The 40,831-nt window shown below is 62.1% G+C and carries 35 protein-coding genes (1 of these 35 only partly in view); 17 read left to right on the forward strand and 18 right to left on the reverse strand.

Annotated features, from left to right (window positions below; genetic code table 11):
- Together ACTJLB_RS24265 and ACTJLB_RS24270 are read left to right on the forward strand one after the other, a co-directional pair.
- Positions 1 to 88: the final stretch of a LysR family transcriptional regulator gene (locus ACTJLB_RS24265; RefSeq protein WP_020066472.1), read on the forward strand. Its footprint begins 788 nt before the window's first position; only the last 88 of its 876 coding nucleotides appear in the window; the start codon falls outside the window, past its left edge; its stop codon occupies positions 86 to 88.
- A gap of 126 nt (positions 89 to 214) precedes the next feature.
- Complete coding sequence (locus ACTJLB_RS24270) at positions 215 to 853, forward strand: LysE family translocator (protein ID WP_408162763.1); 639 nt, start codon at positions 215 to 217, stop codon at positions 851 to 853.
- A gap of 5 nt (positions 854 to 858) precedes the next feature.
- Here ACTJLB_RS24270 and ACTJLB_RS24275 read toward each other — a convergent pair whose 3' ends face one another.
- The gene (locus ACTJLB_RS24275) at positions 859 to 2,556 is read right to left on the reverse strand and encodes a SulP family inorganic anion transporter (RefSeq protein ID WP_440784709.1); all 1,698 of its coding nucleotides are present in this window, start codon (positions 2,554 to 2,556) and stop codon (positions 859 to 861) included.
- Positions 2,557 to 3,241: 685 nt separating this feature from the next.
- Between ACTJLB_RS24275 and ACTJLB_RS24280 the strand changes: the two genes are divergently transcribed.
- Positions 3,242 to 4,099 (forward strand): PA4780 family RIO1-like protein kinase, encoded by an 858-nt coding sequence (locus ACTJLB_RS24280; RefSeq protein ID WP_408162765.1) that lies wholly within the window; start codon positions 3,242 to 3,244, stop codon positions 4,097 to 4,099.
- A gap of 40 nt (positions 4,100 to 4,139) precedes the next feature.
- On the opposite strand, the gene ACTJLB_RS24285 is transcribed toward ACTJLB_RS24280, so the two are convergent.
- The 7 genes from ACTJLB_RS24285 to ACTJLB_RS24315 all read right to left on the reverse strand — a co-directional run bounded on the left by ACTJLB_RS24285 (position 4,140) and on the right by ACTJLB_RS24315 (position 12,509).
- A complete protein-coding gene (locus ACTJLB_RS24285) occupies positions 4,140 to 5,192 on the reverse strand; it encodes a LacI family DNA-binding transcriptional regulator (RefSeq protein WP_131321089.1) in 1,053 nt (350 codons plus the stop codon).
- A gap of 50 nt (positions 5,193 to 5,242) precedes the next feature.
- Positions 5,243 to 6,442, reverse strand: a complete 1,200-nt coding sequence (locus ACTJLB_RS24290; RefSeq protein WP_440784741.1) for an ABC transporter ATP-binding protein — start codon at positions 6,440 to 6,442, stop codon at positions 5,243 to 5,245.
- Between the two features lie 64 nt (positions 6,443 to 6,506).
- Complete coding sequence (locus ACTJLB_RS24295) at positions 6,507 to 7,424, reverse strand: carbohydrate ABC transporter permease (protein WP_020066479.1); 918 nt, start codon at positions 7,422 to 7,424, stop codon at positions 6,507 to 6,509.
- Positions 7,424 to 8,383 carry a carbohydrate ABC transporter permease gene (locus ACTJLB_RS24300; RefSeq protein WP_440784710.1) on the reverse strand — a complete coding sequence of 320 codons (960 nt, stop codon included), beginning with the start codon at positions 8,381 to 8,383 and terminating at the stop codon, positions 7,424 to 7,426. The genes ACTJLB_RS24295 and ACTJLB_RS24300 overlap by 1 nt, the downstream gene beginning before the upstream one ends.
- A 7-nt stretch (positions 8,384 to 8,390) precedes the next feature.
- Positions 8,391 to 9,629: an ABC transporter substrate-binding protein gene (locus ACTJLB_RS24305; protein ID WP_131321086.1), complete on the reverse strand. Its 1,239-nt coding sequence runs from the start codon at positions 9,627 to 9,629 to the stop codon at positions 8,391 to 8,393.
- 110 nt (positions 9,630 to 9,739) lie between these two features.
- Positions 9,740 to 11,134 (reverse strand): GH1 family beta-glucosidase, encoded by a 1,395-nt coding sequence (locus ACTJLB_RS24310; RefSeq protein WP_440784711.1) that lies wholly within the window; start codon positions 11,132 to 11,134, stop codon positions 9,740 to 9,742.
- Between the two features lie 400 nt (positions 11,135 to 11,534).
- Positions 11,535 to 12,509, reverse strand: a complete 975-nt coding sequence (locus ACTJLB_RS24315; protein WP_051120910.1) for an aliphatic sulfonate ABC transporter substrate-binding protein — start codon at positions 12,507 to 12,509, stop codon at positions 11,535 to 11,537.
- 414 nt (positions 12,510 to 12,923) lie between these two features.
- Between ACTJLB_RS24315 and ACTJLB_RS24320 the strand changes: the two genes are divergently transcribed.
- From ACTJLB_RS24320 to ACTJLB_RS24340, 5 genes are all read left to right on the forward strand, one after another.
- Positions 12,924 to 13,208 carry a hypothetical protein gene (locus ACTJLB_RS24320; RefSeq protein ID WP_020066484.1) on the forward strand — a complete coding sequence of 95 codons (285 nt, stop codon included), beginning with the start codon at positions 12,924 to 12,926 and terminating at the stop codon, positions 13,206 to 13,208.
- A 667-nt stretch (positions 13,209 to 13,875) separates the two neighbouring features.
- Complete coding sequence (locus ACTJLB_RS24325; RefSeq protein WP_131321084.1) at positions 13,876 to 14,130, forward strand: PAAR domain-containing protein; 255 nt, start codon at positions 13,876 to 13,878, stop codon at positions 14,128 to 14,130.
- A gap of 7 nt (positions 14,131 to 14,137) precedes the next feature.
- Positions 14,138 to 17,971 (forward strand): type VI secretion system Vgr family protein, encoded by a 3,834-nt coding sequence (locus ACTJLB_RS24330; RefSeq protein ID WP_440784713.1) that lies wholly within the window; start codon positions 14,138 to 14,140, stop codon positions 17,969 to 17,971.
- 1 nt (position 17,972) lies between these two features.
- A complete protein-coding gene (locus ACTJLB_RS24335; RefSeq protein WP_440784714.1) occupies positions 17,973 to 18,842 on the forward strand; it encodes a hypothetical protein in 870 nt (289 codons plus the stop codon).
- Between the two features lie 168 nt (positions 18,843 to 19,010).
- Positions 19,011 to 19,718 (forward strand): hypothetical protein, encoded by a 708-nt coding sequence (locus tag ACTJLB_RS24340; RefSeq protein ID WP_440784716.1) that lies wholly within the window; start codon positions 19,011 to 19,013, stop codon positions 19,716 to 19,718.
- Here the strand turns inward: ACTJLB_RS24340 and ACTJLB_RS24345 are convergent.
- The 4 genes from ACTJLB_RS24345 to ACTJLB_RS24360 form a co-directional block, all read right to left on the reverse strand.
- Complete coding sequence (locus ACTJLB_RS24345) at positions 19,707 to 20,840, reverse strand: SAM-dependent methyltransferase (RefSeq protein WP_440784718.1); 1,134 nt, start codon at positions 20,838 to 20,840, stop codon at positions 19,707 to 19,709. The two genes, ACTJLB_RS24340 and ACTJLB_RS24345, sit on opposite strands and share 12 nt — an antisense overlap.
- Before the next feature lie 4 nt (positions 20,841 to 20,844).
- On the reverse strand, positions 20,845 to 21,678 hold the full coding sequence (locus tag ACTJLB_RS24350; protein WP_440784720.1) for a DUF1295 domain-containing protein: 834 nt from the start codon (positions 21,676 to 21,678) through the stop codon (positions 20,845 to 20,847).
- Positions 21,679 to 21,755: 77 nt separating this feature from the next.
- On the reverse strand, positions 21,756 to 22,505 hold the full coding sequence (locus tag ACTJLB_RS24355) for an anti-sigma factor (protein ID WP_310066364.1): 750 nt from the start codon (positions 22,503 to 22,505) through the stop codon (positions 21,756 to 21,758).
- Complete coding sequence (locus tag ACTJLB_RS24360) at positions 22,502 to 23,125, reverse strand: sigma-70 family RNA polymerase sigma factor (protein ID WP_440784722.1); 624 nt, start codon at positions 23,123 to 23,125, stop codon at positions 22,502 to 22,504. The genes ACTJLB_RS24355 and ACTJLB_RS24360 overlap by 4 nt, the downstream gene beginning before the upstream one ends.
- 364 nt (positions 23,126 to 23,489) lie before the next feature.
- Here ACTJLB_RS24360 and ACTJLB_RS24365 point away from each other — a divergent pair, with 364 nt between their 5' ends.
- From ACTJLB_RS24365 to ypfJ, 4 genes are all read left to right on the forward strand, one after another.
- A complete protein-coding gene (locus ACTJLB_RS24365; RefSeq protein WP_440784723.1) occupies positions 23,490 to 24,791 on the forward strand; it encodes an NAD(P)/FAD-dependent oxidoreductase in 1,302 nt (433 codons plus the stop codon).
- Entirely contained in the window at positions 24,776 to 25,612 is an 837-nt protein-coding gene (locus ACTJLB_RS24370; protein ID WP_440784725.1) for a DUF1365 domain-containing protein, read from the forward strand. Before ACTJLB_RS24365 ends, ACTJLB_RS24370 begins: the two co-directional genes overlap by 16 nt.
- A 56-nt stretch (positions 25,613 to 25,668) precedes the next feature.
- Entirely contained in the window at positions 25,669 to 26,880 is a 1,212-nt protein-coding gene (locus tag ACTJLB_RS24375; RefSeq protein ID WP_440784727.1) for a class I SAM-dependent methyltransferase, read from the forward strand.
- 227 nt (positions 26,881 to 27,107) lie between these two features.
- Positions 27,108 to 27,971 (forward strand): KPN_02809 family neutral zinc metallopeptidase, encoded by an 864-nt coding sequence (gene ypfJ / locus ACTJLB_RS24380; protein WP_020066496.1) that lies wholly within the window; start codon positions 27,108 to 27,110, stop codon positions 27,969 to 27,971.
- 67 nt (positions 27,972 to 28,038) lie between these two features.
- Here ypfJ and ACTJLB_RS24385 read toward each other — a convergent pair whose 3' ends face one another.
- A complete protein-coding gene (locus tag ACTJLB_RS24385) occupies positions 28,039 to 28,446 on the reverse strand; it encodes a DUF6632 domain-containing protein (RefSeq protein WP_131318189.1) in 408 nt (135 codons plus the stop codon).
- 463 nt (positions 28,447 to 28,909) lie between these two features.
- On the opposite strand from ACTJLB_RS24385, the gene oxlT reads away from it, so the two are divergent.
- Both oxlT and ACTJLB_RS24395 read left to right on the forward strand, forming a co-directional pair.
- Positions 28,910 to 30,247, forward strand: a complete 1,338-nt coding sequence (gene oxlT / locus ACTJLB_RS24390) for an oxalate/formate MFS antiporter (RefSeq protein ID WP_020066498.1) — start codon at positions 28,910 to 28,912, stop codon at positions 30,245 to 30,247.
- Positions 30,248 to 30,480: 233 nt separating this feature from the next.
- Positions 30,481 to 30,942 carry a RidA family protein gene (locus ACTJLB_RS24395; RefSeq protein ID WP_408129360.1) on the forward strand — a complete coding sequence of 154 codons (462 nt, stop codon included), beginning with the start codon at positions 30,481 to 30,483 and terminating at the stop codon, positions 30,940 to 30,942.
- Positions 30,943 to 30,960: 18 nt separating this feature from the next.
- Here ACTJLB_RS24395 and ACTJLB_RS24400 read toward each other — a convergent pair whose 3' ends face one another.
- The gene (locus ACTJLB_RS24400) at positions 30,961 to 31,905 is read right to left on the reverse strand and encodes an AraC family transcriptional regulator N-terminal domain-containing protein (protein WP_440784728.1); all 945 of its coding nucleotides are present in this window, start codon (positions 31,903 to 31,905) and stop codon (positions 30,961 to 30,963) included.
- Between the two features lie 185 nt (positions 31,906 to 32,090).
- Between ACTJLB_RS24400 and ACTJLB_RS24405 the strand changes: the two genes are divergently transcribed.
- The 3 genes from ACTJLB_RS24405 (at position 32,091) to ACTJLB_RS24415 (ending at position 37,003) form a co-directional block, all read left to right on the forward strand.
- On the forward strand, positions 32,091 to 32,552 hold the full coding sequence (locus tag ACTJLB_RS24405) for a (2Fe-2S)-binding protein (protein WP_020066501.1): 462 nt from the start codon (positions 32,091 to 32,093) through the stop codon (positions 32,550 to 32,552).
- Positions 32,553 to 32,554: 2 nt separating this feature from the next.
- On the forward strand, positions 32,555 to 34,777 hold the full coding sequence (locus ACTJLB_RS24410; protein WP_440784729.1) for a molybdopterin cofactor-binding domain-containing protein: 2,223 nt from the start codon (positions 32,555 to 32,557) through the stop codon (positions 34,775 to 34,777).
- A gap of 147 nt (positions 34,778 to 34,924) precedes the next feature.
- On the forward strand, positions 34,925 to 37,003 hold the full coding sequence (locus tag ACTJLB_RS24415; protein ID WP_440784730.1) for a putative bifunctional diguanylate cyclase/phosphodiesterase: 2,079 nt from the start codon (positions 34,925 to 34,927) through the stop codon (positions 37,001 to 37,003).
- A gap of 46 nt (positions 37,004 to 37,049) precedes the next feature.
- Here ACTJLB_RS24415 and ACTJLB_RS24420 read toward each other — a convergent pair whose 3' ends face one another.
- The 4 genes from ACTJLB_RS24420 to dapA all read right to left on the reverse strand — a co-directional run bounded on the left by ACTJLB_RS24420 (position 37,050) and on the right by dapA (position 40,046).
- A complete protein-coding gene (locus ACTJLB_RS24420; protein ID WP_020066504.1) occupies positions 37,050 to 37,466 on the reverse strand; it encodes a bactofilin family protein in 417 nt (138 codons plus the stop codon).
- Between the two features lie 78 nt (positions 37,467 to 37,544).
- The gene (locus tag ACTJLB_RS24425; RefSeq protein ID WP_440784731.1) at positions 37,545 to 37,955 is read right to left on the reverse strand and encodes a hypothetical protein; all 411 of its coding nucleotides are present in this window, start codon (positions 37,953 to 37,955) and stop codon (positions 37,545 to 37,547) included.
- Positions 37,948 to 38,925 (reverse strand): M23 family metallopeptidase, encoded by a 978-nt coding sequence (locus tag ACTJLB_RS24430; RefSeq protein WP_440784732.1) that lies wholly within the window; start codon positions 38,923 to 38,925, stop codon positions 37,948 to 37,950. Before ACTJLB_RS24430 ends, ACTJLB_RS24425 begins: the two co-directional genes overlap by 8 nt.
- Before the next feature lie 221 nt (positions 38,926 to 39,146).
- Positions 39,147 to 40,046: a 4-hydroxy-tetrahydrodipicolinate synthase gene (gene dapA / locus ACTJLB_RS24435; protein WP_440784733.1), complete on the reverse strand. Its 900-nt coding sequence runs from the start codon at positions 40,044 to 40,046 to the stop codon at positions 39,147 to 39,149.
- Positions 40,047 to 40,831 lie beyond the last annotated feature (785 nt).

The raw sequence follows: 40,831 nt of genomic DNA on the forward strand, positions 1-40,831 counted from the left end.
GATCGGCCTCGTACAGCGTCCGCGGCATAGCCGGCAGGCTGTGGCGGGTGCGCTCGCCGAGTGCATCGGCACGGCGGCGAACCAATAAAAACGCGGCGTAGATGAAGAGTTGCGCACGAGTGTGCCGATCGACGCGCGTTCAACTGTATCTGTGCGCTGCATGCTTCAGCGCGCAGAATCGTCGTTCCCACTGTCCGCCCCTGAGCCGCAGCCCATGACGCCTACTGCTTTTCTCACCGCCGATGTCCTGATCGCCTATAGCGCCTACTTCGTCGGCACGGCAAGCCCCGGCCCGAGCAATCTGGCGATCATGTCTCTTGCTATGAGCGCAGGGCGCCGCTCGGCGCTCACCTTCGCGTTGGGCGTGGTGTCGGGATCGTTCTTCTGGGCGCTGCTGGCTTCGCTCGGTTTGTCGGCGGTACTTGCTACGTGCTCGGAATGCCTCGCCGCGATCAAGGTCGCCGGTGGCATTTATCTGCTGTGGCTAGGCGTTAAATCGGCGCGCTCGGCCTTCGCTCCCCGTGCAATGCCCGCGAGCGAGGCTCGCCGCGACGAGCCGCTCACGCGGCTCTATCTGCGTGGCCTGCTGCTGCATCTGACCAATCCGAAGGCCGTTCTCGTGTGGATGTCTATCGTGTCGCTCGCCATGTCGCCAGCAGGCGGTACGTCGCACATCGCGCCAATCGTGCTCGGCTGCATGTGCATTGGCGCGTCCGTGTTCAGCAGTTATGCGCTGCTGTTTTCAACGGCATCCGCGCGGCGCGTCTATGTTGCAATCCGGCGCTGGCTGGACGGCTCTCTTGCGATCATGTTCGGCATTGCGGGCCTGAAGATGCTGACGTCGAAAAGCTAACGCGTTCATTTCGCCACGGGCTGGTCCACGCCTGCCGCGCGCAGTGCTTCGTGCAACGTGCCGAAAATACAGCTTCCGTCGATGATCGGCGTGATACCGTGCCGGTCCATATCCGAGCGTAAATAGGGGTTCACACGAGCGAAAATCACGTTGATGCCGCTTCGTTTGAGCAGCGCGCATAGCTCGCCCACAGAGCGCGACGCCGAATAATCGAGGTCGGTAATCGCGCTCGCATCCACCACGAACCAGCGCACCGTGCTCGGCGCGTGGTCGATCAGGCGCCGGGCGTCGTCGACGAAAAAGTGGTCATTCGCATAGAACAGGTCGGCGCCGAAGCGATAAACGATCAGACCCGGCGCAGTCTGTGAGCCGGGAATCGCGGGCACCGGCACCCAGACGCCGTCGTCGCCGGGCGCGAGAATCATCGTATGCGGACGGTAGCTGTGGCGCACATGGCGCAGTAACGACAACGCGACCGCCACCAGAATGCCGTGTTCCACGCCGATCAGCACCACGGCTGCGGCCGTGAACACCGCGAGCGCGAACTCACCCGGACTCTCGCGGCGAATCGCGAGCAAGGTCGTTAGGTCGATCAGCCCGACCGCGATCGTAAATACGATGCTTGCCAGAATGCAGCGCGGCAGATACTGCAAGAACCGGCTGAAAAACAGCAGAACGACTACCACGACGGCCGCGAATACGATCTGCGCGAACTGGCTACGCGTCCCTGCCCGATCGGCCATTGCGGTCTGCGTCGGACTGCCGTTCACCACGAACGCCCCGGAAAACGCAGCGGCTGCGTTGGCCGCGGCGATGCCGAGCAGGTCGGCATTCGTGTCGGTCGCTTCGTGGTGACGCTCGGCGAACACGCGGCTCGCCGCGGCGCTTTGCGCGACGATCATCACGAAACACGAGGCGGCGACCGGCACGAGATCGAGCATCTGCTCCCACGTCACCGACGGCATGCGCAGCGGCGGCAAGCCTCCGGCAACCGGGCCGAGCACTGCGATGCCGCGCGCGGCGAAGCCGTACATATCGCTCGCGGCGATTCCCGCCACGACCGCAATCAACGGCACTGGCAAACGCGGCCACACACGTTTGAAGAATAGAACCGCCACGACGACCAGCACGGAAATCGCAAACGTCGGGACATCGAGTCGCGCCCAGTCACGCGCGACGAGAACAAGCTGATCCACACTGCGCGCCGCGTGTCCTGTCAGGCCGAGCATGTCGCCCAGCATCGCAATGCCCACTTGAACGCCGACTCCGGCAAGAAAGCCTACGAGCACAGTGCGCGACAGGAAGTCAGCTAGAAAGCCCAGTTTGAAGATGCGCGCGACGAACAACAAGGCAGCGGTGAGCAATGCGACCATTGCGGCGAGCGACGCGTATTCCGCGCTCGAAACCGGCGCCATGGTCGACAGGCGGCTCGCAAAGATGGTGGCGGTGGCTGAATCCGCTGCGACGACGAGATGCCGCGATGCACCGAAGAAGGCAAACGCGATAAGCGGCAGAAAGACGGTGTAAAGGCCGGTAACAGCAGGCATGCCAGCAATGCGCGCGTAGCCGAGCACCTGTGGGATGTCCATCGACGCGAGTTGCACGCCCGCCAGCGCATCGCGCAACGCCGCCGCGCGGCTCAATGGAAGCACGCCCTTGAGCACGCCTGCGCGTGTCGCCAGATTCCCCAGAAAGTCTTGCATACGCGATGCCGCCCCAAACTCAGGTTATCGCGCATCGTGCCGCGATTCGGTACCTGAAGGCAAGGCCCGCAGACAGGAGCGGCCACAACTGAACGCCGGCAACGGCATTTACCTGCCGGTGTCGGCGAAAATCGCAGCGTTGAGAATCAACGTTTGAAGTGACCCGTGCGCGGATCGACATGCCGCGCGAAACCGAACAGCGCCGCAATGCAGATCGGACAGGCGATAAAGAAAACCGCCAACATCTCACACCCCGTAACCAGTTTTCGTTGCTCACGAGTCTACGCGATAAGCTCGCGGAGACAATGCGCGAAAACCGCACAGCACTGTTGCGGACTATTACACCAGTGCCAGGCCCCGGCGCATTTTAGCCCGTGAAATAGCGGCTAAAGGTGCAAAGCGTTTCGTCGGAGCAGATGCCGGTGGTGTTAGTGGGCTCGCGCAAACGTTGTCGCGACTACCGCGTGGCAAGGAGCGCCAACATTCCAGTTCAGTGCGCGAGGAAGGTGTTTTGGACGCGGGCATCCGCGAATCGTGCTGAAACGTGTGGCAGCAGCGGCTCGCGTCAATAAAGAGCCGCGCGGGCGCAGCGTTTATAATCCGGCATGACTCGAATCCCGCACCACTTCTCCCCGCCTCCCGCCGCGCACGGCTGCCACGCTTGCCGCCACATCCGGGCGGTCGCATGAAAACGCCGAAACGTTTGCTCCCGCTAGTCGAAGAAGGCCTGATCGACGAAGTCATATCCCAATTGATGAGCGGTAAGGAAGCCACCGTGTACGTGGTGCGCAGCGGCGACTCCACGCGCTGCGCGAAGGTCTATAAGGATGTCAAACAGCGCAGTTTTCGTCAGGCTGCCTCGTATCGCGAAGGTCGCAAGGTCAAGAACAGCCGTCAGCAACGCGCGATGGAAAAAGGCAGCCGCTACGGCCGCGAAGTGCAGGAACAGGCCTGGCAGAACGCCGAGGTCAGTGCGCTTTTCCAGTTGGCAAACGCCGGCGTGCGCGTTCCGCAACCCTTCATTTGCAGCGACGGCGTATTGCTGATGGAACTCGTGACCGACGCGGATGGCAATGTGGCGCCGCGTCTGAACGATGTCGATATGAGCGAGGCGCGCGCGCTTGAACTGCATGCACTGCTCGTCAATCAGGTCGTGCGTATGCTGTGTGCCGGCATGATTCACGGCGATCTGTCCGAATACAACATTCTGCTTGCCGCCGACGGCCCCGTGATCATCGACCTGCCGCAGGCGGTAGACGCCGCCGGCAACCTGGAAGCACCCGCGATGCTGGAACGCGACGTGAACAACCTCGCCACGTATTTCGGCCAGTTCGCGCCGGCGTTGCTGAATACGAAGTACGGCAAGGAAATCTGGTCGCTTTATGAAGCCGGCGCGTTGCACGTGGATGTGCAGTTGACGGGTCACGTCGAAGCCGATACGACGCCGGTCGATCTGGAAGCGGTGCTGCAGGAACTCGAAGACACGCGGCTTGAAGAAGAGGCGCGCCAGCGCCATGAAGAAGCGCTGCGCAGCGGCGCCTAACGCTCAGCAAGGGCTGCCGGCGGCCTTCCGGAAGAGACGATCAAGCGCCGCCGAAGCACGACGCACTAATCGAAGCGGGCTTGGCGCCCGGCGCCGGCCCCACCGACTCGCGCATTGTGACGCTCACCGGAAACTCGCGGAATATCTCCCACGTCGTTCGATAACACTGGTTGAGAAGCCAGCGCACCGCGTTTTGCGTCAGTTCGGCGGTTGGAATGTGCACCGACGTGAGGCCGGGCGCCGTGTAGGCGGCGGAATAGTCGTCGTCGTAACCGATCACCGACAATTCGTCCGGCACCGAAATGCCGGCTTCGTGAAAACGCGCGAGCGCGCTGACCGCCATTGTGTCGTTCGCGCAGAATAGACCCGTGTAGCGCCGCTTCGAATCGAGCAGTTTCTGCGCGGCAGCGTAGCCGCCTTCCGGCGAGAAGTCTGATTCGATCAAGGTCACGTCGCTGCGCGAAATGCCGGCGCGCTCGAGTTCCGCGAAGAAGCCTTCGAGCCGTGTCAGGTTGTCCGAAGCCGTAAAAGGCCCGGAAATCACGGCGATATCGCGGTGCCCGTGCTCAAGCAGCGTGCGCGCCGCCAGTTCCCCGCCGTACCGATGATCCGCGCAAAACGACGCCTCCGGGACCTGGTCGAACGCTCGATTGAGGAACACCATTTTCGGATGCATTCGATGCAGCATGATCAGGTCTTCATCGTGCAGATCATGGCTGATCACCACGACGCCGTCGCAATCGCGGCCAATCAGAAAACGCACCGCCTCGATAGCCTGCTCGCGCGGCGACACTTCTCCGCAGCCGGTTGCGACCACCACATGCCGGCGCACGGCGCGCAGTTCAGTATCGGTCTGTTTGAGGATGGTGCCGTAATAGGAGCCGAAAAACGTCGGCACGAAAATACCAATCATGCCGAGCGACTGCGTGGCCATCGCGCGGCCGATGGACGACGGGCGGAAGTTCAACTGCTCGATTGCAGCCCGCACGCGCGACGCGGCGTCGGCTGAGACCGGGCCCTTACCGGATATAACGCGCGACGCGGTCGACATGCCGACACCAGCCAGCGCCGCGACATCTTTCAGTGTTGCCACACGGTTCTCCGTCACACCTTGCCGTTTTCAACGACTCTCACACCGGCGCGCTACAACCGCGCGCCGCTCGCCGCGTCGAAGAGCGAGACATGTGTGCTGTCGAGCGAGAACGCCAGCGTATCGCCGGGCATTACCGGCGTCTTGCTTTGATCGATCGACGCGATCTGCACACCATGATAGTCGAGCCAGACGACGCGGTGGTTGCCCATCGGCTCAACGAGTGAAATTTTCGCGTGCTCGCCAGCGCCTTCGCCCTGCGTCGGACCAATGCGCACGTCTTCTGCGCGAACACCTAGCACGCATGGGCGGGGTGGCGATTGCGGTTGTGATTGCGGCTGTGGTTGCGGCTGTAACTCGCCGGATCGATCGACGAACGCGTAGTTCGACACGTCGAGCCGCCACTGCTCCGTGCAGAAATGCAGCGCGCCGTCGCGCTGCTCCAGCGTGCCGTTGACCAGGTTCATCGCAGGCGTGCCGAGAAACGTCGCGACAAAGAGATTGGCTGGCCGCGCATAGACCTCGGCAGGTGTGCCGAACTGCTGGATCGCGCCGCCTCGCATCACGGCCATGCGCGTGGCGAGCGTCATCGCTTCGACCTGGTCGTGCGTCACGTAGATCATCGTTGCGCCGAGACGCTGGTGCAATTGCTTCAACTCGCGGCGCAGTTCGGTCCGCAGCTTGGCGTCGAGATTCGACAGCGGCTCGTCGAATAAAAACACGTCGGCTTCGCGCACGATCGCGCGGCCGATCGCCACGCGTTGCCGTTGGCCGCCCGACAGTTGCGCCGGCTTGCGTTTGAGCAGCGGGCCGAGTTGCAGCATCTCGGCGGCACGCCCCACACGCCGCGCGATCTCTGCCTTCGGCGTACCGTTGATGCGCAACGCAAACGACAGATTGCGCTCCACGCTCATCGTCGGATACAACGCGTATGACTGGAATACGAGTGCAATGCGCCGATCTTTCGGATCGGCCCACGTCATGTCTTCGCCGGCGATTTCAATGCTGCCGTCGGTCACGTCGATCAGCCCGGCGATACTGTGCAGCAACGTAGACTTGCCGCAGCCCGAAGGTCCGAGAAGCACGACGAATTCGCCGGGTTGCACGTCGAGATCGAGATTTTCGATCACTGTGTTGCCACCGAGCCGGATGGTCAGATTGCGCACCGCAACGTTCGCCGCGTGCGCGGTGTCGGCGGCGTCTGCGACGCCAGGCATGTTGTCTGTTCGTGCCGTGTCCGCGGATTCTGTCATGTCAGCCGCGCCTGTCAGTGGACTTGCGAGCGTGTTCGCCTGTTTACCCACGTAGGTCATCGCATTATCCTTTGACCGCACCGGACGCAATGCCGCGGACAAACCAGCGGCCCGAAATGAAGTACACAGCAAGCGGCACCAGCGAAGTCAGGATCGTCGCCGCCATGTTGACGTTATAGAGCCGCTCGCCGGTCGTCGTATTGATGATGTTGTTCAGTTGCACGGTCATCGGCAGATTCTTCGTGCCGGCGAACACGAGGCCGAGAATGAAGTCGTTCCAGATGCCCGTCACCTGCATGATGACCGCCACAACAATGATCGGCGTCGACATAGGCAGCATCAGCTGAACAAAGATACGCCAGAAACCGCCGCCGTCGATGCGCGCCGCCTTGAAAAGTTCTTGCGGAATCGAAGCGTAGTAGTTTCGGAACAGCAACGTCATCACGGGCATGCCGAAGATCGTATGAATCACGACGATACCCGGCAGCGAACTGAACAGATGCACGCTCGCGAGCACTCGCACGAGCGGATAGACCATCACTTGCACAGGGATGAATGCGCCCATCAACAACACGCCGAACAGCACGCCTGCGCCGCGCGGACGCCAGAAAGACAGCGCGTAACCGTTCACCGCGCCAATCGCAATAGAGAACACGGTGCTCGGCACGACGATACGCACGGAGTTCCAGAAGCCGACCTGAATGCCATTGCAATCGAGCCCCGTACACGCCGACTCCCACGCTGCGCTCCACGCATGTAGCGTGAAATGCGCTGGGAGAGCGAGCAGATTGCCGAGGCGGATCTCGCTCATCGGTTTGAAGGACGTGACTAGCATCACGTAGAGCGGCAGCAGAAAAAATAGTGCCGCACTGAGTAGAAACAGATAGACGCCGACGCGCGCCGGTGTGAATGCCGTACGGCGGCGCCGCTTTGACGCGCTATGCGGCGCGGCGCTTTTCAGCGGAGAACTGAGGGTGTTCATCACACTTCCTTGCGCAACGCCGCGCGGCTGCGGGCATAGAAGAACGGCGTGAGAATCGCGAGCACGGTTGCGAGCAGAACGATCGAAGCCGCCGACGCGAGGCCAATGTTCGCGCGGCCAAACAGATAGTCCATGATGAACTTCGCCGGCACCTCGCTCGCGGTGCCGGGGCCGCCTTGCGTCATCGCCACGACGGCGTCGTAGAGCTTGACGACCATTACGAAGAGCAGCACGAACGCGGTGGAGATCGACGGTCCGAGCATGGGCACGACGATGCTCGCATAGACCCGCCAGCGCGGAATGCCGTCGATACGCGCGGCCTTCCACAGTTCGTCGTCTATTCCGCGCAAGCCCGCCAGCAGCAACGCCATCACGAGACCCGACGCCTGCCATACGGTGGCAATGACGATTGTGTAGATCGCCCAGTCCTGATCGACGATCCAGTCGAAGCGTGCATGAACGAAACCGAGCTTGTGCAGCACTGCCTGCGCGCCGAGTTCCGGATTCAGAATCCACTGCCAGACAAGGCCCGTAGCCACGAACGACATCGCATACGGATACAGAAACACTGTGCGCAATGCACCTTCAGCGACGACACGCTGATCGATAAAGATGGCGAGCAGCAGACCGATCACCATGCACGCGACAATGAAACATGCACCGTAAATCACGATGTTTTGCAGCGACAACAACCACCGGGCGTTGTTGAAGAGCCTCACGTATTGCGTCAACCCCGCGAAGTCGCCCGATGGAAACGTGCGCGAATTGCTAAGCGAAACACGCGCGGTCCAGACCATCGTGCCTAGATAGGCGAACACGACGGTCAGGATCATCGGCAGCAGTGCGAGCCATGCCGCAATCGAAAAACGCTTCTTTAGCGGCTTTTTTAAGGGCTTTTTCGGCGACCCGGATCCGGACCCGGCTCCGGACCGCGACGCATGCAGCTTGAGCGCGTGCATATTGCGCCTAGCTCTTCAACGCGCCGGCAAACGCTTTCTGCGCGTCGTCGACCGACTGGTTCTTGTTCCAGAAGTTGGTGACGACGTCGATCAATGCGCCTTGCGTATCGGGTGAAAGCAGCATTTCCGGATTCGGCAACTGGCGCGACTTGTCCTTCATGATTGCAATGCCCTCCTTCGCGCAAATGTCGAGACTGCCCGCATCCACATCGGGGCGAATCGGAATTGAGCCTTTCTTCGCGCTGAATGCGACTTGCGCAGGCGGCGAGGTCATCACTGTGGCAAGAAGGTTCTGTGCTTTCACAGTGCTGGCGTTATCGCTCTTTGGAAACACGAATACGTCGCCCGCGACGAGGTATGGCGAATGCGGGCCGAAGCCAGGGAAGCAGCCAAATTCCTTGCCCGCGCTCTGCTTCGCCGCCGAGAATTCGCCCTTCGCCCAGTCGCCCATGATCTGCACACCGGCCTTGCCGGAAATGACGAGTGCAGTCGCATCGTTCCAGTTGCGGCCCGGAGAACCGGCGTCCACAAAATCGTGCAAGCGCTTGAATGCAATCAACACCTTTTTGAACGCGTCGGATTTCACCGCATTCGCGTCGTGGTCGCGATACACCTTCAGATATAGATCAGGGCCGCCGACATCGGCGAGCACGGCATCGAAAGTGATTTTTTCCTGCCACGGCTGACCGCCGAATGCGAGCGGAATCACGCCCGCGGCTTTCAGCTTGCCGAGATCGGCGATGAACTCGTCGTAGCTTTGCGGCTCGGCGCTAATGCCGGCTTTCTGAAACGCGGGTTTCGAGTAGAAAAACCAGGCCGGCATGTGAATGTCGACGGGCGCGGCATAGTAGTGCCCTTTCACCTTGATACTGTCGAGTATCGACTGCGGGAACACCCCGCTCCAGTTCTCTTTCGCGGCGACGTCGTCCACATTGTTGAGCAGCCCCTGATCGATCAGATCATGAAACTGTTTCGACGTATTGAACTGCGCTGCCGTGGGCGGATCGCCGCCGACGATACGGTTGATCGCGGTAGAGCGCGCCTGATCTGCGCCTGCAACTGCGTTGTCGATCCACTGACCGCCGGCCTTGTTATAGGCATCGGCGAACTGGCGGATCGCGGCGGACTCGCCGCCCGACGTCCACCAGTGAATGACGTTGGCTTTCAAAGGCTCAGCATACGCGAGCACTCCATGCATCGCCAATGCCGCAACCATGGCTCGCAAGACCGTTTTTCTGCTGTTCATCCCGTCTCCTCGAAAGGCTCGCGCCCGTGTTTCAGGTCGACATGCAAATCGGCTTCTGTTTCTTCTTCGTTGCTCTATCGTTGCTCTTTGCTTTGCTTTTTCGTTCACTCTTACGCGCGTTGGCTTCTCTCTTTGCGCTCCTCGAGGAATTGCGACACCAGTTCAGCGCTGCGCTTCATCGTGCGTTTCTGCGTGACGTAATCGACGTGTACGATACCGAAACGGCGCTCATAGCCGAATGCCCACTCGAAGTTGTCCATCAGCGACCATAGGAAATAGCCGCGTATATCGACGCCGGCCTTGATCGCTTCGTCCACCGCCGCAAGATGGCGCTTCAGGAACGAAATGCGCTGCGTGTCGTTCACGCGTCCGTCGATCACCGTGTCGTCGGAGGCCATGCCGTTCTCGGTGATGTACACCGGTGGCAGGTTCGAATACTCGTGGCTGAAGCCGATCAGCAGATCGCGCAAGCCGTCCGGATACACTTCCCATCCCATCTGCGTGCGCTCTACGCCTTCGAGCGGCACTTCCGTGAAGCCGTGTGCGCCGTCGCTCGCGACATTGGTGCGGAAGTAATAGTTGATGCCGAGAAAATCGAGCGGTGCGGAAATGATCTGCATGTCACCGTCGAGTATCAACGGCTCGGTGCCCGGCCACAATTCGAAAAGCGCCTCAGGATAAGCACCTTTCAGCAACGGATCGAGAATCCACGCATTGTGCTGGATCTCGAACAGTTGCGCGGCGCGCTGATCCTCGGCACTGTCGCTGTTGGGCGTGCCGCGCCCGATATTCGCGACGATGCCCTTTTGCGAAGAGGGATCGTTCTCGCGCAGCACAGGCAACGCGAGCCCATGCGCAAGCAGCAGGTGGTGCATTGCCTGCGTGGCGAAGCGTCCGTTGGCGAGACCGGGCGCATGATGGCCGTTGCCATAGCCGAGATATGCGGAACACCACGGCTCGTTGAGCGTCGCCCATGCATCGACGGTGCCGGCCAGCTCGCGGCTCATCAGATCCGCGTAATCCGCGAAACGGTATGCGGTTTCGCGATTGAGCCAGCCGCCGCGATCTTCCAGATGCTGCGGCAAATCCCAGTGATACAGCGTCACGAAGGTGGTAATGCCCTTCTCTTTCAGACGCGTCAGCAGGCGCTTGTAGAAGTCGAGCCCCTTGCGATTCGGTGCGCCGTTGGCGTCCATCACACGGGGCCACGCAATTGACAAGCGGTAGCCTTCGAGCCCGAGGCCAACGAGCATGTCAACGTCGGATTCCCAGCGATGATAGTGATCGCATGCCACGGCGCCGCTGTCGCCGGCGAGCACTTTGCCGGGCGTCGCGCAGAAAGTGTCCCAGATGGATGGCAGGCGGCCGTCTTCGTTGACGGCGCCTTCGATCTGATACGAAGCGGTGGCTGCACCCAACAGAAAGTTATTGCGCCACAGTGCCGAGTCGGTGGCAGGCGTAAACGGATCGGCGGACGAATGAGAGGAAAGTGCGTCGTGTGCCACGGATTCTCCATGCAAGCGAATGCTCGGCTGAGTTGAGTGAACCGGGTACGGCGAGATACGAGGAGCGACTGCGTTGACATCCGCGCAGGCGGAAGTGGAAGCGCTTCCACACAACGCTCGCGAACAATATCAGTGGCCTCTTTGACGCAGCAATCAGGGTTTGTCTGGAGCGGTGCTGGCATGCCGTTTCAACGCATGCCCGATGCATTGTTCAGTCGCGCGTTAGCGGAAATGCGACGCGATGGTGGAGCCTCGCAATGTGCTAATCGACTGCCAAGACCTGCCTTTCCCATTACGTTGCTTGCGAGTCAGCAGAGCACGGCTTCTGACCGCAGAGGTCACCACTATGTCTGTGGCAGGATTTCACGGGCCACGCCCGCTTCTAATGTGACGGCTCAATTCAACGGGCAGTAAGCGCCACCCCCGCCACCTCCGCGCGCTTCGCGACAAAATTCCAACGCAGCGCAGTGGATGTCTCCACGGGCGCCGGCAGAAGCCCCGCCCGGTAGAACGTATCGGCGATCTTTTGCTGTTCACCGAAGTTTTGCGTTTCCACTGCGCGCACCGCGTAACTGCGGCGTGCGTTCGCGCGCTCGATCGTCGCAGCATCCAATCCCCAGATGGGCGCGAGCAGCTTTGCTGCATCGTCGGGATGGCTGCGCACCCAGGCTCCCGCCGACGACAACTGCGCGAACACGGTGCTGATCACCTCCGGGTGGGCTGCGGCAAAGCTACTCGACGCGAGGTAGTACCGCTGATACGAGGCAAGGCCGGCCCCGTTGGCGAGGATGCGTACGTCCGGTGCCTGATCGACAGACGCGACATACGGATCCCATGTGACCCACGCGTCCACGCTGCCGCGCTCGAATGCGGCACGTCCGTCGGCGGGCGTGAGATAGCTGATGCGCACGTCGGCGGGTGCGAGGCCCGCCTTGGCGAGCGCGGCGAGAAGCAGGTAATGGCTGCCGGCGGCCTTGGTCACCGCGATGCGCCGGCCTTTCAGGTCGACGAGCGTGCGCACGGGGCCGTTGCGCTTCACGATGATCGCCTGCGCGCCTGGCGACGGCGCTTCTTGTGCGACATATACGAAGCGCGCGTGAGCCGCCTGCGCGAACACGGGAACCGTGTCGGCGACGTCGGCGCTGAAGTCGACCGCGTCGGCGTTGAGCGCCTCTGTCAACGGCAGGCCGCTCGCAAACTCGTTCCAGCTAATGCTCACGCCCAACGGCGCCAGTGCCTGCTCGAGCGAGCCGCGCGCTTTCAGGATGGTAATGAGCGTCGAAGACTTCTGATAGCCGATCCGCAACTTCAACGGAGCCGGAACATTACCTGTGGTTTGCGCCTGGGCTGCGCCGACAGCGAGCAACGTGCTCAACGCCACGCGGGCGAGCAATCGAAAGATAGAAAGTGTCACGGCTCGAAATTCCGATGAGGTCGATACGATCAAACTGCGATCGTAGCAACGACGGATCGCACGGATAAGCGAGCGTTTTAACTATGCTTAGCAGGGGAACGCATAACGCCTGGTGTCGTCGCGACCTCCTGCACAGCAAGCTCTGACACGCCCGCGATAACACCGCGCATCCGGAGCGGAGGTCTGACCGTATATCCGTCATGGGGCCGCGTTGCCGGCCGGCCTCGTCGATACAGTCCTAAAGCCGGAAGACAAGGCGTTGCTCGTCGACGCGCACCTGGTTGCACCTCGCCGCGTGGCAACCGGGCGTTTTGCAGCGGCACAAAAGGCTCAGACGCTGGCACCGCCCGCGCCGGGTTTCAATGGAGAGAAATCATGGAAAAGTTGAGGCAAAACCTGGTCTGGGCCAGCATCACTGTCGCCACGGTCTGCGCGTGCAACGCCGCTTTTGCTCAGGCGGGTGGCAATGGCAATGGCGGCAACGGCAGCGGTGGATCTCATGGAGCAGCGACTGCAGGCATGACTTATCACAGCGAGCCCGTCTCGAGTCCATGGAACCGCGTTCCCGGTGATATGACAAATCAGCCGAAAAGGTCCGATAAGGACAAGCAGAACATGTCGCCTGACGGCAATGGAGAGTCGGTCAAGACCGGACAGTGAGTACGCGTGGAACGTCGTCGCTTGTCACGCATCGGCGGCCTTCCCGCTTTCTGGGAAACACAGGGCTCCTCGCACGCAAGTGTCTGGTCTTACGCATCAGAGACCGTCAGCGGGAAGGGCAAGGACGATAGTTAAACATCGTCGTGCTAACAACTCTTGCAGCAGCGACGCGGCATCCAGCAGGCTCGCGACCCAGACTTATCGTCGCCTTCAACTGCCCTACTCCAGTGTTCATGGACGCGCGTTCTAGCGCCTTCCTGAGGCGCTCGGCGAGCGACGATCCGCCTCTGTCCCACACCAGAACTCTTCGATGTGCGAACCGTCGTCACGCGTCAGCGCAATACGCTCAGGCGAGCGGTCCCACGGATGCGAGCCTATCGAAGATATCTTGACGCCTTCGTCTCTCATCAAAGGCGTTAAACGCTGAGCTGCGAGCGGCGTTCGAACCACACTCCCCGATGGAATATGCCGCGCGGATATGTACCGCCCCTATTTAATCCTAGTCTGATAGTCGCGGTCCGCCACTACGTCCAACATCATTGCGGCATGAGCCGACGATCGCGGCTGCGCGTGTCTTAAACGGGCTCTGTCCAGTAAGACAACCACCTCGACACGGCAGGACACGCCGCTTTCGACTGTCGGTCACTTGATAAAACAGGAATCGTGGATGAAGGATGCAACAACCGGTAGAGAAATGGGCCGCCTTGGCGACTCGACGGACCACGGCGGCGAAGTCATCGAGGCAGCGTCAAACCTCACACATCTCGGCGTGGGCGTCGCACTGGACGGACACCTTGTGAAGTGCCCGGACTGCGGCGGCGCCTGGCCAATTATCGCTACCGGCAAAACCACGCATGCAGGCCGCCGCGTCGCGCTCATTGGCGACAGGACTGCATGCGGAGCCACGCTCATCCGGGCGTGACGAACTTATGATCTGGCATGTCAACACGCGAAGTATCACGTTCAGCGGGCGCGCCCTTCCTGAAATAGTCGGCATTGCCAGCGCCCGCAATGAGGTGCGCGAGCCGATGCTCGCCGTGCGTAGTGTGCGCGGGCGTGAAGCGGTGGGAGAACTGTTTGAGTATGTGGTCGTCGCGGAAAGCCAAACTGCTCTTCTGTTAAACGCCACTGATGCGACGCAGATCGATCTGACGCAGATTGTCGGCACTGACGGCACTGTTGCAATCGAAATTTCAGGCATTGGCACTTTTATAGCGGGCCAGCCGGGCGACATCGGGCGTTCGAACATCGGTGCCGATGTCCGTTACATCAACGGTGAAATCGTCTCGGCGCGCATTCAGTGTGTGGAAGACCGCGCGGCCGTTTATGAGTTCGTATTGCGGCCTTTCATGTGGCGGGCTACGCAGAATTCCGACTCTCGAATTTTTAGCGGCACTGTCGTGGATATTCTGCAAAAGGTGTTCGGGCGATATCTGGGCTCGGTCGACTGGCGGATTGGCGGCCCGTGGAACGGCATGCGTCGCTACCCGATGCGCGATATGGTGCGACAGGCGTGGGAGTCGGACTGGAATTTCGCACTCCGACTCATGGAAGAGTGGGGTCTGGTGTTCTGGTTCGAACACGCGAAGGACCGGCATACTCTCGTCGTGTCCGACACGTCAGGCGGGTTCCATCGGCACGGCATGGCCTATGAGGCACTGCGTTTTCACACGGGTGGCCGGATTGACGAGGAACACATCAGCAGCCTGGCCGTAACGCATACCGTGACGGCGGGGAAGGCGTGCGTCAATGACCATGACTACATGCAGCCACGTCTGCGCCGGTCCAATGCGCCGAACCGGCAGACATACGAAGCGGCTGGCGGCACAGCCGACCCGAACATCGAAATTTACGCGCCGGCCGAGTTCGCGCAGCCCGATACGTTCCCATCGTCCTACCCCCACGACGCGAGGGAGGAAGGCCAGTATCTGGCGCGCGTGAAGGTGGAAGCAGCGCGCTGCAAGGGATTGCGTGCGAAGGGCACGGGTCGTCTGCGGGGGCTGCAGCCGGGTCGCACATTCAGGCTTGTCAATTATCCGCAGGACAGCGCAAACCGCGAGTATCTGGTGCTCGCCTGCGAACTGGATATAAGCGAAGTCGGCACGTCAACGAGCGCGTGGCGCACCTATGCGGTAGCGGCAGAGTTCGAACTCCATCCGGTTGGCGAGTATTACCGCCTGCCGCAACTGACGCCGAAACCGCGCGTCGAGGGTTACGAGTATGCGGTGATCGTCGCGCCCCAAGGCCGGGAAATGTGGATCGACAGCCGGAACCGCCTGCTAATACAGTTTGACTGGGACCGCGAGGCCCGGTTCGACGGCGCAACGTCGATCTGGGTCCGGGTCGTCACGCAATGGCAAGGGGGCGAACTCGGCGTTGTGACGCCGGGACGCGCCGGGCAGATGGTCGTGGTTTCACACGTTCACGGCGACCCGGACCGGCCCGTTGTAGCGGGCTTCGTCGCTGACCGTTTCAATACGCCACCGTGGGAACTGCCCGCGAACGCTGCCTTAAGCGGCATACGAAGCAAGAGCCTTGACCACGGCGCGCAGTCGAACCACCTGGCGCTGGACGATACAGCGGGAAAACTTCAGGCTCAACTTGCGAGCGACCACGCCAAGTCGAGTCTTAGCCTGGGGCACATCACGCGGATCGACGGTAACAAGGGACGACAGGACGCACGCGGCGAAGGCTTCGAATTGCGTAGTGATCGCTGGGGCGTTCTGCGCGCTTCGATGGGATTGCTATTCACTTCATGGGGGCGCTCGGGGGCAGCGGGCAAGGTCAAGGACATGGACGAGACACATGCCCGGCTGACCGAGGCGCGCAGCATCCACGAAGAACTTGCGCTGTCTGCACAGCAGCACGGCGCCCAGCAAGCCACAGGGGCGCAACGGGATGTTGTGAAGGCGCTCAGCGATGCAAACGCCGCGCTACGTGGCAGGGCGTCGGACGGTGCCCATGACTTCCCCGAGTTCGGGCAGCCTGACATTGCAGTGTCCAGCGCGGCGAATCTGCACACGGCGGCGCAGGACAACACGCATATCGCCAGCGGGAAACATACGGCATTGACGGCGGGCGGTAACGTCGCGATTGCTGCGCTTAAATCGCTGTTTGCTTCCGTGCGCGAAGCGATTGCATTTTATGCCAGCAAGTCGATAACAATGATCGCCGCGACCGGGCGCATACACCTCGAAGCGCGTACCGATGCACTCCAGGCAATCGCGCGGGAGGACGTGACGGTGACCAGCCAGAACGGATGGCTGCGGCTGGCCGCGCTGAAGGGTATTGAAATCAACGCGGGCGGAACCCTGCTGCGGTTGACGCCGCAAGGCGTCACAGTTCACACGAACGGGCATTACCTCGTTCACGCAGCGAGCCATGCGACAGACGATCCGCAGGCTGCGCCGGTCACATTGCCAGTGACGCAGGAGAACCCGGGGCGGCTGGCTGCGCATCATGTTCTGGTTGAGGACGGGGGCGGGTTCATCCTCGGTGGCCAACCATACCGGATCACGCTGGATGACGGTCAGGTGATCGAGGGCGTGACGAACGGGCGCGGCGAGATGCAGGTGGCGACGAGCAACGCTGTCTCGTTCGGCCTTGTGGAACTCATGTCGCAAAGCGAACCGGATAAGGTCATATCGGCGAGCACGACAACGGTGTGGCGCGATGACAGTCTGCCGACACCAGAAACGGTCGAGATGCCGGAAAAGCGCACGACGAAGGTGGGCGGCAAGTCAGCCGAAACGCCGGGAGAAGGGCTGACTGGGGATGGCAAGCCGCCTGTGTTCGTTGGGTGTGATCCGATGAACTGGGGTTTGCGGACCTGTCACCTGCTCAGGAATGCGAAGGCCGCAGATACGCCGCCGGCGTTGCAGTATCGGAGCGATATCGAGTATCCGGTTGCAAAGAGCTACACGGCCGCTGTGAAGGAAAGTCTTTGCAGAATTGAGTGGGCGAGTCTCGGGGGAAAGACGGACAAAGAACTGGCGGCAGTCGTCGTGCCGGCGATCCAGGGGCCAATCTGGAATGCGTTGCAGGCGGGTCCGTTCGGATTGCCGGAGAGGGTCGCGAAGCAAGGCGGTGCAATGCCCAACATCGTGATTGTGTCGGCTAGCAACGCTGCAGAATATAGCTTTCCAATTGGCGCGCATGGGGTTTTTCAAGGCTCAAAATGGGTACTCTGCCTGTCGAGATGGGACATTGATGAAATTATCAGGAGCGTTAAAGGCGTTCCAGAAACAAACGTCACACTGATTGATTTCGCCGACACGGTTTATCACGAAGCGCGGCACTGCCAGCAGCTCTTCTGGCAGATCGCGTTACTCAGTGCATTTCCCGACGATTACAGGGAATTCTCCGATATGCGGGAATGTTTCAAGCAGATCGCTGGCAAGAAGATATTCGATCTGGCCTGCGCTACACCCTTCCCGAATGACAGTCTCGCCCGCGCAGGCATCCATGCGATGCTGGTGTTCTATTACTACTGGGTGATTACCAAGACGAAGGGTATCGCTGACGGGCAATTCATTCAGGCCGATCTGGAAAAAGTCGAGGCCGAAGTCTGCAAGGTGAGAAACGTCACACCGGAGCAGGCCCGAACGATGGCAGTTACCTATACGAGTTATCTACATGAACAGGACGCATTCTTGTGTGGTGAAGTGGTCAAGTATTGCTGGATTGGCCGTTCTCAGTTGCGTAACCCAGGCACATGCACAAGCGCCTACGCCCACGTCATCCAGTCAATCGGAGCGCACTGAAATGAGTGACGACATTGCGCCATCGCAGGAACGGGCGCTACTCCGACTGCTTGATAAGGTCATGGAAGTGATGCGGGATGACAGGCCGATCAATCCCGACGATCCCGATCTGGGGAACCTCAAATCGGCGGAACACTTTGTCCCTGGGGAAGCTGGAATAGCGTACTCCTTCCGGAACCGCGCTTTTCCTGATGCGACGGTGGAACTGACAACCTGGACCGACCCGCTCGACTATTCTGACGACAGGACGCGCGTGCAAGCGGTCCCCGCCTACTTTGAACTGGCATTCCATAACGCCCTTGCCGGAGTTAGTCGCCGCCTGCTTGAACAGCGCCTTGATCTTGCAAACTACTGGGTAGATGCGGACGGGCTGAGGAAGGAAAGCAACGACATCGGCCACAGTCTGCCGCCCTTTGCGCGGGAGCATCGTTATCGCTACCGGGCGAATGCGGGCGAACACGGCCGGTTTCCCGTTGATGTCGAGTTCTTCTTCATAGACCCCGCGCCCGATGATCTGTCGAGGAAGGCACGGCTCGATCAAATTACCATCACTCGCGACTACCCCTATCTCACGCCCGCGATGCGCAAGAAAAAGCGCGAGGAACAAAACCACAAAAAGCGGCAGACCTACGGCTACATGGACCTGTGCACGGGCGCGACGTGCCCGGAATCCGGCATATGGGAAGGCTGGACAAAGGACGGTCCGACCGACGTGATGAAGGTCGAACGCGGGCAGAAGTTCGATGCTGTACGCTCCGTGTCGCTGGAACAAGGGGGCTCATGTCCGATGATTCGCGGCCAGTGGTACTGGCTTTGCAATGTCAATGAGGAATCCGGCACCGTCTGGAAAGGCATTGCGCTGAAGGGATAAGCGAAGGCGCCTGGTCTTCCACGTATGCGAGTTACCTACATGAACAGGATGCATTCTTGTGTGGTGAAGTGGTCCAGTATTGCTGGACTGGCCGTTCTCAGTTGCGTAACCCAGGCACATGCACAAGCGTCTACGCTCACGTTATCCAGTCAATCGGAGCAAAGTGACATGAGTGGTGACATTACCCCGTCCCAGGAACAGGCACTCCTGCAACTGCTCGGAAAGGTCATGGAGATCATGCGGGATGACAGGCCGTTCAGTCCGGAGGACCCCGCCTTCGGCAAACTCAAATCGTCCTATTTCATAAGACCAGGAGAGGCTGGAGTACATTACTCGTTTGCGAATAATGCTTTTCCTGATGCAAAAGTAGATTTGTCGATGTGGACCGACCCACTCGACTATTCTGACGACAGGACGCGCGTGCAAGCGGTCCCCGCCTACTTTGAGTTATGGTTCCACAACGCTCTCGCCGGAATCAGTCGCCGCCTGCTTGAACAACGCCTTGATCTTGCAAGCCACTGGGTAGACGAGAAGGGCGTGAGGGAAGAAGGAAACGACATGGGGGTCGGTCCTCCGCCCGAAAACCTGCTGCACTCTTACTGGTACCGGGCTAATGATGGCGAGAACGGACGTTTTCCCGTGGACGTGGAGTTTTTCTTCCTCGATCCCGCGCCCAATAATCCCTCAGGGAAGTTGCGGCTTGATCGAATCACGATTCATCGCGTCTACCCCTATCTCACGCCCGCGATGCGCAAGAAAAAGCGTGAGGAACAGAACCAGAAAAAGCGGCAGACCTACGGCTACATGGACCTGTGCACGGGCGCGACGTGCCCGGAATCCGGCACAGTCTGGAAAAGCATTGCGCTAAAAGGATGAAGCCCCCCCAGCCCTCTTACGCAGCACATAATGCCCGACGCCCCATTCCTGTCCGTGCGCATAGCCGAACAGTTCGGCGACGGCCATATAGAACATGCGCCAGCGCTGGAACGCCAGGCGAGCATTGCCGCTTGCCGCGAGAAGCGGCAACACGCGCTCGCGCGCAGAGTCGAGAGAAGCCAGCCACTGATTGGCGGTCCGTTCGTAATGCGTGCCGTCAATCCACCACTGACGCGTCACGCAGAGATCGTCCTGAAAACGCAGCAACAGGTTTGCGGAAGGCATCGTGCCGCCGGTGAAGAAATGGCGCGACATCCAGTCGCTGCCGTCGCGCACGTCGAAAGAATATGCGAGCAGCCGGTGCGCGAAGATGTGAACGAAAAGCTGCCCGTCGTCACGCAGCCATCGCGCAATCTTCGCGAGCAGCAAGCCATAGTGCTTCATGTGCTCGAACATCTCGACGGAAACGACGCGGTCAAAGCCCGCGTCGCCCGGCGCGAATTCGAAGGTCGTGACGTCGCCCGTCACCACGCGCAAATTGGAAAGTCCGCGCTCGGTCGCGCGGTGCTCGATAAACGCGCGCTGCCCATGTGAATTCGAAAGCCCGACGATCCGTGCACGCGGATACCGCTGTGCGAGCCACAGCGATAACGCGCCCCATCCGCACCCGAGGTCGAGAATGGACTGCCCGTCCTCGATACCTGCACGCTGAGCGTACAGCGCCAGCATACAATCTTCGGCCTCGGATAGCGTTTCATTGCCCCTTGGATAATAGCCGCAGGAGTACTTGAGACGAGGGCCTAGATGCGCCTCGAAGAACTCGCCGGGGATTTCGTAGTGCTGCGCGTTGGCCGCCTGCGTTTCAATCGCGATCGGCTTTGCGCGCAGATCGTCGATGAGCAGTTCGAGTGCTTCGCCACGGCGCTCTCCGTCGTTTGCATGTTCATCGGCGAGCCGCCTGGCCATCAGCGCCCGCATGCCGGCGCGAATCGCGAAGTCCGGCAGCCAGCCGCGCTCGCACCAGCGAATTGTCCAGTTCGGGTCATAGGCGCTCGCGGCCGGTCTGCCTGATGCCGGTTCGACGCGTCGGGACGCAGGCGTGGGCGTGACGGTATAGGTCATGATCTCAGTTCCTCTTCGAGTGTCGGTCGTCCGAATCCAGATCGTTACCGTGTACGCGGGCGCCCGCGCGTGGCGGCCACGGGATCAACGCGCTTGTCGTCGTCATGTATTCGCGGTAGCCGGTGCGGGTCTGGACGAGTCGCGCTTCGAGCATCGGCACACCCGATACCTTCATGAGCAGCCAGGCCATCGCGCAGGGCGGCACGAGCGTCGCCCAACCCCAAGGCAGGCTGATCGACCACGCCGCATAGGCGCACCAATGCAGGCATTCGAAGAAGTAGTTCGGATGTCGCGAGTAGCGCCACCAGCCGACAGTGCAGACGCGGCCGCGATTGCCCGGATCGGCGACGAAGCGCCGAAGTTGGCGGTCGGCGGCAGCCTCGCCTGCGAGCGCCGTCAAGCCGATTACAAGTGCCGCGACGATAAACCCGAACGAGGGTATCGCCTCGCTGTACGAAGGCACCAGGAATGCAATGGACAGCACCATCGAGATCACCGCTTGCAGCAGGAAGAACGCCAGCATGTTGCGCGGGGCGGCAGCGCCCCAGCGCTCGCGTAGCGCCGCGTAACGGGCGTCTTCGGCGTGTCCGCTGTTACGGCGCCAAAGATGCATCGCGAGCCGAAGTCCCCACGCGCCTCCGCTGACTGCAACCACGGCGCGATTCAGCGACGCGCCGGGCCCGGCTGCCGCGACAAAAACCGCGACACCGCCAAGCGTGCCCGCCCAGACCGGATCGATCATCCCCGCATTGCGCGTACGCAACTGAACGACCCAGACACCGACAAACGTTATGACGAGGCCCTCGAATGCGAGCGCAAGGGTGGCGGCAACTGGCATGCAGAATTCCGAAGCGACGAATAACGGAATCTACGGATGCCGCGGTCAAACGGATGCAACGCGCCGCTCTCTTCTTATCAGACGCCCGAGCGGACCTGACCTGTGGCAACGACCGGCCCGGTAGGCTGCCCCGTCTGCGACCCGCCCAGCGGTTCGAGCGAGACGGCCAGCACCGCGCGTGCGCTCAGTTGCGCAACGACGGCGTCGGCAAGCGTCATGCGCGCCGGTGCATCAGCCGGAAACACACCGAGCGAGATTGGTTTGTCGCCTGGCGGAATGAGCCACAGTTCGGTTGCGCGGTCTGCGGCGAACGTCGGCTTGACGGCCGGCACCACGACCATCTCGCGACGCAGCAGATCGACCGTCGCTGTCCAGTGGGCGACGCCATCCGGGCGCGCGATCGTCGCGACCATATAGCCCTGCACCGGATTGACGGCGACGTTCGCGGGACGCGGCGCCTCGCGTAGCGAGACCAGGTTCACCGCGACGAGCGCGAGTGTCGCGAGGCTCGCTCCGATACCGACGAAGCGCCACAGGCCCAGGTTATTCCACCAGCCCTGCCCGCGCTCGCCGTCCGAGGCTGACGACCGCGCCGGCAAGAAGCCGAGATCGCGCTGGATGCGAGTCCACACGCGCTCCGGTACGGCCACGGGGCGCAGGTCTTCGGCAAGCGGCGCAAACCGGTTCTGCCATCGCGCAAGGGTCGACGCAAGCACGGGGTCGGTGGCCACGGCGTCTTCGAGCGCGCGGCGTTCGTCGGCGTCGAGGACGCCCAACGCATATTCTGCGCAGCGCAGTTCGGATTCGTTTTCTGCGGGCGTATTCATCGCTCGAGGCAGGTCTTGAGCTGCATCAGGCTGCGCCTGATCCAGCTTTTTAATGTGCCGAGGGGCACGCTCAGATGAGCAGCCAGCTCGCTATAGGTAATGCCGCTGAAGAACGCCTCGCGGACCGCGCCCCGCTGCTGCGGTCCAAGCTGCTCCATGCAGCGCTCGAGTCGCACGCGCTCTTCGCTCGCCTCGGCAAGCGCCACCGGCGTGAGTCCTTCGTCGACGATTTCCTCCGCGGACTCGTTATCGAGCGGTGTCTCGCGGTGCTGACGCAAGCGGTCGATCGTGCGGTTGCGCGCCAGCGTCACCAGCCACGTCATCGCGCCGCCGCGCGCGGGATCGAACACATCGGCGCGTCGCCAGGCGGCAGTAAAAACGTCCTGTAACAGATCTTCGGCTTCGGCGCGGTCGTGTGTCATGCGCAAGATGACCGCGAACACCCGGCTCGACGAGAGACGGTACAGCTCGGCGAATGCGGCTTGATTGCCGTGCGCCGTGGCCTGCAGCAATCCGTTCAGGTGCGCCCGCCGCTGCGCGTCATTGCCGCGTTCGCCCTGGTCCGCCTGCGTAGGCGAGACCGGTTCGTCGTTGTCTGCGCTATTCGACTTATCATTCATGCGCGGGTAGTGGCGTGCATCGCCCTCACGGATTAACCTCGCGCAATATAGCATCGACAGCCGCGGTCGCGGTGGACTGGCGGTTGGCCCGACAGTCGGCCCGACACCTGGCCTGCCAGTCAACGAAGGCCGCGTATCAAGCATGAAGGGACCTCCTGCTCTCGTGTCGTGAATCCCTATCTACGACTGAGCGGGTCGGTTGGACGCCTTGCATGACGCAAATCCCGACTCACCGCGTGCTTTCATCGAATCCGGCACACATGCTGCATCCGGTTTCGCTTGTCGTTCGTAACTCTGCCCGAGGACGCGCACTCCCCTTTAACTTCCAATAGCCACGCGCGTCCCATGATCGGGAGATGCGCACATGAGTCAGGCCAGCAGGACCGTCCCATTGACGCGAGGCTCACGCGTGGCGGTCATAGGTGCGGGTATTGCCGGCCTTGCGAGCGCCTATCTGCTCGCGCGCAACCATCGGGTGACGCTGTTCGAATCCGCAGGCTACCTTGGCGGTCACACCAATACCGTCGATGTCAGGCTCGATGGACACAGTCATCCCGTCGATACCGGCTTTCTCGTCTTCAACGATCGCACCTATCCGAACCTGATCGCGCTGTTTGCGGAACTGGGCGTGAAGTCGCATGCGACCGATATGAGCTTTTCCGTTTCGCTCGACAAGGGCCGCCTCGAATGGGCGGGCACCAATCTGAATACGCTATTCGCTCAGCGGCGCAACATGTTCTCGCCGACATTTATCGGCATGCTGCGCGATGTATTCCGCTTCAACGGCAGCGCGGAGCGCAACCTGGAAATCGCCACAGCAACACGCGTGTCGATGGGCGAACTGCTGACAATGGGCGGCTACGGCCATGCCTTTCAGCGTCACTATTTACTGCCGATGGCCGCGGCGATCTGGTCGAGCGCAACGGCCGACATACTCACTTTCCCCGCCAGCACGTTCCTGCGCTTCTGTCTGAACCACGCGCTGCTTCAGGTGAACCGCAGGCCGCAGTGGAAGTCGGTGATCGGTGGAGGCCGAAGTTACGTGCAGCGGATTGCCGCAACGCTTGACGACGTGCGGCTCAGAACCTCGGTGCGAGGAATCCGGCGCGGCGACCAGGGCGTCGACGTATTCACCGACGATGGCACGCAGCACTTCGACGCAGCGGTGCTTGCAACGCACGCGCCGACCACGCTGCACATGCTGGAAGACGCCGATGCCGACGAGCGACGCGTGCTCGGTGCAATCGCTTACCGGCCCAACGTGGCGGTGTTGCACACGGACACGGGTCTGCTGCCGCGGCGTCAGCGCGTCTGGTCGGCGTGGAATTACCTGGGCAGCCGCTGCCACGACGGTACACAGCCAGTGTGTGTCAGTTACCTCGTCAACCAGCTCCAGCGCTTGTCTTTTACGACGCCGCTCATCGTGACGCTGAACCCACTGACCCCGCCTGCGCCGGGTACTGAGTTACGGCGTTTTGTCTACGATCACCCGCTTCTCGATCTCGGCGCGATCGACGCGCAGCAACGCCTGCCGATGCTGCAGGGCAAGCGACGCACGTGGTTCGCCGGTGCATGGACCGGTTATGGATTTCACGAGGACGGCCTCAAATCCGCGCTGCGCGTGGCCGCCGACTTCGACTCGTTTCCTGCATGGGCAAAGCTGTGAAGCCCGGCACCGCCGATGGCAGCGCGAGCGCCGCCGCTATTCCGGAGCCATTCGCCTGGCTGCTCAACTGCAGGATCGTGCACGAGCGTCTGCGGCCAAAGCGTCATCGCTTCGTTTATCCAGCGTTCTATGTGCGCGTCGACCTCGATCGGCTCCACTCGATCGGCAATGGGTGGTTCGGTGTCGATCGTCACCGGCCGCTCAGCTTGCGCCGCCGTGACCACGGTCCATGCGACGGCAGCGATCTCGCAATATGGATGCGGGCGCAACTACGTGCCGCCGGCCTGCACGAAGCGGATGGCCGTATCTGGCTGCAAGCATTCCCGCGCGTGTTCGGCTATGCGTTCAACCCGATCGCATTCTGGTTTTGCCACGACCGCGATGGCGGCCTGCGAGCGTTGCTCGCTGAGGTGCGCAACACGTTTGGCGAGCGCCACTGTTATCTGCTGCATGCGCCTGATCGTGAGGCGATCACCCGCTCCACCGTTCTGCGCTGCAAGAAGGTGCTGCACGTGTCGCCGTTTTGCCGTGTCGAGGGCGGCTACGTGTTTCGTGTCGGCGAGACGCGCGGCAACACATCGATCGCCATCGATTACCACGACGCGCAGGGACTCCTGATTCGCACAGCGCTGCATGGAGCGCTCGTTCCGCTAACAGGCACAAGCGCGCTAACCGCGCTCGCGCGTCAGCCGTTCCTGTGCCTCGGCGTGGTCTTCCGCATTCATTGGCAGGCGCTGCGTCTGGCCATGAAGAAAGTGCCGTTCCATGGCAAGCGCCCTGTGGCTGATCCCGTCACTGACAAGTCATCGACGCAGTCGTGACTGCGAAACCGTCTTGCGCAGCACAGTCCATTTCGTCCGAATGAGGAGTTTCATTTATGGCGCTTTCGAGAACCGTTTGCGGTGACGAGGCCACGCCGCCGTCGGCGCGTCTATTCCTGTCCTTGCTCGAACGGATTCAGGCCGGACATCTGGTCGTCGTTACACCCGATGGCCAGCAGCGCACCTTCGGCGATCCCCATGGCACGCCGCGCGCCCGGCTCGAACTTCGCGATTGGCGGGCATGCGGCGCGATCCTGCGCAAAGGCGACATCGGCTTCGCGGATGCCTGGCGCGCGTTCTGGGTGGATACGCCCGACCTCGTCACGCTACTGCGAATAGCGATCCGCAATCAGAATGCTTTGCAGCGCACTGTGTATGGCAACTGGCTTGCCCAACTCTGGTATGGACTCAGGCATCGGCTGAGGCGTAACACCCGCGCGGGAAGCCGGCGCAATATTCACGCGCATTACGACCTCGGCAATGCGTTCTACGCGCGCTGGCTCGACCCGACCTTCACCTACTCCAGTGCTCTATTCGACGGCCATTTCGAGCGGACGCTCGAAATGGCGCAGCAGGCCAAATATCAGCGCATCGTCGATACACTCGAATTGCGCGCCGGCATGCATGTTCTGGAAATCGGCTGCGGCTGGGGCGGTTTTGCGATGTTTGCAGCACGCCAGGGAATTCATGTTCATGGCGTGACAATCTCGTCGGCGCAACTGCAGTTCGCAAAACAGCGTGTTAGCGAGGCGGGTTTGAGCGAGCGCGTGCACCTCGAACTGCGCGACTACCGCACGCTGAGCGGCCAGTACGATGGCATCGTGTCGATCGAAATGTTCGAGGCGGTCGGCGAAAAATTCTGGCCCATGTACTTTCGCACTTTGCATGACCGTTTGCGGCCGGCGGCTCGCGCGCTGGTGCAAACCATCACGATCGGCGACGAGCACTTTGCCGCGTATCGCTCAAGCAGCGATTTCATTCGCGAGTTCGTTTTTCCGGGCGGAATGTTGCCGAGCCCGCAGCGTTTCATCGACGCGGCGCAGCGCAACCATTTCTCAGCGCACGCATCGTTGTCATTCGGTCGCGACTACGCGGAGACTTTGCGCCGCTGGCGTCTTGCGTTCGAAGCGGAGGTCGACACCATCCGCACCTTGGGCTTCGACGAAGTTTTCATGCGCACATGGCGGCTATATCTGGCTTACTGCGAAGCAGGTTTCGACGAGGGCCGCACCGACGTCATGCAGTTCGTGCTCAGCAAGGCGGGCTGACCGGCTGTGCTGAAAATGGCATCACCGGAACAAACAGCGGGCGGCGGCAGGTGAAAACCGCGCTCCCCACGTCTGAAGTTTGACAACCACTGCGCACGAACAAACACGCCCGATTTCCTGCGTGCGCGACCGCTCACAGAAACGCCCAGCGGGTATGCTTACTGCTTCTTCGCGAGCACGGACCGCAAAACGTCACGGCTTGTCGCGCGACACAATGGAGAAAGCACATGCGCCTCGATGATGAAGTAGAAAGCCAGAACGTCGAAGACCGGCGAGGCGGAGGCATGCGGATGGGCGGCGGCATCGGCATTGGGACGATTGTGATCGCACTGGCCGCGTCGTACTTCTTCGGCATCAATCCGATGACCATAATCAACGGTGCGCAAGTGCTGCAAGGCAACGCGCCGCAGCGCAGTGCGACGACAAACGCACCGCCCGCCGAAGATGCCGGCAGTCACTTCGTGCGCCGTGTGCTCGGCAACACCGAGCGCACCTGGCAGCATATCTTTCGCACGCAGTTGAATCAGGACTATCCGGCGCCGAAGCTCGTGCTCTTCAGCGACGCCACGCCCACGGCATGCGGTACGGGACAGTCCGCAATGGGGCCGTTCTACTGTCCGCCAGACCGCACCGTTTATATCGACTTGTCGTTTTACCGCGAGTTGCGCGAGCGCTTCGGCGCGGGCGGCGACTTCGCGCAGGCGTATGTCATCGCGCATGAGGTCGGGCATCACATACAGAACGTGGTGGGTATCTCGGACAAGTACGAAGCGGCGCGTGCGCGCATGTCGCCGACGCGCGCCAATGCGCTGTCCGTGCGGCTCGAATTGCAGGCGGATTGTTTTGCCGGCGTGTGGGCAGCGGTCGCACAGCAGTTGAATGCGAAGCTGATGGAACCGGGCGACTTCGAGCAGGGGCTGACCGCTGCGGGCGCGATCGGCGACGACCGGTTGCAGCGGCAATCGCAGGGACGCGTCGTGCCCGAGGCGTTCACGCACGGCACCAGTGAGCAGCGGCAGCGGTGGCTGCGACGCGGCCTCACGACGGGCGATGTCCGCCAGTGCGATACGTTCTCGGCGCAGTCATTGTGATGTCGGGGTGGCGTCGCGTGTAGCGCGGTCAGTGGCTACATAAGCGGCTACATGAACGGCTACAGTGTCAAACCAGCAGCGCGCGCGCTTTGTCGCCGCGCGGCGTCAACACAGCGAGCACTGCGGCGACAATGAACAGCGCGGGGACATCGCCCGCCAGATGGCCGAGATGGCGCGCTCCGTCCATCTCGACGCCAAAAGACTGCACGGCCATGATTGCGCCGTGCACGACGCTCGACCATACCGTGAACCAGATCAGGCTCAGATGCTTGAGCGGATCGCGCGACGCCCTCAGCAGGAACACGCCGAGCGTCGCGTAGATGCCGACCATCATCAGCGGATAGTCGGAGTGACCGCTGTGCCAAGCCCAACCGGACGGCCACAGGATCATGAGCGGCCCGAACGCGAAAAGGGCGATCAGACCTACGACGATCAGGACGATACGCAAGGCGGCGAGTCGTTGAGCTTCGTTCATGGCGGGCCTCCGGAGTGCGGCGCGTGCATCGACCACGATACTCCGCGCGCGTGGTGAGTGCAGTGCCTCGCGCCTCGTACATGGACGCGTTTGCACCGAGCTTTCTACCGCGTCCAGCGAGCGTCGCGCATTATCGAAATCCCTACAAACAAAAAACTAACATTACAGAACACTTTCATCTATAAAAGCAGGAGTGCGGCGAACAGCCTTGTCTTGCCGCATGCCCTCTGCCCGCCGGCCTTGCCGGCGGGCTTTTTTTGACTCATACGCATGAGTCGCCAGAATTCCTTCATTTACCTTTCATATCAGGAAAGTCGCGTTACGAGACTAGTGTTTCTTTCGCTTGACTTACTTGATATATCACATACTGTATGGGTTCGACCAACGCTTTCACGACGTCTAAAGGTCGGCCGCGGTGCCACCTACCGCAATCAAAAGACAAGGCATGCCAAAGGAGACAGTGATGAAAACGGATCATCAGGAAGGAGCGTCGTCGTGGATAGCGTCACCGTGGGTGCAACTCGTATTCGGTGTGATCTGCATGGCAATGATCGCCAACATGCAGTACGGCTGGACCTTGTTCGTCAATCCGATCAACGAGAAATATCAATGGGGTCGCGCGGCGATTCAGGTCGCGTTCACGATCTTCGTTGTCACCGAAACGTGGCTGGTGCCCGTTGAAGGCTATCTGGTCGACAAGTACGGGCCGCGTCCGGTCGTAGTCGGGGGCGGCCTGCTATGCGGAATTGCGTGGGTGCTTAACTCGATGGCGTCGTCGCTGCCCTTGCTCTACATCGCGGCGGCGATCGGCGGCGTCGGCGCGGGCGCGGTCTACGGCACTTGCGTGGGCAATGCGCTCAAGTGGTTTCCCACTCGTCGCGGCCTTGCAGCGGGGATCACGGCAGCCGGTTTCGGTGCGGGGTCCGCGGCCACCGTCATTCCGATCTCCAACATGATCAAGAGCAGCGGGTACGAAGCGACCTTCCTGTCGTTCGGCCTCGGCCAGGGCATCATCGTCGTCCTGCTCGGGCTCGCCTTGCTCGCGCCGCCGGCCAGCCTGCTCGCCACCGCAAAAAGCACGATCAAACGCGTGGTCTACAACGCCACGCCGCGCGAAGTGGTCAGCTCGCCGGTGTTCTGGGTCATGTACCTGATGTTCGTGATGATGGCTGCGGGCGGCCTGATGGCCACCGCGCAGCTCGGACCGATCGCAAAGGATTTCGGCCTGCACGACTCTCCAGTTTCCTTGCTCGGATTGACCTTGCCGGCGCTGACGTTCGCATTGACGATCGATCGCGTGCTGAACGGTTTGACGCGGCCGTTCTTCGGCTGGATCTCGGATCGCATCGGCCGGGAAAATACGATGTTCATCGCGTTCGCGATCGAAGCAGTCGGCATTCTGGCGCTGTCGAAATACGGCCAGAGCCCGGTGGCGTTCGTCGTGCTGACCGGCATCGTGTTCTTCGCGTGGGGCGAGATCTACAGCCTGTTCCCCGCCACGTGCGGCGATACGTATGGACCAAAGTTCGCCGCTACGAATGCGGGCCTGCTCTATACGGCAAAAGGCACGGCTGCGCTGCTCGTGCCGTTCACCAGCGTCATTACGGCGGCAACCGGCAGCTGGCATGCCGTCTTCATGCTGGCGTCCGGCATGGCGGCAGCCTCCGCGCTGCTCGCGCTCCTGGTGCTGAAGCCAATGCGCCGCGCGCATGCGGCTCGTCACGCGAGTCCGGCGAGCGAGAACACCTATAGCGGCGCATTGATAAGCGAATCGGCGCGCGTCTCGGCCGACGGCGGTTGATCAGCCTTAATCGAATGGCCGCATCGCCGCGTGGCGGCGACTGCGTGCCCTCGAATCCGGGAGTGCGATCTCCCAATCCGCACCACCGAATGAATGGTTGAACATGAGCGGGAATAAATGACGGGCTGCAGGTGTTCACCGGACGAGGCGCGCTGTAGCCTGAGGTTCGACGAACAGGCGAAGCGCAACTTGTAGTCGCCTCTATCGTCGTTCCACATTACCGTGAGCCACACATGAACGTATCCGAACGCCTTGCTCAGTTGGGACTCCAGTTGCCGCCGCCGATCAACCCGCTCGGCTCCTATCGAACGGTATCTGTTTCAGGCAATCAGCTCTACGTCTCCGGTCTCGGTCCGTTCGAGGATGGCAAGCCGATCGTCGGCATTGTCGGCGGCGACATGTCTGTCGAAAGAGCACAGCACGCGGCGCGTCTGACCATGCTGATGATCCTCGCCTGTGTCGATCAGGCGTGCGGGCTCGACAACGTAGACAGATGCAGCCGGCTGACTGTCTACGTGCGTGCTGAACAATCGTTCACGCAGCATCCCCAAGTGGCCAATGGCGCGAGCGACCTTCTGCTGACGTTGTTCGGCCAGAGCAAGCTGCCTGCGCGAAGCGCTCTTGGCGTGCACACGTTGCCAATGGGCATCCCCGTCGAGATCGACAGCATCTTCGAGTTGAAGGGCTCAACATGAGCCGGCAAGCCCAAGAAACTACTCCCCATATCCCACGCCGTTGCGGCGCCTCAACTGCACGACATCGCGAAGCGGAGGCGCCCCGAACAGCCGGCTATATTCGCGGCTGAACTGCGAAGGGCTGTCATACCCAACCCGGACAGCCACCGACCCGACATCTCGCTTCTGTCCAAGCAGCAGTTTGCGGGCTTCGTGAAGCCGCAGTTGCTTCTGATACTGCAGCGGACTCAGCGTCGTGACGTTCTTGAAGTGATGATGGAACGACGACACGCTCATGTTCACCTCTTGCGCCAGCATCTCGACCCGCAAGATCTCGGTGTAGTGATTCTGGATCCACTCGATCGCGCGCGCGATCCGGTAGGTCTGACTCCCATTCACGGCAATGTGCCTGAGCCGCTTGCCCTGCTCACTCGTCATCAACCGGTAGAGCAGTTCCTTTTCGATGAGCGGCGCGAGAACCGGAATGTCATCCGGAGTATCGAGCAATCGCACGAGCCGCAGCGCCGCGTCGAAAACCGGTGCCGACAGCGAGCCCACCGCGATGCCCTCGCCCGCCGACACGGCCCCCGGTTCCGGCAGACACAACTGCGTCGCCAGTTCCGCGATGGCCTGCGGATCGAGCGTGAGCTTCACGCATAAATAAGGCGCTTCGGACGACGCTCGCGTGACCTGCGATGTCATCGGCAGATCGACGGACGTCACGAGGCAATGCAGATGATCGTAGTCGTAAGCCTGCCCCGCGACCACGACCCGCTTGGCTCCTTGCGCCGCGAACACGAACGCGGAGTTCGTCACGCCGCAGCCGAGATCGGCGGGCGCCGAGTACCGGTAGAAAGCGAGCGAGGGAATCGCCGTCTGATGCGCGCCGTCGACTGGAGCGAACCGGCTGACGAGCGCAGCCAGTTCGCGGCGTGCCGCTTCGCGCGACGCCGAGGGATCCATCCCGGAAGAAGCCAGATTCATGTGCATTGAACTCCGTTGACGGAAGCGAGCATACTCAACCGCTGCCGGACTGCCACCGCCGGCTCGTTGGATTTGCAGAATTGTTCAATATTTTTGCAGGATTGTGTAAGCAGAACGCGCAGCCGTCGTTCACACTGCCGCGTACACCCGGCGCCAAGTTCGGGCTTTCCCCACGGAGAGGTTCCATGTCCACATCGTTTGTCCTGAACGGCAAGAACGTCACGCTCGACGCCGATCCCACCACGCCGCTCCTCTGGGCCATTCGCGAGAACGCCGGCCTGCACGGCACCAAGTTCGGCTGCGGCATGGCGCAATGCGGCGCCTGCACGGTTCATCTCGAAGGCGAGGCCACGCGTTCGTGCGTGCTGCCGCTCGCCGCCGTGGCGGGCAAGCGCATCACGACCATTGAAGGTATCGAAAGCCGGCCTGCGAAGGCGATCCAGGCAGCATGGGTCAAGTTGCAGGTGCCGCAGTGCGGATACTGCCAGTCCGGACAGATCATGTCGGCCACAGCCTTGCTCGAACACAATGCCACGCCCACCGACGCGGACATCGACGCCGCGATGAACGGCAATCTGTGCCGCTGCGCAACTTACTCCCGCATACGCGCGGCCATCCACGAAGCCGCCGCTACCCTGAAGGCCTGACCATGACGACCGGATCTGATCTCACCGACGCAGTGCGCCCGTCGCGCCGGACCTTCCTCAAAGCAGCAGGCGCCGTCGCTGCCGTCGGCGCGAACATCGGCCTCACTATCGGCTTCGAGTGGGCCGGCCTGGGCCGCCGCGCGCTCGCGGCCACCATGCCCGACGCGACGTTTGCACCCAACGCCTTTCTGCGGGTCGCGCCGGACAACAGCGTGACCGTCATCGCGAAGCACGTCGAGATGGGCCAGGGCGCGTACACCGGTATCGCGACGATCGTCGCCGAGGAACTGGACGCGAACTGGCAGGACGTACGTGTCGAAAGCGCACCCGCCGACGCGAAGCGCTACGCGAATCTGGCCTTCGGCACGATGCAGGGCACGGGCGGCAGCTCGGCCATGGCGAACTCGTGGATGCAACTGCGCGAAGCGGGAGCGAAAGCGCGCGCAATGCTGATCTCGGCCGCCGCGGCGCAATGGCAGGTTCCCGCAACGGAACTCGTGACGCGCGACGGCAGCGTGCATCACGCGGCCACGAACCGCAGCGCAACCTACGGTTCGCTCGCGTCGGCGGCTGCACGGCTGCCGGTGCCGCAGAAGGTTGCGCTCAAATCGCCGAAAGATTTCCGTTTGATCGGCCATCAGTTGCCGCGCGTCGACGTGCCGCCGAAAACCGACGGCGCCGCGCAGTTCACGCTCGACGTCACGTTTCCCGGCATGCTGGTCGCGCTGCTGCAGCGTCCGCCGCTCTTCGGCGCGACGGTCAAGTCGTTCGATGCGTCGGCGGCCAAGGCAGTGCCCGGCGTCGTGTCGGTCGTGCAGGTGCCGGGCGGTGTCGCGGTGGTCGCAAAGGGCTTCTGGGCGGCGAAACAGGGCCGCGATGCGCTCAAGGTCGAATGGGACGATTCGAAAGCGGAAAAGCGCAGCTCGGACGCCATCATGGCCGAATACCGGCGGCTCGCCGAGCAGCCGGGCGCATCCGCCCGCAAGGACGGCAACGCGGAGCAGGCGCTCTCGGGCGCGGCGAAGAAAATCTCCGCATCGTACTCGTTCCCGTATCTCGCTCACGCGCCGATGGAACCGCTCGACGCCGTCGTCAAGCTCACGGCCAACAGCTGTGAGATCTGGGCCGGCGATCAGTTCCAGACCGTCGACCAGGCGAATGCCGCGCGCACGGCCGGGCTCGATCCGCAGCAGGTGAAGATTCACACGCTGTATGCGGGCGGCAGCTTCGGCCGGCGTGCGAATACGCGCTCGGACTATATCGTCGAGGCCGTGTCGATCGCTCGGGCGCTGGGCGCGAACGGCACGCCGGTCAAGCTGCAATGGACCCGCGAAGACGACATCCACGGCGGCCTGTATCGGCCCATGTATTTCCACAAACTCGACGCAGGGCTGACAGCGGACGGCAAGCTCGTCGGCTGGCGGCACCGCATTGTCGGCCAGTCGATCCTCGGCGACACGCCGTTCGCGAGCGTCATGGTGAAAAACGGGATCGACGCGACCTCGGTCGAGGGCGCCGCCAACCTGGCCTACGCGATCCCGAACATCTCGGTCGAACTGACGACCACCCAGACCGGTGTGCCGGTGCTGTGGTGGCGCGTGGTCGGCAGCTCGCATACGGCATTTGCGGTCGAGGCATTCATCGACGAAGCCGCGCACGCCGCAGGCAAAGACCCGTTCGCTTTCCGCCGCGATCTGCTCGCGCACGAACCGCGCATGCGTGCCGTGCTCGAACTCGCCGCGCAGAAAGCCGGCTGGGACCCTGCCAAACCGTTGCCTAAGGGCCGCGGGCGCGGCATCGCCGTCGCCGAAGCGTTCAAGACGTTCGTCGCGCAAGTGGCCGAGGTTTCCGTCGATCAGGACGGCAACGTGAGAGTGGAGCGCGTTGTCTGTGCGGTGGATTGCGGCACGCCGATCAATCCGGACGTGATCGCGGCGCAGATGGAAGGCGGGATCGGTTTTGGCCTCGGCGCGGCGTTGCACAGCGCGATTACGTTGAAAGACGGCAAGGTCGAGCAGAACAATTTCGACTCTTATCAGGTGCTGCGAATCGCCGAAATGCCGAAGGTCGAGGTGCATATCGTGCAGTCAGGCGAAGCACCGACGGGCGTCGGCGAGCCCGGTGTCGCGCCCGTTGGACCGGCAGTTGCCAACGCGATTTTTGCAGCCACGGGCAAACGGCTTTACGACTTGCCGTTCCCGGCCGCTGCGGGAAAAACCGTCTGACAAGCACTCGCGGGGCGACTGGCTTTCCGGCCGGAAGCCTCGCGGCCAGAGCACGACACCGTCACTAACACATTGAAAATAATTAAATAAACGTCCCGATGTGTCGATAACAGGTTCAGCCGCTTTTCCGTTGCGGTTGGACTTTACATGCAGAGCTCATACAACCCTTGGCTAGTGGCAATGTCGTTTGTCGTGGCGACGCTCGCGTCGTACACGGCACTCGATCTCACGGGACGCATCTTCGTGCTGGCGTCGCCGCGGTTGCGGCACGTCTGGCGCATGGGCGGCGCGGCGGCGCTCGGCGTCGGCATCTGGTCGATGCACTTCGTGGCCATGCTGGCATTTTCGCTGCCCGTTCCGCTCGGCTACGATTTCGCGGACACGGCCTATTCACTCGCACTGGCTATGGGCGCGTCGTATCTCGCGCTGTGCCTCACCACTCAGGCTCGAATTACAGCCACGCGACTGCTGGCAGGCGGCGCCTTCATGGGCGCAGGCATCGCGGGCATGCACTACAGCGGTATGGCTGCTTTGCGCATGTCGCCCGGCATCGGCTATCGACCGGCGTGGTTCGTTGCTTCGCTCGCAATTGCCGTGGGCGCTTCAACGGCCGCGCTGTGGATGGCGCGCGCGCTCAGTAACGACGACGCACGACACGTGCTGCGCAAGCGCTTCGGCGCAGCCCTCGTAATGGGCGTCGCGATCAGCGGCATGCATTACGCCGGCATGGCCGCCGCCGAGTTCGCGCCAGACGCGATCTGCGGCGCGGCGGCCGGCGTGAATGCCGCATGGCTCGCCACTTCGGTGATCCTGTTCACGTTCGCGATACTGATCGTCACGTTGCTGCTGTCGCGGTTCGATGCGCGCACGAGCTTTCTCGTCGGCGCGGTGTCGAAACTCAACGGGCAGATTCTGCGTCTCGCCACGCTCGACACGCTGACCGGACTGCCGAACCGCGCCACGCTGACCGATCGCATCGAGCGCGCGATTCATGCGTCGCGCCGGCAACGCTCGCTCTTCGCGATCCTCTTCATGGATCTGGACGGTTTCAAGACGATCAATGACTCGCTCGGCCACTCGGCCGGCGACCAGGTACTGTCCGCGTTCGCGCAACGCCTGCTGGTTTGCGTGCGCGCCGGCGACACCGTCGCGCGCCTCGGCGGCGACGAATTCGTGGTGCTGTCGGAGAACCTGGCTTCGCGCAACGACGCGGCCGCGCTCGCCGAAGGTGTGCTCGAGCGCATGCGGCGCGATACATGGGCCGACTCGCAACCGCTTCAGGTGATGCCGAGCATCGGCATTGCATTGTTTCCCGAGGACGGCGACACGGTCGACACGCTACTCAAGCATGCGGACGCCGCGATGTACGAAGCGAAGCGCGCCGGCCGCAGCACCTACCGCTTCTTCGAACGGAGCATGAACGAAGCCGCGACTCGCACGCTGCAGATCCAGAACGCGTTGCGCGAGGCGTTGGCGGAGCGTCATTTCACGCTGCACTTCCAGCCCAAATTCGACGGCAAGAGCGAGTCGCTTGCCGGTGCCGAAGCGCTGATCCGTTTGCATCATCCGCAACTCGGCACGCTTGCACCGCTCGAATTCATTCCGATTGCGGAGCGCTCCGGGCAGATCGTGCAGATCGGCTATTGGGTATTGCGCGAGGCCTGTCGGCAGATTCGCCGCTGGGCCGCGCAAGGCCTGCCGCCGGTCAAGGTGGCGATCAATCTGTCACCGCGCCAGCTATTGCAGGCGGATCTCGTGCCGACCATGCTCGATATCGTGAAGGCAGAGGGCGTCAGATGCGAACAGATCATGTTCGAGATCACCGAAACGGTGGCAATGCATGACGCGGCGCGAACCATCGACATGCTTCGGGAATTCCAGGCAAGCGGCTTCGAAATCGCAATCGACGATTTCGGCACCGGCTACTCCAGCCTCGCGTATCTGCAACGGTTTCGCGTGAAGCAACTGAAGATCGACCGCTTCTTCACCAACGGTCTCGATGCGCACGGCGCCGAAGGCAGCGCGATCGTCTCGGCGATCATCGCACTCGCGCATTCGCTCGAAATGGATGTGGTGGCCGAAGGCGTCGAAACCGAGTCGCAACTGCACATGCTCAAGGCGATGCGGTGCGACGAGATGCAAGGCTTCCTGCTCGGCAAGCCGCTGACGGCGGACGACTTCGGCGATTTCCTGCGGGGAACCGCGGTGACGGAGGAGGTCTGCTAAACGGCGCAACCGGCGAACGCCTGTTGCTGCTTTGATGAGATCAGATTCAGTCGCGCGCGACGTCGGCTATCGAGGTAAGCGATGCCGGCGCGTGAGCGACGTCGTGCCGAGTGAGCTTGCCGTCCACCGTCGCGCCGCAATCCATGCGCAATTGCTGATAGTAGATGTTGCCCGTCACATGCGCATTGACCTGCAACTCGACGAAATGATCGGCAATCACGTCGCCGACTATCTTGCCGTTGATCATCACGTCGTAACCGTGCACGTTGCCTTCAATCGATCCCCGGTCGCTCAGCACGAGCAGCGTCTGGCCGCCGGGCTCGCCGCTGACGTTGCCCTTCACGTGACCGTCGAGGCGCAGTCCGTCGGTGAATTGAAGATCGCCCGCGATGCGCACGTCGTGCGCGATCAGTGTGGCGAGCTTTGTTTGCTGGATGCCCGCGGTTTTTTTCTTGCTGAACATAAGTACTCCGGAAATGTAGAGGTGTGTCGCGTGGATCAGGGCGATGCCGCGCCGGCTTCTAGTGGCGGCTAGGGGCGCCTAGCGACGAGACGCCGCGGTCTGCCCGAGCGTCTGCGTGGGCGGCGCGCTTCTCTTCTGGCCGCGCAGGAACTGCAATTCTTCGTTGAGTCGCGCGACGTCGGCCGCGGCGCTATCGGCCGTTTTCTGCACTGCTGCGCGCGCCGCCGACTCCTGCGCTAAAGCAAGGCGCGCGCGGGCCAGTTCGATCTGCTCTGCGCGCTGATCGTCGGAAGCCGGGGGGCATTGAGTGAGCGGCCTACCGCTGCCGCGCGTCTGGCCGATGACCACGCCCGCTCCGCCAGCGAGCGCACTGAGCGTGCAAACCAGCGCCCATACGGCGATGCGAAAACGCACAGAGCGCGCCGGCGCAAGCGTGTAAGCGCGACGCGTCAGAGCGTCGGCATGGCGGGAAAGAATGGGATCAGCCATGAGATGCAGGGGCGAAGAGCGCGAGGTAGGCCGCGGGATCGACGGGCGCACCGTTGACCAGCACCTCGAAGTGCAGATGCGGACCCGTCGAGCGTCCCGTCGATCCGACGTCGGCAATATATTGGCGCGGCAGCACCAGATCGCCGACATGCACGACGATGCGCGACGCGTGGCCATAGCGCGTCATGAGTCCGTTGCCATGATCTATTTCGACCGCGTTGCCATAGCCGGACTTCTCGCCCGCGAAGACCACGCGGCCGCCTGCCGCGGCCAGTATCGGCACGCCCGTTCTGGCGACCAGGTCGAGACCCGGATGAAAACTCAGCCGATGCGTGAAGGGATCGACGCGGTTGCCGAACGGCGAACCGAAACGCGCGCCGTCGGCGGGCATGCGGCCGGGAAATGCAGCATAGGCCATCGCGTGCGCGGCGGTCTGCCGTTCGAGTGCACGCAGCGTGGCGGCCATGCAATCGATCTGCTCGCCGGTGTCTTTTGCATCCGCGCGGGCACCCAGATGCCGCATGACGCTGCTACACCGACGCGGCGGCAGAGACGGACCGCCCTCGCCTTCGCTATCGGTTGCGTCGCCATCGCCGCCCGAAGCGGGCGATGCAGGAACCGGCGCGCCCTGCGCAACCGGCGCCGAGCGCGGTGTATTCAGACGCGCTTCGAAGTCCCGCAACGCACCGACTTGTGCGCTGAGACGCGCAATGCGCGGCTCGATTTGCGCCATTGACGCATTGAGCTTACCGAGCTGGTCGATCGCATAATCGCGCTCGATGCGGTTCGCCGTCTGCATTCCAGACGCATCGCGCGCGGACCAGCGCAGGCCGATCGCGATACCCGCGACCAGCGCAAGAACCGCGGCCGCACCGGCAGCGCCGAGCGCGCGTGTCAACGCAAACCGGCGGGTGACGAGGCCGACGGAGCCGCTAGCGAGCCGAGTGCGTGCGCGTAACACCGACGACATCAGCGCGTGCCCCGCCGCGAACCAAGCACAATGCGCGCATGGCGCAGCGCAGCGCGCGCTGGCGTCGTATGTGAAGCGGACATGAAACGGGCTAACTCAACTGACTGCATTCGGCATCGACCGGGCAGATGCCGGCGGCGGTAATCGATAGAGGGCGCCGATTATCGCCTTGCCGCCGCAAGAAGCATCTCAAATACGCGGTCCGCGGCCGCCCGCTTCGCTCAGGCTGTTTCCAATGCGGCGAGGCGCTCCACCAGTTTTTCGCTCGCGCGCGTCATCGGCAGGCGAAGTTCGTCGCGTATCAGGCCTTGCGAAGCGAGCATCGCTTTGACCGGCGCGGGATTCGGTTCCGCGAACAGCGTGTCGATCAGCGGCGCGAGCGTGTGGAAAATGCGCCGCGCTTCCTCCAGCGCGCCGGCCGCGAGCGCGCGATACAGCGCGACGAACCGCTCGGGCTGCACATGCGCGGATGCGGCAATCGCTCCGCTGCCGCCAAGGCACATTGTGTTGAACATCTGCATGTCTTCGCCTGCAAGCACTTGCAAACGACCGTCGCGAATCAGCGCGAGTGTGGTGTCGAGCGAGCCCGCGCAATCTTTTACCGCCTGAATGCGCGGATGCGCGGCGAGCGTCATCAGCGTGTCCAGTTCGAGCCGCACACCGGTTCGATACGGAATGTCGTAGAGCACGACTGGCTTTTCGCTCGCATCGGCAAGCGCCGTGAAGTGACCGACGATGCCTGCCTGCGACGGCCTGATGTAATAAGGCGCGGCCATCAGCACGCCGGCAATCGGCAGCGAATTCAACTGTGCGATGCGCTCGCGCATGCTCTGCGTGTTATTGCCGGATACGCCGACGACCACGGGCAATGCTGGCTTGGGATCGGTGCTTGCGTCGGCACGCGCGCCGCCCGCTTGCGCCGCGTCGAGGATCGTTGCGAGCACGGCGTCCTGCTCGGCGGTGCTGAGCGCAGCCGGCTCCCCGGTCGTGCCTAACGCGACAATCCCGGCTATGCCCGCGTCGGCATAGCGGCGCACGAGCGCACGCAGGGCGGCGTGATCGACCGCGGCGTCGCCGAATGGCGTGATGAGCGGAACCCAGATACCCGAAAAAATGGACATGTCTTTCCTCTTACGTCGATGAGCGACCGTATCGATTCCGGCAGCATGCGAAGGAGAAAGACAGGAAGAACCGTTGAAGCGCTTGATCCGCCGTTCCGTCGCATCTGACGGAACAGCGTGCTCCGGTCAGATGAGCGGCTGTTTTTTGGCTTTAACGCTGAACTCACGGCTCAACTGCTCGCCGTTCTGCGAGGCAACGAGCGAACGGCGCGCGCGCGCATTCGCAACGCTTGCGAAAGCGGACCGGGTTGCGGTCGACGAGCAGAGTCGGAGTGTTTGGCGAAGGCGCATGAAGCGCAGTGTAACCGGGGCCGCGGCGGATTGGGAAAGCGCGGCTCAAAATTGCAGGGAAACGGGATAGGTTGGGCTACGCCTTATTGCAAATCAAGGTCTTAGTAAGGAATCCGATTACGCGCCAGATGACTCAGAACCCGTAAACTGGACTCGCCGGATTTGTGATGCGAATTCATTGGATTTGCCGGAGTTTGAGAGCGCTTGGGTTGCGCCGGTTGGTGAAAGGCTGGGTGCGGCCGATTCTGTTGAAAAAGTCGTGTTGTGGTTGGGGGCGCAGAAGTTGGCGACACGTTTCCGAGTTGTGGCGCTTAGCGAAGTGGCGAACTTGAATCAGGCAGCGATCCCCCGTTGCTGGTCATGTAGCGGCCTGAGTCATCTGCTTGCTTGCTGGCATGAGCCACTTGGCCATTCTTCGCAGATTTTGCGCGGTTGCTGCCATCAGGAACTCATCATGAGCACCGCTTGGACCGCGCAGTCGCAGGCGATCCAGC

It is taken from the genome of Paraburkholderia sp. 22098 (genome assembly GCF_052045935.1).
GTDB classification, from domain to species: Bacteria; Pseudomonadota; Gammaproteobacteria; order Burkholderiales; family Burkholderiaceae; genus Paraburkholderia; species Paraburkholderia caledonica.

Excerpts from the sequence above, each read along its gene's own strand:
- ACTJLB_RS24270 (WP_408162763.1), top strand. The coding sequence starts at position 215 with ATGACGCCTACTGCTTTTCTCACCGCCGATGTCCTGATCGCCTATAGC.
- ACTJLB_RS24275 (WP_440784709.1), bottom strand. The coding sequence starts at position 2,556 with ATGCAAGACTTTCTGGGGAATCTGGCGACACGCGCAGGCGTGCTCAAG.
- ACTJLB_RS24280 (WP_408162765.1), top strand. The coding sequence starts at position 3,242 with ATGAAAACGCCGAAACGTTTGCTCCCGCTAGTCGAAGAAGGCCTGATC.
- ACTJLB_RS24290 (WP_440784741.1), bottom strand. The coding sequence starts at position 6,442 with ATGACAGAATCCGCGGACACGGCACGAACAGACAACATGCCTGGCGTC.
- ACTJLB_RS24295 (WP_020066479.1), bottom strand. The coding sequence starts at position 7,424 with ATGAACACCCTCAGTTCTCCGCTGAAAAGCGCCGCGCCGCATAGCGCG.
- ACTJLB_RS24300 (WP_440784710.1), bottom strand. The coding sequence starts at position 8,383 with ATGCACGCGCTCAAGCTGCATGCGTCGCGGTCCGGAGCCGGGTCCGGA.
- ACTJLB_RS24305 (WP_131321086.1), bottom strand. The coding sequence starts at position 9,629 with ATGAACAGCAGAAAAACGGTCTTGCGAGCCATGGTTGCGGCATTGGCG.
- ACTJLB_RS24320 (WP_020066484.1), top strand. The coding sequence starts at position 12,924 with ATGGAAAAGTTGAGGCAAAACCTGGTCTGGGCCAGCATCACTGTCGCC.
- ACTJLB_RS24325 (WP_131321084.1), top strand. The coding sequence starts at position 13,876 with ATGAAGGATGCAACAACCGGTAGAGAAATGGGCCGCCTTGGCGACTCG.
- ACTJLB_RS24330 (WP_440784713.1), top strand. The coding sequence starts at position 14,138 with ATGATCTGGCATGTCAACACGCGAAGTATCACGTTCAGCGGGCGCGCC.
- ACTJLB_RS24335 (WP_440784714.1), top strand. The coding sequence starts at position 17,973 with ATGAGTGACGACATTGCGCCATCGCAGGAACGGGCGCTACTCCGACTG.
- ACTJLB_RS24340 (WP_440784716.1), top strand. The coding sequence starts at position 19,011 with ATGAGTGGTGACATTACCCCGTCCCAGGAACAGGCACTCCTGCAACTG.
- ACTJLB_RS24345 (WP_440784718.1), bottom strand. The coding sequence starts at position 20,840 with ATGACCTATACCGTCACGCCCACGCCTGCGTCCCGACGCGTCGAACCG.
- ACTJLB_RS24350 (WP_440784720.1), bottom strand. The coding sequence starts at position 21,678 with ATGCCAGTTGCCGCCACCCTTGCGCTCGCATTCGAGGGCCTCGTCATA.
- ACTJLB_RS24355 (WP_310066364.1), bottom strand. The coding sequence starts at position 22,505 with ATGAATACGCCCGCAGAAAACGAATCCGAACTGCGCTGCGCAGAATAT.
- ACTJLB_RS24360 (WP_440784722.1), bottom strand. The coding sequence starts at position 23,125 with ATGAATGATAAGTCGAATAGCGCAGACAACGACGAACCGGTCTCGCCT.
- ACTJLB_RS24365 (WP_440784723.1), top strand. The coding sequence starts at position 23,490 with ATGAGTCAGGCCAGCAGGACCGTCCCATTGACGCGAGGCTCACGCGTG.
- ACTJLB_RS24370 (WP_440784725.1), top strand. The coding sequence starts at position 24,776 with ATGGGCAAAGCTGTGAAGCCCGGCACCGCCGATGGCAGCGCGAGCGCC.
- ACTJLB_RS24375 (WP_440784727.1), top strand. The coding sequence starts at position 25,669 with ATGGCGCTTTCGAGAACCGTTTGCGGTGACGAGGCCACGCCGCCGTCG.
- ypfJ (WP_020066496.1), top strand. The coding sequence starts at position 27,108 with ATGCGCCTCGATGATGAAGTAGAAAGCCAGAACGTCGAAGACCGGCGA.
- ACTJLB_RS24385 (WP_131318189.1), bottom strand. The coding sequence starts at position 28,446 with ATGAACGAAGCTCAACGACTCGCCGCCTTGCGTATCGTCCTGATCGTC.
- oxlT (WP_020066498.1), top strand. The coding sequence starts at position 28,910 with ATGAAAACGGATCATCAGGAAGGAGCGTCGTCGTGGATAGCGTCACCG.
- ACTJLB_RS24395 (WP_408129360.1), top strand. The coding sequence starts at position 30,481 with ATGAACGTATCCGAACGCCTTGCTCAGTTGGGACTCCAGTTGCCGCCG.
- ACTJLB_RS24400 (WP_440784728.1), bottom strand. The coding sequence starts at position 31,905 with ATGAATCTGGCTTCTTCCGGGATGGATCCCTCGGCGTCGCGCGAAGCG.
- ACTJLB_RS24405 (WP_020066501.1), top strand. The coding sequence starts at position 32,091 with ATGTCCACATCGTTTGTCCTGAACGGCAAGAACGTCACGCTCGACGCC.
- ACTJLB_RS24410 (WP_440784729.1), top strand. The coding sequence starts at position 32,555 with ATGACGACCGGATCTGATCTCACCGACGCAGTGCGCCCGTCGCGCCGG.
- ACTJLB_RS24415 (WP_440784730.1), top strand. The coding sequence starts at position 34,925 with ATGCAGAGCTCATACAACCCTTGGCTAGTGGCAATGTCGTTTGTCGTG.
- ACTJLB_RS24420 (WP_020066504.1), bottom strand. The coding sequence starts at position 37,466 with ATGTTCAGCAAGAAAAAAACCGCGGGCATCCAGCAAACAAAGCTCGCC.
- ACTJLB_RS24425 (WP_440784731.1), bottom strand. The coding sequence starts at position 37,955 with ATGGCTGATCCCATTCTTTCCCGCCATGCCGACGCTCTGACGCGTCGC.
- ACTJLB_RS24430 (WP_440784732.1), bottom strand. The coding sequence starts at position 38,925 with ATGTCGTCGGTGTTACGCGCACGCACTCGGCTCGCTAGCGGCTCCGTC.
- dapA (WP_440784733.1), bottom strand. The coding sequence starts at position 40,046 with ATGTCCATTTTTTCGGGTATCTGGGTTCCGCTCATCACGCCATTCGGC.